Below are 57,671 nucleotides of genomic sequence, written 5' to 3' on the forward strand. Positions count from 1 at the left end.
GGAACCACACTGAACCCTTCCCGAACTCAGAGGTGAAACGCTGCTGCGGCCACGATAGTTTAGGGGTAGCCCTACGCAAAAATAGCTCGATGCCAGGGATTTTAATACAAACAAAACCCGCTAGCTCACATCACTGCTAGCGGGTTTTCGTTTATGCTGAATTTAGTATTGCATAAATCGCTATAACTTATGACCCAAGAACTTTGGGATTTAAGAAAGTCCATTCTTGATGGACGTTATGACGACGCTTTAGTAATTGTTGATGAGCTAGAGTTGATGAGTCGAAAGAGTTATATCCGAAATATTAGGAGTTTCCTCATCAGGCTCATTATTCATTTGATTAAAAATCAAGTTGAACAGAGATTAACTAATTCCTGGGTAGCTTCTATTAAAGGCTCGATTTTAGAAATTCAAGATTTAAATTTACAGGATAATAAGACTTCTCATTATGTGAAGCAATGTGAATGGGAGGATTTGCTCGATGCTGCTTATGATGCGGCAATCGATCCTGCATCTGCTGAAATTTTTGATGGTTTGTATACACCTAAGCGACTGCAAGGAATGCTAGAAAAACTACTGATTATGTCCGTAGCAAAAGATTTTTTAAATTTGACTTATACGAATTCTCAAAAGTCTTTGCCTGGTGCTATTGATGAGATATTGATTGATTTATCTGGTGGAAAAGAGTGGGAAGAAGGTAAGTAAAATTGATTACATGAGGGATTTATAGTAAATTTCTGACATTACCCACTATCACCCAAGACATAGAAAACTATCAACTCACAGGATCAAAACTCTTACCCATCAAAAAAGTCCGAAATATACTCTGGGCAAAGGTTATGGTGAATGCGATCGCAGAACTTGTGAGAAATCCGGGTAACACCTTAAGAACAGAATATGGATATTTTTAAAAATTACCTACTCTTCCAATAGTTCAATAAAATCTTCAATTGATACACCAAAAGCACGGGCTATTTTTTGAACAGCAGTCAGGTCAACCATATTCATCCCAGGATGCCGGGCATAACTTTTCACTGTGTTGTAATTTACCTTCGCACGTTCAGCCACCTTTTTGATTGTCCAACTTCTTTCTGCTGCAAGTTCTCTAATCTTTAATCTAACTAGCCCCATTTTTATTTTGACAAAGGCGAGATTCCACCTTTTAATTATCAGTAAATCGAAAACTTTTCTAAGTTGACGAAATAATTAGGGTTTCAGCCGACGTTGTTGGGTTGATGACCGCGTAGGCGCAGCCCGCCGTAGGCATCGCTTGCACTGCACTCTTAACGTACCAACAACACATGTCCCTTGAAAAGCAGACTCTAAAAGGATTGCGACAAATTGTGTTCCTCAACTCAAATAAACGGCTGATAAGGGTTTTGAAAAACTTTTCGATCTACTGATTATTTATGAGGTGGAATTCCACCCATACTATGAACAACATCAAAAGCGAGCGCTCGTCCAGCCTGGAAAACTAACAGAGCGATCGCTATTCCTAACACATCCCACAAAGCGGGAGTGATTAACCTATAATAACAATCTCAAAGCCAAAATAAAATAGTCATCCTTGGTGTATTATTCGACAACTACCCAACATACAGCGCCTGGTAGTAGCTCGGTTTCGTCGTTGGAATAATGCAGACTCAATTTAGCCAAGTTCAGTAGAAAGCGATTCAAAAATGACTCTTCATATACATCTGTGATCGCTACCTTCGGTTTTGAAGCCAACTATGGGAGATGACTCCCATGCTTAGGTTATAGGGTTATCACCCTCTCCCTGTCGTCCCGTGCCCCCCTCCCCTCGTGGTGCAGACATGATTTGCTTTTGCTGTTCTTGTAGCCAGGTTTCAAAGAGTTCATTTAACAGGCGCACTTTCATGAATTCATCTAGTTGTGCGGGGATAAATTTTTCCAGCCGTAAAATCACGAACCAGTCAGCGATGCGGGTAGGGGGCAATATCTGACCTGGTTGACTGCTAGAGAGCATTTGCACCATTACCGGATGTAGCGCATTCAGTTCAATCGGACCCACTAAGCCACCAGTTTGGGCTTCTGGTCCGAGTGAGTATTCCCGCGCCAAATCAGCAAAAGAGTTTTCTTTTGCCTGAATCCGAAAGTAAAGTTCTTGGGCAATTCCCACATCTTGGGTTCGGAGTAGAGAATAAATTACTTTGTCCAGTTTTGCCTTGGACTGAAAAAAGTAGGATTCCAGTTTATTACCCCAAGTGGCTTGCTTGAATTTTTCAATTTTAAGCTTACGAGTGATAATAACTTCTAGTTGTTCGGGAGTCACACCTTGATGTGCCATCCAAGCCTGGATGTCTTCTTCATTTTTGAATTGTTTTTCGGCGTAAAACTGCTGTTTAGCTTGGGATACTTCCTCAGGTGTAGATATTGCTACGTTCGCGGAGCGTGAGCTTTGATCTATCGCTTCATCAAGGATCAATTCCCGCTGCAACTGTGGCAGCATTTGGTAACTTGCCAGTAATGAAATCAGTTCACTAGCTGTGATTGTACGATTACCGATTTGGATCGCTTCAGTCATTAGCTTTCGGGCATCTCAAGAATATCTGGTTTGTCAAAGAAGCTGTAACATAGCCCATTCACTGGGAGCTTTTGTCTTAGTCCCACCGAGTCAGGTATGTTAACCTTACTTTCGCAATAATTAAATAGTGATTTGCTAACATACTTTAAAATATACAGTTTATATAAGTTTTTATCAAAGATTCTACGTACATACGACCAGATGTGAAAACGTTCAACTTGTATGACAACGCCTGAATGACGGTTTTGTAGATACTCCAAAGAATGCTCAAAGACGATGTCTGGTGACAAGCCACGCTTGCCTTGCACATCTAAAAATTCTCGTTGTCTGTTAACAAGTTATCAGAGATAGAAAAAGGCAGCACACCCAATGCTGCCTTTTTCCATGAGAGATTTATGTATCCTTTAACCAAAAATTCTAACCTCTACAACAACTCTAAATAGTTCAAAAGATCCGCCATTTCTTGGGCACTAGGCTGGAATTTGGGCATTGGCGGTGTTTCACCACTGATTACTTGGTGAATCAGTCCATATTGAGACTTATGCTTTGAAACAGCTTGCAAACTGGGGCCTACTCGCCCGTCTGCTTCCAAGCCATGACAACCAGCACAGTTAATTTGAAAGATAGCGTGTCCTTGAACTGGGTTTCCTGTTAGGGACAGAACACTCTTGACGTATGGATCGGAGGCTTGAACCAACTGAACACCAAAAAAGCCCAAAGTGACTGCTAGCAGTATGGCCAGCGTCAATAAAACGATGCGCTGAATCAAAATTTCAGGTTTGGTAATCTGGTTATCCAAAAGGTTTGCGGTGAAAGTTTAGGTGTGCTAAAAAGTTTTTATTTCCTACACATAGCTTAAAAGTTCTTGATTGTGTCTGCAACCACAGAAGACAATTTTCTTGTGGGCAGTCATCCTCCAAAAAGGCTGTAGAGCGCAGGATTCATACCAAATTTGGTAAAATCAAAAATAGGAAACGAATATTTAATAATTACGAAGAGGAGATTTACGGTGGTTGAACCCCTGCTATCAGGTATTGTCCTTGGTCTAGTTTTCGTCACTCTCGCCGGACTGTTTTACGCTGCCTATAAGCAATACAAGCGACCCAATCGGTTGGGGGGGTGAGAAGTGTTGAGTTATGAGTGCTGAGTTATGAGTGGGGGAGATAAGGGGGACAAGGAGGACAACATACAATTTATCTCCCCCTGCTTCCCCACTCACCCTCTTCTCTCATTCCAAAATTCTGTAGAAAGTAAGTGATGTGTTGCCATAAACTTTGTTGCGGCAAATTTCCCAAGCGGAAATCTCTGGCGGTGTCCAACCTTGTGAGCCGTGTTCAACTGCGATTTCGCCGCTAGAATCTAAAAGCTGATAGTGAGCGATCGCTTCTAAAACTGGCTGGTACAATCCACTGGCATAAGGTGGATCAAAGTAGATTCTGTCAAATTGCTTGCCTGATAAGGTCTTTAACTGCTGGATAATATCTCCCCACAATACCCGAAATTCTTGCTCGGTATTAGCTACTTGCTGCCAATTTTGTTGAATAGTGGCACAGGCTCGGCTCGATTGTTCAATTCCCACTACTAAGCTGGCTCCTCTACACAAAGCCTCTGCACCCATTGAACCAGTACCGGCGCACAAATCCAGCCAGTGACAACCTACTATTTCTCCCTGCCAAATATTAAAAACTGCTTGTCTGACTCGCGCACTGGTGGGTCTAGTTTCTTTTCCTGGTAAAGTTTTTAGCTGGCGATTGCCGTAAATTCTCAGACTCATAATCGATTAGTCGTTAGTCATTGGTCATTAGCCATTTTCATTTATTAACAAATGAAAAACGACAAATAACAAAAGACAAATGACGAAAATAGTATTAGGCAGGAATTTTTTCGCGGACTTGAGCAACAAAATTAGACAGGATTTGCAATCCGATATTGGAGGATTTTTCGGGGTGAAATTGGACTGCAATCAGGTTTTCGTGGGCGATCGCAGCTGTGACGGTTTGAGTCCCGTGGGTGACGGTTGCTGCACGGATTTGCTCTTCTATGGGGTCAACATAGTAGGAATGGACAAAATACACCCAAGGATCGGACGGTAAATGCTCCCACAAAATACTTTTTGGCTGAGTCACTTCCAGTTGATTCCAACCCATGTGAGGAATAGTGATGTCAGGTTCTGGACGAAACCGCCGCACTTTTCCTTTAATAATTCCTAGCCCTGGTTGGGTACCTTCTGCACTTGATTCAAAGAGAATTTGCAATCCTAAACAAATTCCCAAAAAAGGTTTACCAGATGCGATCGCTTCTTTAATAGGTTGTTCCAAACCACGCGACCGCAAGTGTTGCACTGCTGGATCAAATGCTCCCACTCCCGGTAGGACTATTGCATCTGCCTGCTCTAATTCCTTTGGAGAATAAGTAACATTAGGAGTTGCCCCAGCTTTTTCCAAGCCTTTGCAGACTGAGTGCAAATTTCCCATCTCATAGTCTACGACCGCAATAACTGGCATTTACCTGCTCCTTGTAAATTTATTATGGAGGGTTTTTCTATTCTAAATAATATTTCTATTCTAAATAATATTTGTTATGAATAAAATAATTCTATTAACTTCCTTTGACACTTGCTAAAAGATCAACTGTCAAATTCTTCTGATGAATTTATTACTAGAAGTTACAAAACTTGAGTTGATACCCCATGACTTAACTTTTTTGCGCCAGTTACCGGTAGATGTCCAACTTGCCAGTCATCAGGTAATTGAAAAAATCAATGCAATTCAACCTGATTAGATCATCTATTATGGCTGGCTGCAAGCCGTACACAATTAAGTGTGCAAGCAGGTGCTAGCTGTAAAGAAACTATTTTGCAGACAGAAGTTGATTTAGAGAAATTAGTGGTGGGAGCAGTGGCAATTCAGATTAGCCATGATTGCGGTAAATTTGTTTGCGAACGCGAGTGCGGATGCACCAGAAGGTGTTTACTATTCAGTATTGGACTACTTAAGTCAATCAATTTTGGATAATGGAATTGACGATAGCGTAGCGTAAAGCCTGCGGCATGGCAACTCTTAGAGAGGCTGCGCCAACGCTCGTTAGCGAGTCCGCGAGCGGATGGTTAGATTTGTTTTGACCACGCTTGGACGGGGCATGAACCAAAAAAATCTAAAATCTAAAATCTAAAATTCGTAGTCAAAGCCAACTCACGGCGCGTTGTATCTTTGTTCACGTTCCGGTTCTCAATCAAGAAAATTTGATGGAAATTCTTGCAGATTTTTTATTAATTATTAACAAATAGGCACTTTTATAAACTTATTAATGTCTGTGATATTGGAAAAAATATCTAAGTGTATGTTGCCATTGCTACTGATTTTGCCAATTGCTCAATCAATTCCTGCCACACCACCACTTGAAGAAGTCCTGCAACCACAAGAAGTGCGTCCTTTACCAGGCAAGTTGGATACAGTGCCAACGTTTAACAGCAATAGTCCAGAATTGGTGTTGAAAGAAGGAATTTTACTCTCCACTTTTCCACCAGATGGCAAAAAAGTGCCAACAGCGCATCTGAATTTTCCCTTTCGGGGACGATTTGATATTTTTGCCCATCATGTTGCTAAGGCTGAACCACCAGAGAATTTGCGTTCGCTGTATCTGGGAATAATTTTGCATAACCCTGGTTCTGAACTAGTGAAGATAAATATTTGGCAGGCGGCGAGTTATTTGAGTCAACCGGATGCACCATTTATTCAGTTACCATCCTTTACCCAAAATCTTTTAGGTACAATTTTTGCGGGGCCAGGCGATCGCGTCATGTCTGATGTTTTAAGGGGACGGCGACAAGAGATTTTTCCTGCCCAAATTGAGATTCCACCAGGGCAAAGTCGAATGTTACTCAATCTGCCAATTCCTGTGCAGGGACTGACACCACCCGTGAATGGTCGGTCTACATTGATCCGATTGCAAAGTAATGGCACTGTCTATGCAGCTAGCCTAGCCATGTTTGCACGGGTGAATCTCGATGGCAGTGAGCGATCGCCGACTTTAGAAGAGTGGCAGAATTTACTAGATAATGGTGATTTGGCTGGACCACGGGATAAAACTGCTACTCCCTTAGAGGAAACTGACAAACCAAGAATCTATGGGCGTGTTGCTGGAGTGGCTGGTGGTTCACGATGGAGAGCCTTATTAGTAGATAATCCTAAAGCTAGGTATCTGACTATTCCCCAGCCTGGTCAAGTGTTTTCCTACGCTCTGAGTACCCTGCATGGCGGTACGTTAGGAACTGGTCAAATTCAAAGTGCACCTATGCTGGTGCGTTATCCTGACACCGCATATCGCGCTCATGGCAACTATGGAATTCAATATAATCTAAAGTTGCCGTTATATAATAATACTCAAAGTTTTCAAACTGTTAGTGTGTCGATGCAAACGCCCCTAAAAGAGGAACAGTTGGGAAAACCAGGGTTACGCTTTTTGAGTACACCAGCCCGTGAAGTATTCTTCCGAGGCACAGTTCGGGTACGTTACAAAAATAACCTTGGTCAGCCACAAACGGAGTATGTACATTTGGTGCAAAAGAGAGGTCAACCAGGAGAACCGTTAGTTTTATTAAATATGAAAGCTGGCGATCGCTCCTTAGTAGAAGTAGACTTTCTCTATCCGCCGGATGCCACACCACCGCAAGTCTTAACAGTGTCAACTCAAGCTGCACCTCGGTAATGATTGATAAGTAATGGATAAGAGCTTTTCTCCAATTACCTATTATCAAAAAATATTAGTCAGATCATTCACAAAGTCCCACTGTTTAACAACTTGGCGCGGCTCAAAGGCACAACAAGGCGGTCAATGTTGCTCCATGAATTAACTTCTTCATATTAATAAAGCTTTTCACCCCAAGTTTGTGTATTTAGGGTGAATACTTATTTCGCTCCATGCGTTGCAATAGAAATAGCAGACTATAACAGGCAATAAAAGGACGGCATGGGAACCGATCAAAAAATCAATCAAGAAACTGAGTTAAATTCGCTCCAGCTCCTTATTGGAACCCTGATTTTACTGGTAGAGGATGAGCCAGATATTGCAGATTTGCTCATCTTCATTTTGGAAGCAGCTGGTGCAGAGGTGATGGCTTTAACCGATGCAGAAGCAGCCCTTGCCTTGGTAGAATCGCTTCATCCCGATATTCTGCTGTGCAATGTGAAGTTGCCTGATCATGATGGAAATTGGTTAATTGAGCAAATTAGAGTGCATTCTTGCCTATCTCTAAGACAGTTGCCTGCGATCGCCATCACTTCTTATACACGGGAAGTCTCAAGTCATAAGGCTTTGAATGCTGGTTTTAATCGATTTCTAGTCAAGCTTGAGAGTCCAGAGTCAATCGTAGGTGAGATTGTTCACCTGCTATCTACCGATCTTTAAATATAAATACTCGGTCTTCATCCATTCATGAGAGGTTAAGACAAGATTACTTTTGTCAATTAGTAACTCTACTTAAAATGTGTTGATCAATGGGATATTAGATTAACGTGAGCTTGACGGGTTGAAGAAGGTACAAAAAATATCTCAAAGTAAAAACCTGCAAAAACACTGGTGAGTAAAGCTAACTTTTCTCTATCTAAGGAAACCCTATGATTTTTCGCAGTACAGAACCGAATATCTCTATCCCTGAACAGCCCTTAACGGAAATTGTCTTGCAACGAGTGATAGAATTCGCTGACAAACCAGCGATGATTGACGGGCTAACTGGTCGAACGATAACTTATAGAGAACTAGCAGACTCAATTAGCAAAGTAGCTGCTGGTTTTGCTGCGAGGGGTTTTTCTAAGGGGGATGTAGTTGCTATTTATAGTCCTAACTGTCTAGAATATCCCATCGCTTTTCAGGCGATCGCTAGTTTAGGTGGAGTTAGCACCACGGCAAATCCATCTTATACAGCTAGCGAACTTGCATATCAATTAAATGATGCTGGTGCTAAATATTTGCTGACAGTACCAGAACTGCTAGAACGTGGATTAGAGGCCGCTAGTCAGTCAAAAGTTGAATCAGTATTTGTGTTTGGTAACGCTGCAGGTGCAATCCCATTTTCTGTACTCTTAGAAGATTTTGACTCAGTACCAAAAGTACAAATTAATCCAAAAGAAGACGCGGTTGCTTTGCCCTATTCTAGTGGCACAACTGGTTTGCCTAAAGGTGTCAAACTGACACACTATAATCTAGCAGCCAACGTGTACCAACTTTCAAACCGCGAGTTGATAAATTCAGCAGAGACAATTATTGGCATTCTCCCATTTTTTCATATCTACGGGCTGCAAATTTTCTTCAACTATAGCCTTTATTGCGGTGCTACCCTAGTTGTGATGCCGCAATTTGATTTAGAGACTTTTTTGAGGCTAGTGCAGAAGTATAAAATTACTCGCGCTCATTTAGTACCCCCGATAGTGTTAGCCTTAGCAAAACAACCAATAGTAGATAAATACGACCTTTCTAGCTTAAAGATAATTACCAGTGCAGCTGCTCCACTGGGTAATGAACTGACCTTGGAATGCGAACAGCGTTTAAATTGTGTCGTCAAGCAAGCCTATGGTTTGACAGAAACCAGCCCAATAACGCATATCAACCCTGACGAACGTGAAAAAATCAAATCCGGTTCTGTTGGCCCCTGCATAAGAAATACTGAATGTCAAATTGTAGATATTGAAACAGAGAAACCCTTGGGTTTCCACGAGCAAGGGGAGCTATGGATTCGCGGTCCACAAGTGATGAAAGGGTATTTAAATAACCCTGATGCGACGGCAAAAGTAATTGATGCTGATGGTTGGTTTCACACTGGTGATATAGCTTATGTAGATGAAGATGGTTATTTTTATATAGTTGACCGGATTAAAGAGTTAATTAAATACAACGGATATCCAATTGCGCCAGCAGAACTAGAGGCAGTATTGTTATCCCATCCAGCAATAGCTGATGCTGCTGTAATCCCCAGTCCCCATCCAAGCACGGGTGAAGTTCCCAAAGGTTTTGTTGTCCTCAAAGGCGAAGCTACTACTGAGGAAATTATGGAATTTGCAGCAGGACTTGTCGCACCACATAAAAGAATTCGTCGGTTGGAAATTGTCGATAAAATCCCCAAATCAGCTTCCGGTAAAATTTTGCGTCGGCTTTTAGTGCAACGAGAAATAGCAAATATAGGAGAAAAACCACCAGAACCTCAATTGACCCCAAATTTGCAATTGCTTCAACAATTAGCATCTTCCTCTGACGAAACAAAACGCCAAGAACTTCTGGTTAATTACATTAGAGAAAAAGTTGTCAAAGTTTTAGGGTTAGATGAATCCCAACATCTAAATTTACAAAAGCCACTAAATGAAATGGGTCTAAATTCTCTGAGCAATATCGACCTAAAAAACCGAATTGATACCGAACTTGGTGTAAACTTACCTATAGAAATTTTGCTGGCAGGGTCAAATATTCATCAATTGGTAAATATATTGCTTGAACAATTAACATCAAAAAGCATTGCGACTAATGATGTCATAGATTTAGAAGCTGAGGTGATTTTAGACCATGCAATCTACCCAAAACATAATTATGACTCATTTATTACCGAACCAACAGCCATTTTCCTCACAGGATCGACGGGATTTTTAGGAGCTTTTTTACTGCAAGAACTTCTGCAACAAACTCAAGCTGATATTTATTGCCTAGTTCGTGCTAATGATAATGATTCTGCTCAAATCAAAGTGCAAAATAATTTAGAATCTTATGGTATTTGGCAAGACGCTTTTCGGAGCAGAATTATTCCGATTTTAGGCGATTTATCAAAGTTTCAGTTGGGTTTGTCAACCGAAGATTTTCAAAAGATTGCTAGTCAAATTGATGTAATTTATCATAGTGCAGCTTGGCTAAATTATGTTTATCCCTACGAGGCTTTAAAGCCTAGCAATGTTTTGGGAACGCAAGAAATTTTCCGATTGGCAAGTTTTGGTAAAGTTAAACCAGTACATCATATTTCTACCGTTGCTGTTTTTGAGTCGTCTTTTTATTTGGGAAAAACAGTTAGCGAATCAGACCCACTTGCTCATAGCTCTGGAATGAAACTTTCTTATTCTCAAAGTAAATGGGTTGCAGAAAAATTAGCTACTATTGCACGCGAGCGTGCTATTCCCGTTTCTATTTACAGACCACCCTTTATTTCCGGTCATAGTGAAACAGGTGCTTGGTATACAGATGATGTTATTTGTCGAATGATTAAAGGTTGCATCCAAATGGGAAGCATGGCTGGTATAACTGATATATTGGATTTATCTCCTGTTGATTATGTCAGCAAAAGCATTGTCTATTTATCAAGACAACGCGAAGCTATTGGTAAATCTTTCCATTTAAACAATCCTCAACCTATTTCTTGGAATCAGCTAACTGATTTTATTCGTTCTTTAGGCTATCCCATTAAGCATATTTCTTATCAAAATTGGCAGTCACAGCTTAGTAACCAAGCTCGCTCGCAATCAAATCCTTTATATCCTCTTTTGCCTTTCTTTCTCAAAAATTCTCCAGAGCATCAACAAGCTAGAGAACCGGAAATTAGCTGTCAAGCAACGCAGATCGCACTGGCAGAAAGTTCGATTATCTGTCCTCCAGTAGATACTAAATTGCTGAATACTTATTTTGACTACTTTATTAGTAGCGGTTTTTTGGATGCGAAATGATGAATATTACTAAAACACATCTTTGTGCCTTTGGAATTTATCCTGTTGTGTTTAATGACAACGGTGATGATTCTTTTGAGTCTTGGCGTTGGACAAGGTGCAGAGTGGTAGAAGGAATTAAGCATTTTGGCGATCTTCCACTCTTCTAATCTCATCCAAAAACTTTAGCTGCTGGTATATACAGCTAATCTGCGGTAAATCCACACCCCTAGAATGCGCTTTCCGTAATGGGTTCCCAAAAATTGCTTCTACTTCCAAAGGCCGTCTTTCGTCGTAGTCAATTTTCATGCTGGTACGATAAGGCTTCATCTTCACGGTGTAATCTAGCATTGTTTGAATGAAGCTATCAGGAATGATGCGTCCGCAACTAAAGGAACCTGCTGCAACTTCATACATCAACTGTTCAACTAATTTGCGGGTATGGACATAGGACATTAATTCATCTGTTCTAGCGTTGAGAATTACAGACAGTCCATTATAGGGAATATTCCACACCAATTTTTTCCATCGCCCTAGTAATAAGTCATCAGCTAATTCCATTGAGATACCAGCACTCTTCAAGTCATCGGCAATTTGCCGCATCTTATCTGTAATCCCAGTAGGATCATAGCCAGAAGCATATCCTCCTAGTGTAATTTGTCCATAGTCGAGGTGGCGGATATGTCCTGCTTCGACTTTATTGGAACAAAGAAAACACAACCCACCAATAATGCTGACATTGCCAACTATTTTGGCAACTTCTTCTTCCACCGCCAGTCCATTTTGCAATATCAACACTACCCCATCATCCCTGACGAGTGGCGGTAAAATCTGCGCCAATAAATGGTTTTGTGTCGTCTTTAGTGCTACCACCACCACATCGCATTGTGGCATTTTTTCTACATTATTGTAGGCATTGACTTGAGTCAGGGTGAAATCACCATCTTTTGACTCAATAACCAAACCAGATTTACTGACATATTCATAATCACTCTTCAGCAGAAAGTGGACATCTAAACCAGCTTTTTGCAGTTTGGCACCATAAAAGCCACCTAATGCACCAGTTCCTAGAATGGCGTAACTACGCTCGGACATTTTGCTAACAATGAGATTTTTCTATGATGATCATAAGGCAAATACGCCGCACACACATAGCCAAAAACTGCTGGTGTGGCATTAGGTAGTGAACCACGCGGGAGCATCCCATTTTTGCAAAAATATCAAATAGCGGTGCGGTAATTGACCATCTCAAAACCTGTGCCAAATAGAACATTCTCGTCAACGCAACGTGTATTTAACTTCTTGGTCAATTATGATGGCAGGTTTGGCCGCTTATACATAGACACGTTCGCGGAGCGTCTCCTAGAGTTGTGGCTGACCACAGGGTAGGACACAAAGAAAGTAAGAAGCCAAGAAAACTTGGCCCAGCCTCACAAAGAAATGGTACAAGTATGAACGATGCTTATAAACATTACGTGTAGGCGTAGCCAGGCGTAGGCATCATTGGCTTAAAAACTGTGTTTACAGCCTCGGTTTGACAAAATTTTAAACTATTACTTATTGACTAATAGTTGATGTTCTTAATCTGTCAAGAATGGTCGTCATCTGGTTTATGATACTGATTTTACCCAATAGGCGCTGGGAGCACATAGCTAGCTGTACCCTCCTACAAACGACTCTGCCTTGGAAACCATATAACCCTAAGTGACTAGGGTGAGATGTTGGATATATTTGTTAACTTTATTGAAAACCCTTTGCTGGCTTTTTTTGCCCCTTACCCTTGGGCTTAGATTTATTAACTTCTCCTAAAGCTTCTTGAAATAAGTTGTGTAGATGTATAGGAACGCTAGCAATTTCTGGTAACTCTGGCTCAATAGGTTTGTTGAATTCTTGCAAAAGTGCGTCTAAGTCACTTTCAAGGCTAAATGGACGTTGCAGATATTTCTGCAACACCCTTTCTAACTGAGTTGGATACTGTTGCGCTAACCGATGCCAGATAAAGGCGTTAATACTTTTATCTTCGAGGTAATACCGAATTAATTTTTCAGCCCCTTCAAGACTTTGCCAGTCCTCTGTTGATAAAATTGCTTGTATCTTACTATATGTTGGTAAAAATATTTGTCCCCAACGAGGATCAGAAAGAGCCGTTACCTGTTCTGCTTTTTTGAGTTCCGCAGGTAAATCAACTTTGGGCATAACCATTTTGCTATTGCCACTTTTGCTGTTAAACATCTGAGAAACTGCGTTTGAGTCAGCACCAAATTCTTGTGCTGCTGCTTTGATTTCCTCATCTGTGATGCCAGCTGCTTCTGCCACTTCAGCCAAGGACTTGGAAGTATCAATTCCTGCTGCTGCAAAGCTTTTTTCAGTGATTAATTCTTGGAATTGGGCTATTTTTTTATTAAGCTGGTATCCCGGCAGTGTGATTTCATCAGTGCCAAAAAAGTTCACAAACTGCTGATGATATTGTGCTACTGACTCCCAAGCCTCTTCTAGCAAGTCTGGAGCATCGCTGTAAAGATTACTTTTATAGTTTTCTTTGAAATTACCAATTGCTACAGCAAGTTTTGGTTTACCCAATTTACCCATCATTGTGTAGGGGCCAGAAAACATCCAGTAGCTGTCGGTAACGGGAGAAATGCGAGTTAGTAAGATTTCTCCTAGTTTCAACCGAGATATTGCCTGTAGTGTTTGGGTATTGTTTGGCTTGACGATGTAGCGTTTATCTGTCAACCAGTTCGTCAACTCAAAGCCATCAGGTAGGATGTTAGTAATAGCAAATAAGCCAATAAAACTATGATGCCAGCTTTTGATCAGGTTGCGATCGCTCCCTTCTAAATCTGGATGGCTTTCGATAAACAACTCTAATGGTGACTTCTCACCAACTTTGCCTACTGTCAGAAAGCTATCGATGATTAAGTCCTGCTGCGTACTATCCCCACTTCCACGGCGCAACTGTGCTGCTGCATAGGTTTCGAGTGCTTGTGCAAGTTCGCCTTCTGCATCAAGAACAAAATCAACTAAGGCTTGTTTTAATTCGTGCGATCGTTCTAATATGACATCCACAAGTTCATCTCTCGGTGCAACAGATGTAAATTATAGCTTTTGAGAGAATTGCTTGTTTGATAATTTAGCAACTTCCCTATGGAAACTGCCATATCTCCTCTAAAAATTTTCAATAGGCACATTTATATCCAAATTAGATGATCTGACGCTGCTAGCTCCTACCCTGCAAAGTTTCTTTGGGAGATGTCTACTGTGTCAAGTTTAAATTGATCAGTAGACAAGACTTTAGTCCTGAGAAAATAAAGACTAATACCATTTCACTTTAATAATTATACAAATACGTTGGTAAGGGCATGGCATTGCAATGCCCCTACAAGAAATCTATCTGTATCAGGGTTTTCGTGAATTGGTATAAAGTCCTGACTACAAAGCATCAATCAAAACTAGTTTGAAAAATCACTACTAGGTAGGAAGCCAAAAATCAGAATCTTGAGGATTTAAAAATGTGTTTTTAGAAAGCAAAATAAAAAGGCAAAAGAAAATCTTCTTTTGCCTTTTTACTTTTTACCTTTTAATAGAGACGCAAAATTTCAAGTCTCTATTCCTCGTCGAAATCATCTTCCTCGTCCTCCTCTTCTTCCTCGAAATCGTCTTCGTCTGCTACTTCATCGGCGATTAATTCATCGTCATCATCTAAAACTGACCTTTCTGCACGTCTGCTACCAAAACCAGATTCTCCAAGAGTAGGAGAATCTAAATTATAGGTGCGAGCAGTACGGTCATCTAAGACCATATCCAGGGGATCATCAACTTCATCCAAGACACCACTGCTAATCTCAGCAGCATAATCATCGATCGCACCGGGTTCATCATAGGTATTGTACCCAGTACCAGCCGGAATCAATCGCCCGATAATCACGTTTTCCTTTAATCCACGTAGCCAGTCAGATTTACCTTCGATGGCTGCTTCGGTGAGTACCCGTGTTGTCTCTTGGAAGGATGCAGCAGAAATAAAGCTGTCAGTATTCAACGATGCTTTGGTGATACCCAACAATACTGGGGTATACTGTGCCCTAGCACCGCCTGTAATTGCCATAGCTTCGTTCACCTGCTCGACTTGGCGCAGTTCCACCAATTCGCCAGGAAGCATTGTGGTGTCACCACCATCATCAATCCGGACTTTGTTAGTCATCTGGCGAACAATCACTTCAATGTGCTTATCAGAAATATCAATTCCCTGAGATTGATACACCATTTGCACTTCATTCACCAAGAATGTCTGTACCTTCTGCAAAGCATAGCTAGCACAAGCATAAACTCCGTCTTCGGAACCCAGGCTAAAGAAAATTTCCAAAATTTCGTGGGGGTTGGATGGACCATCTGTCAACGGTTGTCCCGCTAACACAGTCGCTCCATCTGGCACAATCAAATTTTGTCCTGGTCCTAGAGGATAATCTGTAACCACGCCATTTGATTCTACGACCTTGATGGCGATCGCTTCATCACCATCGCCGTAAACTACCTTAACTTCACCCGCCCGCCGACATAAAATGCACGCTTCTTTCGGTTTACGAGCTTCAAGCAGTTCCTCAATTCGGGGCAAACCTTGAATAATATCTCCGGTTTTGGCGCGTTCAAACACCAACAACACCAAGTTATCACCTCGTTGTACCAAATCGCCGTCTTCTATCTGCAACACAGCACCAGGGCTGACCCGATAAGGGCGACCGATGCGGGTAGTAATAACGTAGTTTTTAGTACTCAGAGCTGATTCCCCACCAGGTGCAGCAGCGGCACTTTTAATATCCACTACTTGCCCTGATTCTGGGGCAAAAGATCCCGGAGCAACTTCTGTACCTTCTACTAGCAAGTCACCTACTTTTACTTTGGGCTGAGTACTAGTATTGGTTGTGAGCATATCGGTGTGACGTAACACCAAACAGCGACGCACGTTTTCGGTTCCTTTTTGCACGCCCCGCACTATCCCCCCTTCTTTACACAAGATTTGGGTCCGTGCTACTACAGATCCAGGAGCGATGGTAAGCCCATCTTGGACTTCAAGTGTTGTCTCAGTGCTACCTTGGGTGGCATCAGCGGTAATGTCTCGACGAATTACCAAGGACTCCAAAATCACCAGTTGCAAGCGCTGAACTTCTGGGTCTTCAGTATCCTGTACCAATTCAATATCTGCTGCTAGGGGCGAAGCATTGTGGTCTTGTTCCCCTTCTTGCTCAATTTCCAGCACTAGCTGGGTTCGCAGCAGTTCCACACCTTCAACAGATTTGACGCGTTCCGAATCTTTGTAAGGTAGTCGCTGCACAGCCCGCAACTGAATCGAACGCCCAGTTTTTTGACTTACTGATGTAGTTGATGGCACGTCCGGATTATCCGGTACGGCAAACTCAACTACTGGACGACTTAACAGGGCGGGCCCTTCTGGTGTCTCCACATACTGGATATAGCGTAATTCCGTGGCGACGCTGCCTTGAAATTCCTCGCCAGGTTGGATGAAGGTATTATCTCGCCCGATGACTGCTTCTGGATCATCGACCATTAGCAGTTCCCCTGGCTTAACCACCACTTCCCGCAGGATGTCGTTTTTCTGGGTGACTTCTACCACACCGCTGTTTTGGCAGAAAATATCTTTTACTACCTCGGTGCCAGCTTCCACAAATTGACCGTCTTCTACCAACAGCAAGGAGATATCTTTATTAACTTCGTGGCTTTCTTCGGGAATCCACAAAAGGGTACCGCCCTGCACGACTTCATAACCCAGCTTGGCTTTGCCTTTTTTCTGGACTTCTACACCTGCGAATTTCAGGAATCCACCAGTGGTTGTGCGATAGCGGTCATCAATTAACTCAGCTACCACTTGACCATTTTGCACTTTTGTGCCTGGTGTAGCCCGGAGGTTAAATACCTGGTTATTGCCAGTGGAAACTAAGTAATTATTGCGACCTTGGGAACTTTGGACTGTTACCGTTGCCTGGTCTAAGACTACAGAAGCGGTAATAATCTCTATTTCCCTGGTACTTTTTCCTGGAGTAGCTTCGGGCAAGCGCACCACACCGCCGTGCAAAGTGGTTAACTTGGTTTCTGCTAAAACTCCATTCGAGGCGATCGCATCACCATTTTTGACAATTAATTCTGCGCCAGGCGGCAAGTTATAAACTTCCCCAGACAAAATCCAAATCAAGCCACCGCGTGCGGCTGTGGTTGTAGTATTGCCCTGACGGTCGGTTTTTTGTTCTGGAACTACTTCGGCAAACTGCACTTCCCCTGCCAAGTCAGAGGCGACATCTTTTACTGCTTTTTCTGTATTAGTCCGAGTTGTGCGTCCACCGAGGGCAACCTCTGCCAACAACTGACCTTGTTTTACCTTATTTCCATCAAATACATATAGTGTTGAACCTTGAGTAAGATGAACCTCTTGGTTGTCTGGGGTAACATCACCTACTTTTGTTGGCTCCAAAAGCAGGATGCCATTAGCCTCAACATACAGAGCATCTTCTCCGTGGCGGGTACGATATGTTCTGGTTTTCAGTTTGCGGGGAAGCTTGACAGTCCCATCGATTTTAGAACGAACTTGTTGCGCGACTTCCCCAGTAAACACACCACCTGTGTGGAATGTCCGCATGGTTAACTGGGTACCAGGTTCGCCGATACTTTGGGCGGCAATAATTCCTACTGCTTCGCCCAAATCCACCATTTTGGCGTGGGCTAAACTCCAGCCGTAGCAGTGTTGACACACTGAACGTGCAGCTTCACAAGTTAGGGGCGATCGCACCACAACTTCTCCCACCCCAGATTTTTCAATTTTCTTCGCCAAGTCCTCAGAAATTGGGGAATTGCGCGGTGCAATCACTTCTTTTGTGACTGGATGCACTACATCTTCGCCAATTACCCGTCCCATCAAACGAGTTGCTAGAGGAATCAAGGTTTTGGCACCTTCTGTCATTGGTCGAATGTTAAGGCCTCTGGTGGTGCCGCAGTCAAATTCCCGAATAATTACATCCTGCGATACATCCACCAATCGGCGGGTAAGATAACCAGAGTCAGCCGTTCGCAAGGCAGTATCTACCAATCCTTTTCTGGCACCGTAAGACGAAATAATGTATTCCGTCACAGTTAGTCCTTCACGGAAGTTGGTTTTGATGGGCAAATCGATAATTTCCCCTTGAGGATCTGCCATCAGTCCCCGCATACCCACCAATTGCCGGACTTGAGAAATGTTACCCCGTGCTCCGGAAAATGCCATCATGTATACGGAGTTTAGGGGATCAGTTTTCTTGAAGTGAACGACAACTTCATCTTTCAAGGCTTCACTGGTGCCGTTCCAAGTATCGATTACCTTTTGGAAGCGTTCTACTTCAGTGATTTCTCCCCGTTGGTAACGGGTTTCTGTGGCGCGAATTTCTTCTTCGGCTGCTTCTAGCAGCAATCGCTTAGTTGGTGGCACCATCAAGTCATCTACACTGATGGAAACCCCTGCTTTGGTAGCGTAGCGAAATCCCAAATCTTTTAGTTTGTCCGCCATTACTGCGGTTCGCGCCGTCCCATAATTCGTAAAGGCCCAAGAAATTAAATTTCTCAGTTGACCTTTGTCAACCACCCGATTGCGAAAAATCATTTTTTCGTTAGTCATTTAGTCATTAGTCCTCAAATTAATAGTTAGGAGTTAGGAGTTAGGAGTTATTAATTACAAACTCCTAACTCCTAACTTTTCACTCCTTACTTTTAGCTTGCAAGTGCTTCCTGAATGGCATTATTGTAAATAACGCGACCAGGAGTTGTGTATATATACTGTGAAAGTACATTACCCTTAGCGTCTTGTCTAACTCGGCGGAACTTATAAAGTAATGTCCGGCTACCATCATCGTTTTCCGTCACTTTCACGGGTTCTGTATCCGGTTGGTCTGATTCTATTTCACCGTCAAACCGCACGTAGATATAGGCGTGCAAGTCAATTTGCTCTTGCTGGAAAGCCATAATTACGTCATTTAGTGAAGAAAAGTACTTTCCTGCACCTTTTGTCGCACCGGGATTTTCTGCTGTTAAATAATACGCCCCCAACACCATATCTTGGCTGGGCGTAATAATAGGTTTACCCGTGGCTGGTGACAAAATATTGTTAGAAGCCAACATCAGCAACCGCGCTTCAGCCTGACTTTCTAACGACAGCGGGACGTGTACTGCCATTTGGTCGCCGTCAAAGTCGGCGTTAAAGGCTGGACATACCAGAGGATGCAGTTGAATCGCTCTACCTTCTACTAAAATTGGTTCAAAAGACTGAATACCCAAGCGGTGCAACGTTGGTGCCCGATTTAGCATCACAGGGTGTCCTTCAATCACCTCTTCCAGCACATCCCAAACACTGGGGTCATTGCGGGATATCAGCTTTTTCGCAGCTTTGATATTATTTACCATGCCGCTACGAATGAGGCGGTTAATCACAAATGGTTGAAATAGCTCAATCGCCATTTCTCTAGGCAAACCGCATTGGTGAATTTTCAGCTTTGGGCCGACAACAATAACAGAACGTCCAGAGTAGTCAACCCGTTTACCTAACAAGTTTTGTCGGAAACGTCCTTGCTTACCCTCAATAATGTCGGACAAAGATTTCAGGGGTCGGTTATTTGCCCCTACCACAGTGCGTCCCCGCCGACCATTGTCAATCAAAGCATCCACTGCTTCTTGCAGCATCCGCTTTTCGTTCCGTACAATAATCTCTGGTGCCAAAATTTCTTGCAAGCGTGCCAAACGATTGTTGCGGTTAATCACCCGCCGATACAAATCATTTAAATCGCTAGTGGCAAACCGTCCGCCATCTAGCTGCACCATTGGGCGCAAGTCGGGGGGAATCACGGGAATAACTGCCATTACCATCCACTCTGGTTTGGAACCAGTGGCGATGAAGTTGTCAATCACCCGCAGTCGCTTAATTAGCTTGGCTCTCTTTTGTCCCTTGGCGTTACCAATTTCTTCGCGTAAGCTTTCGGCTTCTTGCTCTAAATTAATATCGGCAAGCAAGCGTAGCAGTGCTTCAGCACCAATACCTACCTCTACACCCTGTAGCTGAGAATCTTCGCTATAAATTTGGTCTTCAATTTCCAGCCACTGGTCTTCACTCAGTAGTTGTTTGTAAGTTAAAGTTTCGGCATTACCTGGACTCAGGACAACATAAGAGTTGAAATAGACAATCTGCTCGACATCCCGCAAAGGCATATCTAATAGGATGGAAATATAGCTAGGAATGCCTTTGAGATACCAGACGTGAGCTACTGGTGCGGCGAGCTTAATATAGCCCATGCGGTGGCGACGCACCCGTGACTCGGTGACTTCTACCCCACAGCGCTCACAGACAATACCTCTGTGACGAACTCTTTTATACTTACCACAATGGCATTCCCAATCTTTCGCCGGCCCAAAGATGCGCTCACAAAATAAGCCATCCATCTCTGGCTTGAGAGTTCGGTAATTAATTGTTTCTGGTTTGGTGACTTCACCGACTACCTGACCATTGGGCAATGTTCTCTCGCCCCACTGGCGAATGCGTTCAGGGGAAGCCAAGCCGATTTTTACGTAGTCAAACTGATTAGTTTGGGCAGGTCTCATAATTAATTCGTAATTCGTAATTCGTAATTCGTAATTAACAATTTCTAATTCGTAATAGTGGCGATCGCACGCAGGCTACACCAACGGAATTCGCAATTCGTAGTTAAGAAGTAGTAATTTGTAGTTTTGAATTCACTATTTTTCTTCAATTACGAACTACAGATTATTAAATTTATCTTCAATTACGAATTACGTTAGCGAGTTTGCGTACTCCTACGGGCATCTTGCTAGCAAGAGCGTCTCGTAGAGAGCGTCATCATCAATTACGAATTATTCGTCATCTTCCAACGATTCGCGAGAAAGAGATTCATAGGTGGGTCGAGGAGGTGTGCGACGGGCTGATTGGTCTGCCATTAAATCGACTTCCACATCTAAGGAACTGCCATCTGCTTGGGTTTCTACCTTGTGTACGGCAATGTCTAACCCCAATGATTGCAACTCGCGCATTAGCACCTTAAAGGACTCTGGGGTTCCAGGTCGAGGAATTGCCTTACCTTTTACGATCGCATTTAACGCTTCATTCCGTCCTTGCATATCGTCAGATTTAACTGTGAGCAATTCCTGTAAGGTGTAAGCCGCACCAAAGGCTTCCAATGCCCACACTTCCATTTCTCCAAACCGCTGACCACCTTGTTGTGCTTTACCACCCAAGGGTTGCTGAGTCACCAGTGAGTATGGGCCTGTGGAACGGGCGTGGATCTTATCATCCACTAAATGCACCAGCTTCAGCATGTAAGCCACACCGATAGTGATTGCTCGGTCAAAGGGTTCGCCTGTACGACCGTCATACACCATGATTTTGCCTGGATTATCTGGGTTATATACCCAGTCTTTGCCTGTTTCGTCTCGTGCTTCTTGCAATTTGCCATGCACGATTCGGCGGGATGACTCTTCACCGTACATTTCGTCAAAGGGAGTAATCTTAAATCGCACTCCCAAGGTCTGACCAGCCCAACCCAAGAGGCACTCAAATACTTGTCCGACGTTCATCCGACTGGGTACACCCAAGGGGTTGAGTACAATGTCCACTGGTGAACCATCGGGCAAATAAGGCATATCTTCCGCTGGTAATATCCGAGAAATAATCCCTTTATTACCGTGGCGTCCTGCCATTTTGTCACCAACTTGGATTTTGCGTTTTTGGGCAACATATACTCGGACTACCATATTGGCTCCTGGTGGCAGTTCATCACCTTGTTCACGAGTAAACAAGCGCACATCAACTACGCGACCTTTTTCACCGTTTGGTACTCGCAGAGAATTGTCCCGCACATCACGGGCTTTTTCACCGAAAATAGCCCGCAACAGTTTTTCTTCTGGCGGTTGGTCAGATTCACCTTTGGGTGTGACTTTTCCTACTAAGATATCACCAGCTTCTACCCATGCTCCAATGCGAATGATTCCCTGTTCATCCAACTGACGCAAGGCGTCTTCGCCGACGTTGGGAATTTCTCTGGTGATTTCTTCTGGCCCCAGTTTTGTCTGTCTAGCTTCAATTTCATATTTTTCAATGTGAATTGAGGTGTAGACATCATCCTGTACCAGTCTTTCAGAAATTAATATTGCGTCTTCGTAGTTGTAGCCTTCCCAAGGCATATAAGCAACTACAATATTTTGTCCTAGCGCCAATTCACCGCCTTCGGTGGAGGAGCCATCAGCTAGCACCTGACCAGCAACAACACGTTCACCAATACGGACGAGAGGTTTCTGATTTAAACAGGTATCTTGGTTTGAGCGTTGGTACTTGGAAAGGGTGTACTTAATTTCTGAGGTGCTAGGTTTAGGACGGACGCGAATTTCTGTGGCATCCACATAGGTGACATCGCCATCGGTGCGCGATACAACCACCATCCCAGAGTCTCTTGCTCCTTGCGCTTCCAAACCTGTACCCACCAGAGGACGCTCTGGCTTCAGCAGGGGTACTGCTTGCCGTTGCATGTTCGACCCCATCAGCGCTCGGTTAGCATCATCATGCTCCAAGAAGGGAATCATGCTGGTCGCTACCGACACAATTTGTACTGGAGATACTGCTACGTAGTCCACCTGTTCTGGTGTTGTGGTGGAAAATTCTTGGCGATAGCGGACTGGCACTTGCGGTCCAATAATGTGCCCGGTTTCATCTACAGGAATATCTCCAGGAGCAACCCGCAGGTCGTCTTCTTCATCGGCTGTCATGTAGGCTGGAGGCAGGTCAAATCTGACTCGCCCATTTTCCACAGGTCTAAATGGCGTTTCTAAGAAGCCGTACAGGTTAACCCGTGCATGGGTTGCTAAGGAGCCAATCAACCCGGCGTTCGGGCCTTCTGGGGTTTCAATGGGGCAAATGCGTCCATAGTGACTAGGATGAATATCCCGTACGGCAAACCCAGCCCGTTCCCGGGTTAAACCACCAGGGCCAAGGGCACTCAGACGGCGTTTGTGGGTCAGTTCTGCTAGGGGATTGGTTTGATCCATGAACTGACTTAACTGGCTGGAACCAAAGAATTCTTTAATTGCTGCTACCAGTGGTTTCGGGTTCACCAAGGAAGCGGGGGTTAGTACTTCTGCATCGGATACGGTCATCCGTTCCCTAATAATTCTCTCTAGTCGGTTTAAGCCTACCCGCACTTGGTTTTGCAGCAATTCACCGACGCTTCTCACCCGCCGATTACCTAAGTGATCAATGTCATCTATGTTACCAATATCATATTCCAGGTTGATCAGGTAATCCACAGCTGCCAAGATATCGCCAGCAGTCAACACCCGCATTGTGTCTGGGACAGAAAGGCGCAATTTCTTGTTGAGTTTGTACCGTCCGACGCGACCAAGGTCATAACGTTTCGGGTCAAAGAAACGAGAGTCTAAGAGCTGTTGTCCACCTAAGACTGTGGGTGGTTCACCAGGACGCAGTTTGCGATATAACTCCATCAGGGCTTCTTCTTCAGAGAATTGCCCTTCTTTTTCAATGGTTTTTTGAAAATATTCTGGATGGCGTAAGGCGTCAAAGATTTCGTTGTCTGATAACCCTAAAGCTTTTAGTAGTACCTGCGCTGAGAGTTTGCGGGTTTTGTCAATGCGTACCCACACCAAATCGTTACGGTCTGTTTCAAATTTCAGCCATGCTCCCCGGTTGGGAATTAAGCTAGCTGAATAAGTCCGTCGCCCGTTTTTGTCTATTTCTGATTTGTAATAAACCCCTGGCGATCGCACTATTTGGTTGACAATTACCCGCTCGGCTCCGTTAATAATAAACGTGCCGCGATCAGTCATCAAAGGCAAATCCCCAATAAATACCTCTTGCTCTTTGATTTCCCCTGTTTCTTTGTTAATCAGGCGTGTAGGGACATACATTTGAACGGCATAGGTACTGTCCCGCCGTTTGGCTTCTTCGACGCTATACTTTGGCTCCTTGAGTTTGTAGTTATGACCCAAAAAGTGCAGTTCTAATTTGCCCGTATAATCTGTAATAGGACTAAAGGAGTTAAGTTCTTCTATCAGCCCTTCTTCCAAAAACCAGCGAAAGCTTGACCGCTGGATTTCAATCAAGTCGGGCAACAGAAAGGCGGGTTCCATATATGTTTCTTTAGTCATGCCTCTTCCTTTGTCAACCTGGTAACATTTTCCCTTGGACACTGCTGTTTGACGCTTCCCATTGCTAGCCAGTGTCCTTAGCTAGTTTGGGAACTTCTTCTGCTATTTACAGGTGTGGGCAAACGCAGCGATTAAAGCTGGAATGAGCAATTTGCACAAGGGGTACCCTAATCGGGTACTCAGACGCCAAAAACTCACTATAGTCTTGATTTAAGAAGAATATACAGTTGAGATATTCCTGAGTTTTATCTACTTTCTTCATTTCCCCTCCAAAAAGCGCGTTAATTTGCTGACGCAGCTCTAGACGGTGTGTCTTAAATCACCCCGCTATTTATACTCTCAGTAATATCCTAGATATCCTAAGACTGAGGGAATGATCCGTACCTTGTCGGCTTTGAATCAGAATCACTTCATTTTGCTGAATTGTACTCACAAGGCAATTTTGTTTAACGATTTTGAATATGTTCAATACACACCAAGCTGATGTTGTGCAAAAGTTTAGCTCAACCTGGGTTGGCACGGTTAGTCATGTGTGGAGAGCATCCGCTTGTAGAGATTTGGAGCATGGCCAAGCCGATAACAGCACGGAAAATTAGGATCAGAAATTTTAGCTTCCTTCCTTTCTCATTATGGCGCAAGCAAAATGTTTTTGAGGCAATAATAGTATCATATTTTTGTCCCCCTAGAGTTTTATTTTTTTTAGCACAACTGAATAAAAAAGATTAAAGCCCACTTTATATTGACAGACCGAATAATTCACAGGCATTCTGGGTGGTTTGATGGGCGATCGCCTCTACTGTTTCCTGACGCAGTTTAGCTACTTGCTCGGCTACATAAAGCACGTAGGCAGGCTCGTTGCGCCTCTCGCCCCGTTTGGGAACTGGGGCCAGAAATGGGCAGTCTGTTTCAATCAGTAGGCGATCGCTACTCACCATCGCAGCTGAGGATTGGATCACTTTGGCGTTTTTGAACGTTACTGTTCCGCTAAAGCTGATGTAGAAGCCTAAATCGAGAAACCATTGAGTTTCTTCTGGCGTTCCTCCCCAGCAATGCATGACGCCCCGCACTCTTTCTCCCTTAAGTTTCTGCCACTTTTGTAACACTTCTCTGGTTTGGGCAGCAGCGTCACGGCAGTGGATAATCACTGGTAAGTTGAGTTCAGATGCGATCGCTAACTGCGACTCAAACACCATGCGCTGATGCTCATAGTTATCAGCTTTGTAAAAATCCAGCCCCATTTCCCCAATTGCTACCACATTCGAGTCAGAACTCGCTAAAGTTTTGATTTTCTCGGCTGTCTCGCTATTCCATTTATCAGCATCTAAAGGATGTAATCCCACGGCAAAGCTGATTTCGGGAAACTCTTGGGCTATGGATTGAATACTGGTAAACTCCTCCGGATGAACACAGGAATGTACTAAACGCACTACACCTGCTTCTTGCCACCGCGATCGCACTGTTGCTAAATCGGGCTGGAAACTATCAAAGTTTAGATGAACGTGCGTGTCTATCAGTTGCATTCTTTGTCCTTTGTTGTTTGTCCTTCGTCATTTGTAAGAGAAGTTCTGTACCCTTGGGGATGCCAAAGCCATCCGATCGCGGACTCCTTGGCGCCGCCTTTCGTAGAGAACAGGCGGCGCTATCGTCGTCAGCCGACGCTCAGACTTGTCTCTTTGCTTTATGACCAATGACTAAGGACAAATGACCAATGACTACCCAACTATTTGTGTGAGAGGTTTTAGTCTGTGAGCCAATCTTGACTTTTTCCTTGCTCCATTGTTAGGGTGAAGGACACCCCGTTTGATCGCTTTATCGATTTTACCGTAAGCCTCCGATAACCGATCCTGTGCTTCTTGTTTTAATTCTGGGGTAGGATTAGCTGTATAGGCAGCTACAGCATTAAAGTATTTCTTCATCAGTGTCTTTACTGCTGATTTGTAAGCTTTATTACGCAGTCGGTTACGTTCTGCGATTTCGGCACGCTTGAGAGCAGACTTTGTATTCGCCACAGTCAATTCCAAAAATACTATTATTTATGTACACATACTACTAGATTTACTAATATAGCATCCAAATTGCCAATACCATAATTTCCTAAAAAAATTATGGTATTGGGCATGGAGCATGGATGAATAATCAATAGTTCTTCTTTCCCTGCTTCCTCATCTCCCCGTCCCCAATTCAGTGTGTCGTCAATTTAGGAAATGCGTTAAAATAAGGTACATAAAATTAAATAGTCACCCTAACTCACCACAACCTGGTTAAGCAATGTGATTGCCAATAAATATAATAATCTGTCCATAAAGCGGATGTATTGTTAGAGGCAAAGAATTGTAAAGAGCTAAATTCCAGGGATTTCCAAGTAGAGAACCGACATATGGTGTCTGTACACACGTTAACTACTAAAAAGTTAGGAAAATAAGTAAAAATTATACTCAGACCCTACCCCCTGTAAATCCGGGGGCTTGGATGTGCAAACACACCACCTGCACCCGCAAGGAGTGAGGGGAAGGGCATAAAGGTAACGGGAAATGGCACGCCTGCTTCCTGCCTCAAGCCTAGCAAGGTTTGTCGGACTGAGCAATTAAATCGCCTTCTCAAGCAAACCAAGTGCTGGCAGCCTTGAGAGTATCAAAAAAATCCAGGTTAAGCTAGAGAAGAGAATTAGAGTCAGCTTGCACACCCCAGTGGGTCAAGAGCAATACTAAATCTCAGGTGGCAATATTATAATTTTGGCATTGTCCTTACTCCATGCTGCGAATCATTACTCAGCAGGCAGACGTCAGAGCAGAACTACAACGGATCTGCGATCGCACCCATGACGAACAGGTGGTTCACAAAGAAGCAACGGTGCGGGAAGTTTTGCAAGCAGTGAAGCGCCAAGGCGACAAAGCTGTATTGCATTACACAGCCGAATTCGACAAACAAACCCTGAAAGCAGAAGAACTCCGAGTTACAGGCTCAGAACTAGATGCAGCCTATCAGCAGGTGTCAAAGGAGTTGCTTGATGCAATTCGGCTAGCTTACCGCCAAATTGAAGCGTTTCATCGTCAGCGAGTACCCAAAAGCTGGGTACACTTCGGCGACGATGAAATAGTGCTGGGCAAACGTTACACCCCCGTAGACCGAGCCGGGTTGTATGTGCCTGGTGGTCGCGCCGCCTATCCCAGTACAGTGCTGATGAATGCAATTCCGGCTCATGTTGCTGCTGTACCCCACGTGGTGATGGTAACACCACCAGGTTCAGGGGGTGCTATTAACCCAGCAGTCTTGGTAGCTGCCCAAGAAGCAGGAGTACAAGAAATTTATCGTATTGGAGGCGCACAAGCGATCGCTGCTTTAGCCTATGGCACAGAAACGATTCCGAAAGTGAATGTAATTACTGGGCCTGGTAACATTTATGTCACCTTAGCGAAAAAACTTGTCTACGGCATCGTCGGCATTGATTCTTTGGCAGGTCCTAGCGAAGTGCTGGTAATTGCCGATGAAACGGCAAATCCGGTGCATGTAGCTGCTGACTTGCTGGCCCAAGCCGAACACGATCCAATGGCAGCAGCAATTTTGCTGACCACAGATGCTGCTTTGGCAAAAAACGTGCAATTAGCCTTAGAAAGACAGCTAGTGGATCACCCACGGCGAATAGACACAGAAAAGGCGATCGCTCATTATGGGTTGATTGTTCTTGTAGAATCGCTCCAAGCAGCAGCAGAACTCTCAAATGAATTTGCCCCCGAACATCTAGAATTAGAAGTAAAAGACCCTTGGGCACTACTACCACAGATTCGCCACGCTGGGGCAATCTTTTTAGGTTACTCCACACCAGAAGCTGTAGGAGACTATTTGGCAGGCCCTAACCACACCTTGCCAACTTCTGGCGCTGCCCGCTATGCCTCAGCATTAGGGGTTGAAACTTTCCTGAAACACTCCAGTATTATTCAATACTCCCAAGCCGCGCTGCAAAACGTGGCTAGTGCCATTGATGTGCTAGCAACGGCAGAGGGCTTACCTTCCCATGCTGATTCAGTCCGACGCCGTATTCAGCAAGAATAGTGATTTGGAATGGTTAATTTTTTTCTAATACTGTTGGCAAAAATCACTCGATAGGTTCCAAATAAAAGTTTGGACAGCAATGTCTGACGACAAGCCCTCCGGGTGCGCCAGTTGCTTATGGAGAGCCACTGCGGTGGATGGGTTCCCCGGCATAAAGGAGCCAGCGCTGTGGGCGGGTTTCCCGACTTGAGGCGACTGGCGTCAAGTGGCGTGGAGATCCCCTTGGCTTACCGCTTTGCGTCTACGCACGCCACTTGCTACCTTGCTTTAAGCCTTTTGGCGGGCGTCTACAAGTTGGGCATTGCCCACCTAATCCAGTGGTTTATTAAGGAAGGAGTTACCTGCATAGTAAGCCAGTGAGCAGTTCAGAGGAGAGTTACCCTCCCCAAATAACTGGCGAAAATATTCTCTACGCTAGTTGCTACAATGCACTAACGTTAAAGTGAGTGAAACCGACCTATAACGCAGCCTCGAATATATAAACTAAGTAGGCAGATGGGAAATTAATTTAGTGTAGCTGGCAACAAGTTTTGCTAGATACTTATGTAAGGGGTCTACTTTTTAGGAGACGAGAGCGGTGCTAAAGAATATTGTGGTAGCTCTGGACGGTTCGGAAATAGCAGAACGAGTAATTCAGACTTTAGATAATTTGGCGTTGTCAAAAGATGCCAAGGTTATTCTGTGTCATGTGTTTCCCACGCCAGAGTCAGAGATGGAACTACCCGCTGATCGTCCTCAGCCAGAGTCCCCAACATTTTCTTATTTTCATATTGAAAAACAACTGCAATCCTATCAGGAAAAGTTATCAGTCACTTGTGAGTTAGAACTGGTAACTGGTGATCCTGCCGAAGAGATTATTCGCCTTGCCAATATTCACAAAACTGACTTGATTATAATTGGCAGTCGTGGGTTGATTGGGATGAAGCGAATTGTCCAAGGTTCTGTTAGCAGTCAAGTTGTGGAAGAGGCTAATTGTTCGGTGTTGGTGGTAAAGCCAAGGTAAAAATTCACAAAGGGAAGCAATGACTATAACCACCCCAAAACTAACCTTTGAAGAATACCTGAAATATGATGATGGCACTGATACCCGCTGCGAATTGGTGAGTGGAAAACTAATTCCCATGAGTCTAGGAAGTGGACAACATGGGGCGGTAACAGAATTTATTAATGTTTGCTTTCGAGCAGAAATTCTCTGGCTAAAGTTGGATTGGACTTCTAAACAAATGGTTATCGGTGTTCGTTCCCCCCGTGCTTGCAGATGGGATACATCGAGAATTCCAGATGTCGTTGTGATTCCATGCCTCAGTGGCGGGAGTTGAGAAACCGAGAAGCAGTTATTGAACTCAACAAATCACCTCCTTTGTTGGTGGTAGAAGTCGTCAGCGAATCAACAAAGACCGTAGACTATCGAGCCAAGCGAGTTGAGTATAACGTTCTAAATATTCCAGAATATTGGATTGTCGATCCATTAACGAACAAAGTGACTGTCTTCACATTGATTGAAGAACTATACGAACCAGTAGAGTTTTTTGGTACTGATCGCATTCAGTCTCAAATTTTTCCAAAGTTAGAATTAACAGTTGAGCAAGTGCTATCTGCCGAAGATTAAAAATAATTTAAGGGTTGAGAAAATATAAATGGTCGCCGGGTTGCGATCGCAAATCTTCCACAGTCCCCTGAATTTGTAACTTGCCTTGATTTAGTAGCACGATCCAATCAGCACGGTTGATTACTCTAGGACGGTGGCTAATCAGGATCGTGGTTTTACCTTGGCGCTGCAACAACAGTTGATCTAAAACTTGAGCTTCACTAACTGGATCGAGTCCAGCAGTTGATTCATCTAAAATCAGGATTGGTGGATCGTTAACGATGGCTCTTGCTAGAGCCAGTCTTTGCCGTTGTCCCCCAGAAATATTTGACCCAAATTCACCTAATACAGTTTGATATTTTTCAGGTAGTTTACTAATAAAATCGTCTGCCTCAGCAATTTGGCAAGCGGCGACAATTTGCTCAAAGGTGAGGTGAGGAGAACCTAAGCGGAAGTTTTCAATAATTGAGCGACTCCAAAAATGAGCATCTTGAGGAACGAGAGCAACTTGTTGCCGCAAACAATCAAGGGCTAGGTCTTGCAGATTATAAATCCCAATGCGGATGTTACCAGAATTAGGTGTATATAATCCAGCAATCAGTTTAGCGAGAGAACTTTTTCCACAGCCGGATGTACCAATGAGGGCAACAACTTTACCGCCAGGAATCAAAAGGGAAAAATCTTCCAGTAGCTCTAGCCTGCCAGCGTAGTGAAAGTTTAGATTTGTGCAAATAATATTTGCATTACTAGGAATTTTAGCAAAGGGTTTGTCAGTATCGCCTTGAGTTTCAGATGTGGAATCGATAACTTCTGTTAAGCGTTCGGTGGCAGTTTTGGCACGCATGAATTCATCTATAAATCCAAGCACACTACCGATGAATGCCAAAAAATTCCCATTCATCCCGTTAAATGCCAGCAGTTGACCAATGCTGAGTTCCTTACTAATAACTAGGATGCTGCCGAAACCAATTAAACTAACGCTGCCAATAGCATAAACTAACCCAGAAAAGATGTTGTTAATAATTCCAATCTGAATTGTGCTAAATGTTTTGTTTGCTAGCCGACCAAATCTGTTCTGAAATTCTTCCCAAAATTGAGGACCAGCAGTAGTAGTTTTGAGTGTCAGCGCGCCTTTAAAGCTTTCAACGAGAATGCCCTGGTTTTCTGCGTCTAAGACCAATATACTTCTGATTTTTTGTTGAAGTGTGGGTAGAAACACAACCGTAGATAAACTCATGACAATCGCAATAACGAAGGCAAGCAAGGTGAGTTTCCAGCTATAGAACACCATGAAACCCAAAGAAATCGTTCCGATAAACAATTGGGTAGGCAGACTGATAACTGTTTGAGAAATTAGCTGATTAATTTGTTCAATATCTTGCAATCTGCTAACAATCTCGCCACTGCGACGTGATTCATAGTAAGCCAGAGGTAAGCGCAGAATTTTCCTAGCAAATTCCAGAACTAGCCCTAACTCAATCCGTTGGGCAAAATGGGCAATCAGGTTAGATTGAACTAGTTGCAGACTACTTGACACCAAATTCATTACTATAACCGCAATAATCACACCACCAAGAAGCTTGGTATCACCTCGAACTAGTACATCATCCGTTAGAATTTGAAGCAGGAAAGGAGACGTTAATGAAAGCAGACCGATAACTATAGAGCAGAGAATAGCCTCGAATATTATGCCTCCATAAGGCAATGCACGCTGCATAAAGCGCCAAAGACCCTTGACTTTCTCATCCGGTTGAGCATAAAAGCGAACCGAATCTGGCTCTAGTAAAAGCATCACTTGATCTGACCAAGCCTCCGTTAATTCTTCTCTAGAGACATAACGGATGTTAAAGGCTGGGTCGGCAATTATATATTTCTTGCCTTTCTGACCATACAAAACAACCCAGTGGTAGCCTTTCCAGTGAATGATTGCTGGCAGTGGTGCTTGGTTCATTCGGTCTAATATTTCTTTTGATGCCCTGACCGAACGCGCATTAAAACCAAGTGCCTCGGCTCCCCGCCTCAATCCCAACAATGTTGTTCCAAGTTGCCCGGTGCCTACTGCTTCCCGGATGCGATTTAGTGTTAAGTTACGCCGATAATGTTTTGCAATGGAAGCAAGACAAGCAGCTCCACAATCTTCTTCACTATGTTGTGTAACAACTTGGTATTTCATTTTATACTCCAGTACCCAATAACATCGTGAAAAAACTCAAAAAAAAATAGCAGGGTTTCGTCCCTGCGTGGTTAAAAATTTGACCAACAGTTTGGTTTTACTATCACTACTAATCAAAACCAATCAAAATTTAGTAGGAAGGATAGAGAGTCAAATAGTTTTACCTGTGGAATTTTTTCTTTTTTGGTAGTTTTCACAACTTTTGTAGTTAATGTTGATTGAACTGTTTGTTTCTTTACTCCTGATTTCCCAGTTGATCTCTTAACTTCAATAACATTATGATTATGAGAAACCTGCTTAAAAACTATCGAGCTTTTACCACCACACAGGCTTGCTTCTTCAGTTTTAGTCAGGGATATAAACATTGGGGAGATTTGAGTAGTTTTCATAATTCTAGTTAACCTAACCTGCTAATATTGATAGAAACCCTGAAAAGATGCCAAATAGGCAAAACCCTGAATATAAAAGTGTTTTAGATTTTACTCTGCGGAGAGTGATTAAACATGGATATGGTCAATTTATCAAGTAGTAACGTTTATTTCCCTACTTGATTACTCAAGGTGAGTAGTATCTTTAGGAAAAGCACTAAATAAGTCTATCAACAGTTGCCTATTAGCAACCGTTGATAGCCTTTGTTAACTTTGTTGAAGAAAAGTACTGGGTAATAATAAATCTATACTAGGATATCTTGCGATAATCAATACAGTTGATTGCTTGCCAAAAAGCAAATTAACCGATTCTAATCGGATAGTTTGTTTAAGACACTTCATCCTACTAAAGACGCGGTTAATCGTGTCTTTACGTTTATTCTTTCCCTTCTACTAAACCTCAGTTAACCTACTTTACTGTTTGGGTATTATTGTTCTGAGCTGCTTGGGTGAGGTCGCCGACAACCTTACCAGTGTTAATATTAACGGCGATTTGAGTGACCGGAGCAGTGATCACAGTAATAGGATAGAAGTATTGGGGGTATTTAACTAGTTTGTAATCATGCTTCTTCTTCGGGGGAGTCGGCTTAGGGGGATTACCACCAGACAAACTCGCTTCTTCGTAGGCGGTTAATGTAGTGAACAACATGCTTTCCATAATCTTAACTTCTCGCTTGATTGTTGGGATTAACGTCACTTCAAAGTAATAAATATAAACGTAAAAAGTATATATAGTTACTGTTTCGTGTCGTTAAAAGTATCTTATACGACTCTTGCTCAAAAGGTCAAGCGACTAATTTTGTAATAAATATCTATTACACCTCTTCAAAAAAATATTACATAGATATTTTGATACATATATAGATAATTAAAAAAAGCTTTTAATTATCTATCAAAAAATCGCAGACGTAGATAACGTAATTATCATATATGTGTTCATAATATAGCGCTCTAAAAACTTAATCTTTTCATAAATAATATAAGTTAAGTTTATTACGTATTAGTACTTAGAAAAGCACGAAAATGCCCAGATTTAAGATGTAATAAAGCAGGTAAGCAATAATTTTATACGGGACATACTTAAATAACAGTAGAAAATTAAAAAACTGGGATTCTGTACCTTTGAATAAGTATTTTTACATAAAAATACTTATTTTAAAATTATTGTATACACAGTTAATCTGAATAAATATAATTTCTTTTAATATAAATACGCTTCAGTTTGCTTAATTCTTGATTAATGCGAAAAAAGCTTTAAAAAAGCTTTATCTAGTATACCTTGTTCATAAAGAAATAAAGAAATGATAAATTTTTATAGAAAATTTATAAAGATTTGGTGTTCTAACTAAAATGCGCTAATTATTATTTAGACTTAACTGTATAGAAACCTTGTATTTACATACTAACTATATCCAAGCAAGGCACTTATCAGTAATAAAAGTAAAAGCCGTTGCTTTCGCCCTCCAGCGCAAAAACGCCAAAATTATGGGAATTTTGCCAAAAATCTGATTGAAACGAAAGAGAGCTTTTATTTTTTGGATATCCCTAAATCTTGGTCGTCACCCTAAGACTAGGTAGATTTTTTTGCTAGATTATTAACACAACCAAAATGTTTTTTAGCATCCATGTTCATTGACCCCCAACCAGACTTTATCCGCCTAGTCGAAAACGACGAATATCTTCCGCCAATCAGCATATGGACAAGGTTGGGAGGGATATTTTTAATTGGAAGTATTGGCGCTGCCTTCAGCCTTGCTAGTGTCTTTAAATACAACATAATAGTGAAAGCTGATGCTACCGTCCGCCCAACCGGCGAAATACGGTTAGTGCAAGCATCATCTGAGGGAACAATCAGAAGCATCAAGGTGAAGGAAAATCAGGTTGTAAAAAAGGGAGATGCGATCGCAGTGATCGATAACTCCGAATTAGAAAGTAGAAAAGACGAAATACTCGGAAATATCCAGCAAAATCAGTTACAGCGATCGCAGATCAATGGACAACTAAAAGCCTTAGAAACTCAAGTCACTGCTGAGTCCAATGCAATGCAACAGGCGATCACATCTGCAAAAGCAGACTTGAGTCGCAACCAACGAGATTATCGAGACAGGGGAATTACAAGTCAGACAGAAGTGGACGAAGCACAAGCCTCTGTGGCGTTAGCTAGGGATAAACTGAACCGATATAAGGGGCTAGCTAACACTGGAGTGATCCCTGAAGGCGAAATTAAGGAAAAAGAACAAGATTTTAAAGCTGCACTTGCTAGATTGGAACGTAGCAAAATTGGACTCAATCCCAGTGATGCGACTGTGGCGATCGCCCAAGAACGCATTGCCCAAGAATTGACAAAGGGTAAATCTACCCTGGCGGCATTGAACAAAGACAGACAAGAAATCATCAGGCGTCAAATAGAAATCCAAAACCAAACTAGCAACGCTCAACAAGAACTCAAACGAGTCTTCACGGAACTGCAAAAAACTGTAATTCGAACCTCAGAGGCAGGTACTATTCTGAGACTGGAATTAAGAAATACTGGGCAAGTTGTGAAGGCTGGGGATGTAATCGCTCAAATTGCCCCTAGTAATGCTCCTCTGGTAATCAAAGCCCGTGTTGCCGCTTCTGATATTACCAAGGTAAAAGTATGTAAAGTTGTACAAGTCACAAAATGTACTCAAGGGAAAGTCCAAATGCGGCTTTCTGCCTATCCGTACCCCGATTATGGCATACTCAATGGTGCTGTTAGAGGTATTACTGCCGATGCGATTATACCTCAATCTAACAGTAATATTCCTGCTGCACCTTACTACGAGATCACAATCCAGCCCGATAGATTTGATCTGATTAAGGGCAATCAATCTTATGCGATTCAACCTGGTATGGAAGTTACAGCCGACATTATTTCTAAAGAAGAGACTGTTCTCACATTTATTTTGAGAAAAGCAAGGCTGCTGACAGATTTGTAGGCTGATTGAGAATAGGCATAGAGACACATACAAGGAAAATCCTCTTTGTCTCCACGTTGAATCGATTCAACGTCTTTGAGTTGCCAAAAACTGACACAAGCTTAACAAACTCAGGGTTTGACCCAAATTCAAGGGTTAAATTGAAATTATTTTTAAGCGGGACTGAACCCCAGCGATGCTAATGTGGCGATCGCCCAAGAACGCATTGCCCAAGAATTTTTCTCTAGTCCGCGCAGGCGGACCTGGAGTAAGGTTTTGCCTATGCTTATTTAACATGAGTTAAACGACTCATGTAATAACCGCCTAATTAACTTAATAAAGAAACCTTTTAATTAGTCCAATTTTGTTTGAAGTATGCGGTTTAACTAATCAGAAACTCAATATAGAATATTCTATTGCTGTCAACGACTATCTGAAAAGGACTCTCGACTACTATATTGCAGCACCTCAAAATTTATTAGTCATCGAAGCCAAACAATCAGATTTAGTTAGAGGATTTACTCAACTCGCTGTTGAATTAATAGCACTTGACCGATAGACTAAATCCACATCTGAACTTCTATATGGAGCCGTTACGACTGGTGAAGACTGGCGTTTTGGACTTTATCATCGTGCGAATCGTCAGGTGACTCAAGACCAAAAACGCTATCAAGTTCCAGAAGATTTATCGGTGCTTGTAAAAATTATTGCAGGTATTATTTCTAGTTCTTGAGAAAACTGGGGATTGGGGACTGGGGAGTAAGAATTTTAGATTTTAGACTTCGGCTCCTTTCGGCTGCGCTCAAGGCAAGTTGCTCAGTCGAACGATTTTGGATTAAAGAATTGAAATTTAATCTAAAAGACGCTCTCTTATGAGACGCGCAAGGGACGCGGACTCGCTCTAAGCGTACCCCTGCGGGGAAGCAAGCTACGCGTAGCGTCTCTAAGAGTTGCCATGCCGCAGGCTTTACGCTGCGCTATCATCAATTCCATTATCCAAAATTGAATTGCCCCATGCCCAATCCCTTCACGTCCAGTCAATTCAACGCCCTTGAGTTGCCAAAAACTGACGCAAGCTTAACAAACTCAGGGTTTGACCCAAATTCAAGGGCAAAATTGAAATTCCTTCCAAGCGGGATTGTACCCAACCTTCTCCCCAGTACCATTCGTGAAACCCGTCAATGCCTCCACTCAGTAGCAAACGGAGACAGTTGGATTTTACAACGTCTACTTGATGATGAATCGAGACTGGCCCAGTCCAGGTAGTAAACTGGAATCCGGGAAGCAGTTCCTCTGGCATTCCTGGCGCAAAGCGTTGCCCTAAGAGCCATTTTTCTAGTTGCACCGGATGCAGCAGACTGTCACGAATTGCATCTGTTGGTGCTTCTATTTCGATCCGCAGTTGGCTTTGTTGAAAATTACCCAGCATTTTTATCGGATTACCTAAAGGTGAGACATCGCTATTTCTAATATTGCAAATACAATCACTAGTTATTATGGTGTCACTTTTCTACCAGCAGAGAACTTAGAATAGAAAAAGTGAACTGTTAAGAAATGTAAGGTTTTTCATGGCGGATCAGTTAATTCGTGCAACAGCAGCCGAAGGTGGGATTCGTGCCGTAGGTGTGATTACCACACGTTTAACAGAAGAAGCACGGGGACGCCACAAGCTTTCTTATGTGGCAACGGCAGCACTGGGTCGGACTATGGCGGCGGGCTTGTTGATGGCTTCTAGCATGAAGCGAACTGGGTCGAGGGTCAATGTTCGGGTGAAGGGCGATGGGCCTTTAGGTGGCATATTGGTAGATGCACGTTTAGATGGAACAGTCCGCGGGTATGTGGGAAATCCATCTGTGGAATTACCTCCTAATGCCAAAGGTAAGCTAGACGTTGGTGGTGCGGTGGGTGGCGGCTACCTCTACGTTGTGCGGGATATCGGTTATGGTTACCCTTACTCTAGTACTGTAGAACTAGTTTCTGGCGAAATTGGCGATGATGTGGCTCATTATCTGGTGAATTCTGAACAAACACCTTCAGCTTTAGTTTTAGGTGTCTTCGTGGGAGCAAGTGGAGTAACGGCTGCTGGAGGATTACTGCTACAAGTGTTACCCAAAGCCGCCAGAGACGAAGCCTTAGTAAAAACCTTGGAATCACGGGTAGCTAGCCTAGCAGGATTTACCCCATTGTTGCAAGCTGGGAAGACTTTGACTGAAATCCTCAGCGACCTGCTAGGAGACATGGGGCTGGCAATCTTTCCTGAAAGACAAATGCTGCGCTTCCACTGTGGTTGTTCTTTTGATCGTGTTTTGGGGGCACTAAAGATTTTGGGAGAAGCTGAACTACAAGATATGATTATTAAAGATAATGGTGCTGAAGCAACTTGCGACTTTTGCGGCAACGTTTACCAGGCAAGTAGCGAGCAGTTAGCTCAACTAATTGCCGATTTGCAAGCTGAATCTACTGTTTCAGGATAAAGTATAAAACAGCACTAATTTTTCAGATAGTTAATGGTATTCTGTGGAGAGAGATAATCAAAAAGTAGCTTTTTAATCACGAGAAAGTTACTATGGCAACAATGGAATTATCGACCTAAAACAGAGCGCTATTCAATTATTTTGGTGTGAGAGATGACAGAGCGGGATATTCCAGACAGTTGGTCAACAGGCAAAGCAAGAGAGCCAGATCAAAACACAAGATTATCCCGAACAGAACAATTCGGTGAAACTCAACCAGTTGATGTCCCAGCTACTGATTCTAGCTCCAAGTCAGTGAAGCGGCGAAAAACTGCCCAACTCAGTAGAAGTCCTGGGAAATGGCCACGCTGGATGAAAAGCTGGGTGTGGTGGCCAGTACTGCTGATGTTAATTACCGGCGGTGTCGGATTCTTGGCAATGGCAATGCTGCTGAAGTTGCCAGCTGCCCCTAATTGCCCATCGATTTTCTGGCCCCTAGCTAGTGCTTCTGTGCGGATACACTGCGCTCAATTGGCGGCTTCTAAACAGACAGTGAATGACCTACTGCAAGCGATCGCTCTGGTGAAGCAACTACCACAAAATCACCCGTTGCATGGAGAAATTGATCGTTTCATCCAAGAATGGTCGCGGGATATTTTGAAGCTAGCTGATCAAAGTTTCCAAACAGGGAATTTAGAGGAAGCGATCGCTACAGCTGAGAAAATACCCGAAGACGTAGCAGCTCATAAATTAGTCGATGAGCAAATTGGCAAATGGCAGTCAATTTGGTCAAAAGCAGAAGCCACATACAACGGTGCGATCGCCGAAGTCCGGGAACAACGCTGGCAATCGGCATTCATGCTGTCCGCCAAAATGCTGCGCGTAGACAATCAATACTGGGCAACTACTAAATACGACCAATTGAATCGCCTGATTGCTACAGCGCGGGAAGATGGCGATAAGTTAGGAAAAGCTGAAAACTTAGCTTCTAGTAAAGTAGTTGATAATTTACTAGAAGCGATCAAGCTAGCTGAGTCGATTGGGCAGGAAAGTTACCTTTACCAAAAAGCTCAGGAAGCGATTCCGGCATTTGGACGCAAAATGCTGGAGTTGGCACAGGCAAAACTAGACAAGCGGGATGCCGATGAAGCACTGAATATTGCTAGACAAATTCCAGAGAGTGCGAAACTACAGGGCGAAACAGATGACTTTATTGCCTTGGCTGACGCGAAAAGGAGTGCTTGGATCGGTAATGTTTCTGGTTTAGAGGCTGCGATCGCCCAAGCACAACAAATTGATCCTTCAAGACCAGTGTATAACGAAGCACAGCAATTGATTGCTCGTTGGCAGTTGGAAATTGAAGATGTAGCCCATCTAGATAAAGCGAGAATATTAGCTAGCCAGGGAACAGTCCCTAATTTAACAGCAGCGATCGCCCAAGTGCAGCTGATCCCTGGTAGTAACCCCCGCGGCACAGAAGCTAGGCAAGAAATAGGTCGCTGGAGTGCCGAAGTTGAGACAATTGAAGACCAACCTTACTTAGAACGGGCCGACCAGATAGCAATATTCGACGATATCAACTCCTTGCAAGCAGCGATCGCCCAAGCCAGCGAAATTCGTAGAGGTCGTGCATTATATCTAGAAGCACAGAAAAAAATTCGTACTTGGGTAGGAAAGATTCAGCGAATTCAAGACCAACCCTACTTGGATCAAGCACAAGAACTAGCTCAGAGTGGAAATCTCACTGCCGCGATTAGCGCCGCTCAACAAATTGCCTCGTCGGGAAGGGCGCTTTCTAGGGAAGCACAAGCTGCGATAAATGACTGGGAAGGGCAAATCCGCACCAGAGAAAATTGGAAAAAAGCCCAGGAAGTGGGGGCGGCTGGCACGCCAGAAGCCTTGGTTGAAGCAATACGGTTGGCAGATCGGGTTTCAAACAATAGCATCTTACGGATGGATGCAAATCTGGCTATTGACCAGTGGAGTCAGCAGTTGTTTGAAATAGCACGTTCTCAAGGTCAGTCTGATATTGCCAAAGGCATTGAGATTGCCAAATCGATTCCCCGTGGTAGTGCTGCTTACAGTGCAGCGCAAGAGCAAATTAAGACTTGGCAGGCATTTCTCAATCCTCAACCGTCACCTCAGCCTCAGCCTCAGCCTGAATCTCTACCATTTCCTTCATCAACTACTACTAATGGGCAGTAATATGCTTATTAACGATTCAGTTAAAACCTTTTAATTCAGCATTTTCAAAGTCAGTAGACCGAAAACTTTTGAAAGTTAACGAAAGAATCAAGGTTTCAGGTAATGCTTTTGGGCTTTGCGTCACAACCACAGGCGATCACTTTATTTCTCTATCTGGAACAGAGGTGCTTGAAAGGTAGATTAGAAGCTGATTTCGGCAGATGGCATTCCCAACGTGAAATGAAGGACTGATAAGGCTTCTGGAAAACTTTTCGGTCTACTGAAAGTAGAACTCTTGCAAAAGTAGCTTACTTTAAAGGTAAAGTATAAATAGCTTGAATGTGCTTGAGTACTGCGCTCTAGTTGTGTTTTAGGGACTTCTAGAAAATAAAATATCCACTCACTAATAATGATAATCATTTACGATTATCAAAACAGAATTCAGGAGCCAGAATTCAGAATTGAATTCTGTGCGAGTGGCGAATGAATAAACGGGTTTAAGACAAGAGCTAAATTGAAAATTTAGCGGTCTACAATTAGTGGCAGGTTTGAATCCCCCACTAATTGATTCTGACTCCTGACTTCTGAATTCTTCTTCAATGATTCCACTTTTTTGGAAAAACGTTTGAATAAATAATGAAACAATTACTTTAAATGATATCTATGCTGGTTTAATTATTGTGGTTACTGTGTGTTTAGTGTAAACTTATGCGCGACAGAAATCCTTGGACTATGTGGATAGTGGTTGTAGTGGCTGTTAGTGCAACGGCGATAGGCATTCACAATTTGGAATGGTTCTTAAATGTTACTTGTCTGGTAGATACTATGCCCACTGCTAGTAGACATTGCAAGCATCTGCGCTAGCTTTAGTAAGATTATGCGCGTAACTTAGACAAAGAGGTGTCAATTATTCGCGGATTAATCCTCAACGGCTTTGCCACGAACCGAAACGGGAGCGATACGATTTTGTTAGATCGAACTTTAATTCTCAGTTACAGAGCTAAATTATCAATAAGAACAGTTATCTAGCTGCGATCGCACCCCTGTATATCAGGGAACTGGAGTGTAGGGAGAAACTTCTCTCAATGTGTCTCAACTTACAACTTTTTCAAGTATATAAACCAATACGGTTGGGTTAAGGAGAATCGTAGGTTGGGTTGAGGAACGAAACCCAACATTTTCAGTGGTTTGTTGGGTTTCACTTTGTTCAACCCAACCTACGCAGTTTATGGTTTTTGACGCTAACCCAAGCGTATTGGTATATAAATCACGGGTTAAGGTAGCATAGCTAGCTGTGCTACCCTACAAAAATTTATTCCCCGATCGCTTCTCCCCATTCTTTAATTACAGAAAATAGTGATGAGTAATCATCATCAGCAAATGACATTTTTACGGCTGTTTGCAATATTTGTCGCACACCTTTAATACTGCTGAGATCCAAACTCTGAAATTTCGCTTCAGAGATAAACAATTCTGTATCTTTGAGCAAGTGTTTTATAGGGAAATTCGGATCAGCATAATTGCCATCCAACATCCGTTGTAGCTTCTTGTCAAAAGTAGGTGCGTAGAGTGAACTGTCGCGCAATATTTGCATAAACACATCCACATCGACACCCTGACGCTGGACAAAAGCTAGACTCAGAGCAAAGCTAGTTGTTAGGGAAGCTATTAGTTGATTTAGTGCCAATTTGAGCGCCGCCGCAGATCCCACAGGGCCTATAAGTAAAGGTTCTGTCCCAAAATTTTGGAGTAACTTCAAGTGGTGTTCATATTGTTCTGGTTCAGCCCCTACCATAACACTCAACTTGCCAGCTTTTGCTTCCGGGATACTCCCTAATACGGGTGCTTCTAAATATTCACCACCACCCGCAACAACTGCATCTCTAATTTCCTGGCTTTCTGTGGGAGTAATTGTTCCCATTTGGATGATAGTGCGCCCTTGCAGAGTTTGCCAAGCAGTATCTGAAAGCAGCACATTATAAATCGCTGGGGCATTAGTAAGCATGAGGATTATGCACTCAGCAGCACGAATAGCGTGGCGGGGATGTGTGACAATTTCAGCCCCAGCTGCTTGTAGTGGTGCTAATTTTTCTGGGGTGCGATTGTAGGCAACTAGCTGTATATCTGCGGCTAATAACCTTTGAGCCATTGGTAGTCCCATCAGTCCAGTTCCCAGAAATGCCACCTTCATTTTTCACGTTCCTTTAATACAGCGTCACAGCCCATCGTGGACATCGCCTTTGCATTGTTTGATTCAAATTAGTTGGGAAGTAGTTACTTAAGACTTAAGATACAATCCCAAATACCAGTTTCCTACTCCTAACTTTCTATTCCCTAACTCTGGCAATCAACCACCAGCAGCAAAAGTCACCATAATTATCACTGAAAGTAAAATACCAGGGGTAAGTAGTGTTGCTAGCATTAGCAGGTCATGAGTAGACATAATTATTACTTTGGTAGTGTGTTTAACTTTACAGTAATCACTGTTATGCTAGTCTAAATCAGACTAATAGTGCATTCTTAAATAGAGTTTTAACTTTTCTTTCTTTACGTTTACTCAGGCAGCGTCAATCCTTTTAGTGGCTGAGAAATTTCTGTCTTGTCTAGACCTTTGCTCTGAACTAAGACTCCAAAGCCGCCCAGTCCGGTGGGATCTATAAGTTGGTGTAGTGCGTCCCGGCGCTGTAGTAACTGTAAGAGGGGTTGCTGTTGATCAGAAAGGGCAGCAATGCGATCGCCTAACCCCAACGCCATCAAAAATAATCCTTGCTGGATAAAACCAACATTCTTTAAATTGTACTTTTCGCCCCAGCGCTCCAAAGCCGTAAAGTCAACATGGGCAGTGATATCTTGTCGCCCAATATTAATATAGGGGTTGTCATGGAAACGATGATGATAATAACACTGTAGCGTTCCTTGCGATCGCCTGGGATTATAGTAACGGTTGGCGGGGTAGCCATAATCAATTGTTAACACATAGCCGCGCTGCAAGCGGTCTGCTACTATACTCAACCAGTCTAGAGCAGCTAAATTAATTTCACTGCGGTAATCATCTGGGTATCCACTTTGGGCAAAGTCGATTTCCACTAAGTCTAAATATTCAGCCAGTTGGGGCGTTGAAAGTTCTCCTGTGACTTCTACAAATGATGGGTATGGGGCATTGGTTTGTTTCTCATTCTTGTCTGTTGTCACATAAATTTCTCGCAGTTCTCCCGTTTCTAGGATGAATTGATGCACGGGGAACGCATCTACTAACTCGTTAGAAAAAAAGCAGCCAGCGATCGCCTCAGATGGTATATCCTCTAAATTGCACCAACGCACGGGTAAATCTTGCAAGCGTTGCTGCTGTTCTTGTCTTAAAGTTGGGGACTTTTCAACAATGACGTACTCCAGTGCAGTAAAAAAATCTGGATAGCGTAGCTGATGATATTTGAGGATATGCAATGCTAGCAATCCTTGACCTGCTCCCATTTCTACCAGAGAAAAGGGTACAGGTTTTCCTAAAATCTCCCACATTTGCAAAAATTGTTCTGCTAGTAACTCGCCAAAGTCAGCACAGAGATTTGGAGAGGTGAAAAAATCACCACCTTGAAAGCCAATTTTGACTGCATCGCTGGAATAGTAGCCATGTTCAGGGTGGTATAATACCATCTCCATGAATTGGGCAAAAGTAATTCGTTGCTGGGGACTGGTGGTAATGTGATTGGCGATCGCTGCACACAGCAAAGGATTTGAATCCATAAAATTTGAGGTTTGAGATTAGGGTGTTGAGAAAATAAATAAATTATGAATGATGCAAAACAAAATTCATAATTCATAATTACCCTAAGGGTCTACAAACCCCATAATATCGACCACTGTGCTATAAGCGCTGGCATTTATTGACAGACAAAACTTGAGAAGTTTGCAGTTCCATGCGATCGCCCACCAATACAACGCCACAAAATGGTTTAGTATTTACTACATACATCAAATCCTTACTTTGTCAATACATCCTTCAAAGCAGAAATCGACGGTGCAAAGAAGTAGCCGCCACCAGTAGGAATCACCCAGTCTTCAGGTGCAGTCAACTTCTTAGTTCGAGGTTTACCTTGGTCATCCTCAAGGTGGATAAAGAACTCGCGTGTGCGATCGCCATTTGGTTTGTTATTTTTACTTTGACCAATAATTGGATCGTGACCAAGAGTTAATTTACCTTCAGACTCGTGGCCGATAGCAGCCTCTTTACTGAAGTCTGGATTGTTAACCCATAACTTGGTTACAAACTCAAACTGGTCTTCAATTGAGGTCTGATAAGCCAAAAAGTGCAGACCACGATCAACAAAGTTCGGGTCTGGTAGCGGATTGTTCGGCGTTGAAGGAGACACCGGCCCATAAGGAATGCCGCGACGGAGCAAGCGGTGTGTTTGAGTGGTCACTTCACTGCGCTCAATCTCTTCGGGGCCAGGACCTCCACCTCCTGGTGTTTTGTCGTTGCGTGGATAAGTCTTGCGGGTATGGGCAATAAACGGGCAACGCAGACCCGTTGCATCGGCAAAAGGTGGAACTACATCGTTTTTAAAGAAATGATTTTCGGGTGGATCATCACCGTTAAATTCAAAATCATTATTGGCATCGTCATTATCACCCAAACACGGGGCATCTGCTTCGGGCGTGCGGACAGTGGGAGCGCCACTAGTCCAGCGGCCAATCAGCTTTGCGCTCACCTTTCGAGGGTCGGTGTTCAGGTAGGCAGCTTTTTCGTTCAAAAAGTGGTGGAACTTGCACACATCTTGACGCAATCGGCGGAATACAAGGTAAGAGCCATCATTCGCCCAGTCTAGTCTTAGTCCTGCCGACACAACCTCACCTTTGCTATCTTCCAACGTTTTAGCCTCATTGTTTTGACCCTCATAGCCAAAAACAAACTCTCCTGGCCACAGAACATCCTGTCCTGGTTTGCCCTGGTTTGGGTTCTCTGAATTCTGCCGAGGAGTGAGAAGTTCTTTGGGATTGTCAGAAAGCCTGCCACGAATACCAGGTTGTGATATTCCATCCTTGTTGCCGAAATGTTCATGTCCAGACAGGGGTGCGGGTAAGTTGGCTCCCTCTTCAAAGAAGGTAATTCTGGCTCCGCTACTTTTTGCGTTGCCTGATGTTGTTAAGGGATTTATGCAGCAATTCTACCCATATTTCATGGTTAGGAAGATTGCGTTGTGTAAATAAATTATACATATTTGAAATATGGTCACAAATAATAGATGCGAGATCCAGCAGGGGTTTTGTATGTCTGCCCCAACCCTGTGACAAGCAAAATTAAAGAAAAATAATTTGAATTTTTTTTAATCGGACTTACGCAAATATCGCCAAAAAGCTTAGTCTATAAATAGAAGAAGCACTTTGAACCCTTTCTCGATTTGCTGAAACATCAATATATTTCGTCCTATTTTTATAAGGACTTCATTGACTAACTCACGATACTCACTTTTGATTATCAAGGAGAAACTAACGAGTAACAACTAAGTAATTGTTATGAATCTGCGGTATAAGATACTTCTATTAACTCCAAGCTAGTGGAGAAAAAGTTTATATGTCAAGTTGTATAGATTAAATTTTCATAAAAAGCTTTTTTCTGTAAGAAAATCAGAGGTTATTTATCAAGTAAAAATAAAATTCCTGTAGGTTATGTTAGGCGCATATTTAAATATTCTTTGTCACGAAAAACATAATTAAAGCGCCTAACACACCGCTACAAAACACGGTGCGTTAGGCTAAAGCCGTAACACACCCTAACTTTTGATTTACTTTATAAATGGTTTATTAGGTATTGATTTTCACCCAAGCGATCGCAATGTCTACGACGGGCTACACCAACGTCAAGTCGCTTCTCTACGAGACGCTGCGCGAACGCTCCAATTAAAAATTAAAAATTATTAATTAAAAATTGCAATTCTTTGGGGCTTGAACCCACCACTGATTGTAGACTACTGAAATTAAAGATTTCAGTAGGGGCTTGTACCCAAAATTAATTAATTAAAAACTATTATTCTTCTTAATTTTTAATTTTTAATTAAAAAAAGGTCAGCCCAATTAATCGCGTCCAAGGAAATTTGATTACCTAGTACAGCATGGCGTAAATAAGCAGACCATTGAAAAGCCCTAAAGAGCTTATTCCATAATACTTTTGACTTTTGACTTTTGACTTTTGACTTCCGCCTTGCGGTACTAGCCACTCACCAACGATACCAGCACACCATTAGGATCGCGGACACGAGCAATAGTTTGTCCCCCAGGCTGAGTTTTAGGAGCATCTAGTGTTTTTGCGCCTGCCCCGATTGCTCTCATATAAGCGCTGCCAACATCAGGAGTGATAAATGATATTTGGATTAATGGCGGTGGTTGTGTCGCGTCGTTGGGATGGAAGCCACCAGGAAATAATTTATGTGCCTCGCTACTGGAGGAGAAAGCTAGTGTGGTGTTTCCGGTTTCGATTTCAGCCCAGATAGATTGCCCCTTATCCTGGAGAGTGCGACGAACCAGACCAAAGGCTTTTTCGTAAAACTCAACCGTCTTAACTACATCGTCTACCCAGATGAGCGTGTAACCAAATTTCACAGTTATTTCTCCTTCTTAGAAAAATCAGTGCTAGCGAGGATCTTTGCTACTTCACTGTATGCGATTTGAATACACAGTAGCTTAATCCAAAATGTTACGATCTGTTGCTATTTGTGCCCCTATTTGCATCATTTCCATATCTGATGGCAACTAATAATCAGGCCCTTGACAGTGATGTGCTGCTAGCAATCCCCATAGTTCTCTAAGGATCAAAATTGGTACAACCAAGTTGGCGCGAACCTGCAAATTGCAGAGAAAATCTTGATGACAAGGCTCGATTGACTTTAATTCAATATCAGCGATCGCCTTTACCCGTCCTGCCAATCAGCTAATATGGTTAAAAACCTTCATGCTTGCGCCATTAATATTCAAAAAGGCAGCAATGGTTTTTACCATTTCATGTTCCATTGCTTTATCTTGTTTGTTTTACAACAAATTTAAAGGTGCAGTAGATATAAATTTGAGTTGATCACTCTCACCTTAATGAATTAATGCTACTCTTTCTGAGTCTGCAAACATTGGGGCAAAGATACGGTAAGCTGACAATGCTGCTTCTTTAACAGCTGCATTAACAATTGGAAATGTCGTGAGGATGTAGCTAAATTCATCTTCGGTTAAGCCGTAAAGGTGTGCTACCATTCCATCGAGTTCTGCGCGGAGTTTAGCGCGTTCTGTTTCGTCGGTAACGCCTTGTTGATGGGAACCTAGACCAACTTCTTCTGCAAGGTCGTCAAACTCTGGTGTGGTGCAGATGAGTTTGGCGGCGCGTTGTACAATATCGTTGAAGTAGCGATCGTTTTTTGTTAAGCGTGGGACGGGTAGTTGGTAGATGTAAAACATATTAATGTTTGCAGATACCTGTTGACGTAATGCAAAATCTACACAAAAGCTATTTAGCATAGCACCAATAAATACTGTAGATTTATTGTCTTGAGTTGGTGATGCAATATTAAGAGAATTACCAGAAAAAACATTTTGGGGTAGGACTGTTCCAATCAAAGTTCTAGCATCCGTACTCCTTCCTATTGCACGGTATGAAAACCGATAGGATTGATAGTCTAATAATTGACCATTGTCGTTTTTCTTCTTTCCTAATAAAGCTTTTCTCGCTTCCTGTTCATCCACCCAATATCTCGGTTCAGCATATAAGTGGGTAAACTGATGAATCATTTTACCTTCATAGAGCGCTAATGTACCTTTCTCTGGCTTTTTCTTGAAAAGAAAAGCATCATCAGTCATATTAAATTCACGATGTAGTTCTAAGTTCCATTCATCTTCAACTTTTTCACCCAGCAATGGGAACTTGATCATTTTATCAGCAATGTGAAAATCAAGCTCATTTTTGAACTCCATTACGGAAAGAGAATCAGGTGATAGCTTTCGCACCAAGTCAATACTAATTGTTAAACCATCATTTTTTGGGAACTCTTGCAATTCTTGGACATTATGGCGCATAAAAGCAGCAGGAAAATTTTTTGTTTTGCCTTCTTTTTCAAAAGTAAGAACAACAAATTTAAAACGGCTATCAACACCTTCAAAAATTGTTTTGCGATTTTCAAAGCAGAATAAACCACTAACTTTAGTATCATTAAATAGCATTTCTCGAAGCTTTTTCGCTCCTAAATCAGTATAAATACCACTTGGTATAACAATGCCACATCCACCACCATGACGTAAAAGATTAAAACATTGTTCTAAAAACAGTTTGTAAAGATTAACATCTTTACCGTGACGTTTACCGTTAATTATAGGAACCTGATTTTTATATTGTTCAGCAAATCTAAAATACTCTCTTTGATGATTGTAATCGCTTTGATACTTTAACCATAATTTTTGTATTTTTGTGTCTATCAATAAACGTTTTAGTTCAACCTCAAAATCTTTGATATCCATCTTTTTCTTAGACACGACATCACTGTATTCAGAGCAAAATTCCTTAGCATCAGGCTGAAAAGTTTCCCACGGTGGATTAGTTATAATCGCATCAAAACCGCCGCGTTCTAAAACCTTGTCAAAGTGATAACCCCAGTGAAACGGCTTCAAAGCTGCAATATCCTCAACCTTCAAAACACGCTTCTGTGATTTTCCAGTTAACTGAACCTCTTCATACTTGATACCCAAACGCTTACTAAACTCATCCAACAGCAAAAGATTTAACTTTTCTTGCGATTTTTTGTTGAGTTGTTCAATATTTTTGCGAAGGTGTATCAATCGAGTATCTTGAGGTGTATCTGTATCAGGTAATGCTTTAGGTAAAAAAGCGTGTTTTTTGTACAAATCAACAGATTTATTCTTTTCTTCGAGAATTTTCTTATAACTATCTGCGGCTAAAGACTGTAATAGATTTCCTTGTAGAGAATTTCCGACTGCATCAAATGCTGTTTCATCTACCCGAATTAAACCAATTAACGAATTACCAGCCATAATATTAAAATCAATATTAGGCAATGGTTCTAACTCTTCAACATCGTGAGCAGAAGAAACCAAAGCTAAGAAAAGGCGCAGTTTAGCAATTTCCGTTGCTTCCTCCATGATGTCTATACCATAGAGGTTATCAGAAACAATCCGCTTTTTGATAAAATAAGGTAGTGATGGATGGGAATTTTCTATATCTTCAAGTTTCTTTTTGAGAGGAGAATCTCCCATCAATTTAATTGTCCCAATTACCGCACTATAAACTTGGATTAGTGTCTTCATCGCCGCCACAAGAAAAGCACCAGAACCGCAAGCTGGGTCAAGAATTGATAAATTAGGAAGAATATCTTCTATTAGTAGACGACAAACGTTTGTATCCAGCTTGATCAGAAGTTCGTTAATATCTTCAAATCGCTTATCCTTATGAGATAGCGTATCATTTACGCGGTCTACAATTAACTTGTAGATAGTTCTATCACAGAGATATTCTGTAATCTGCGGTCTAGTATAATACGCTCCAAAAGCTTTTTGATTAATATATTTCTCAAAAATAAATCCTAAGACATCAGGATTTATCTCATCATCTTTCCCTTCCGGCGTATCATCTAGATTCCAAGAATAACGCCCAAATAAATCTAGAACTTGCTCAAATGCCTGATCAACTATAGATATATCATATTTATCTTCAATATGATGCTTGAGAAATAGTCCACCATTCAAGTATTTAACTTTTCCTACCAATTCTTGTACAGATAAATCGCGTTCAAACTCAGGTTTTGCAAAACTTTCAAAAAACAAAGCTTTGAGAAATTTAGCATAAAAACAATTTTCACCTTTTTGCTTGCTTTGTTCTAGCTTATTTTGAAGATAATTTAAATCTTCGTTATCAATAAAACCCTTACGCTGGAGAAAATAAACAAACATTAGGCGATTGAGAATTACCGATGTGTACCAACGTCTATCTGTCTCGTTATCAATTCCTTTAACAAACAGCAAAAACTTCTGGTGTTGCTCTTGAAATTCCTTGTAAAACTTCTTAGTTACTGGCTCAACATCAAAGCTGCGTTGTAGTTTATAGGCAATTTCGACAACAGTCGGTTCACCATGTTCTAATTCAGTAATATCAATAACTAAAGAACCAAGTTTGCTTAAAAATAAGTCTCCTGGTTGACCTTTCACATATAAATGGTCACGAACGTAGCTTTTACTTCCTTCTCGTTTCACCCAATACCAAAGACTACGTGTGCGTTCTTGAGCAATAAAAATTAGGAGATTTTCAGCTATTAGTTTAGTAATTTCTTGATGAATAGCAACTCTAACTTTAGCTTCTGGTATTTTCCCATCTGCTGCGGTGATTTCAAAGATTGCAACTCCTGAAAGTTCAGCAATTCTCTGATATTGATACGTTTTATTCTCAATCTCTAAGGTAACAGCTTTTTGTCTTGAAGGTTTAGCCCAACCTAATTGTTCTATAAACAAATCACTAAATTGAAAGTTATAGAGTAAATCACGTGTTCGTTGAAAATTCAGTGACATAATTTACCATGCTTGAAGAATAAAAAAAGAGCATGGTAAATTTGCCACTCAGAAAATAAATCTGTGGCTCTAAAAATTAAGTCCGCCAGCGCAGACTTTAAGAAACCCTATTTATACGAGTTAAATTTTTAACCATGCTTTTGATCCTTTATAAATCCTTTATCTTTCTTTGCGCTTGGGAAATTCTACTGAAAAAATTATTGATTTATTTTAGCGTTGGCTTCCTTTTTGAAGCCACGATTTTTAATTGTCAGGTATATTTGCTGATTACTTTATCAAAATGCCTAATTGCTTTATCAAAATGCCAGTTTACTTTCTCAAAATACTTAAATGCTTTATAAAAAAGGCATTTGACTTACTCAAAAGTTCATTTGACTTTCTGATTTTGGTGTTTTCCGCAAGCAAAATGACATTTGACTTATTCAAACCCCAGTTTGCTTTCTGATTTTGGTGTTTTCCGCAAGTAAAATAACGTTTGACTTATTCAAACTCCAGTTTGCTTATTCATTTTGATGTTTTCCGCAAGTAAAATGACATTTGACTTACTCATTTTGGTGTTTTCCGCAAGCAAAATGACATTTGACTTACTCAAACCCCAGTTTACTTTCTCATTTAGGTGTTTTCCGCAAGTAAAAGCCTGGGCTAAGGTCATTCGCACGCCACACGCCAGTTGCTCATGAGGGAAACCCCTCGTTTCTAGCCAGAGGCTAGAAATGCTCCTCATTGCGGCTCTGCCGCAAGTCAAGTCAGAGAGGCAGAGCCTCAAAATAGGCATTCCCAGTCGGAGACTGGGAACGAGGTGACGCGGTGAAACTTACGAACCTTGAAATAATCCTAAAGAACAAATAATCTGAGGTTCTCGCTTTTCTAGTTCTTCTGTCACAATACACAAACGGTCGTCCATCCGTAGCGCCACTACTAACTCAGCCAACTGCTGATTATTAATGCCGCTTCTCAGTTGGCGGTTGAGAGTATCAATGGCTGACTGTCGCAAAGGATAACGGTAAATCTCATCAATTGCTTTTAAAAGTTCTTCACTGACAAATAGTGTTCCTTTCATCTGTTGAACATAACTCTTCAGTCGTTCATAAGTGCGGAATCTTGCACCTGATGGTCGCCCTAATTGACCGCCGGCATTTTTCTCTTCTTCAGCAATCAATTCAGCACCCTTTTTAACTAACTCGTGATGCTGTTTGTTTCTGGGTATCGCTGGGGTAGATTCTTCACACGCCGCCACCCGAAGAACGGCTAATTGTGATTGAGTAACGCTATTTCCATCGCAGTCAACATAAATTAAAGAATCATTCCCCTCAGTGGTTTTCATATAAAGCAATACCCCCTCTGGTTGCACAGGTTGAGGAGTATGGGCGCGGGTAGAATAAACCACATTTTGCATTTCCTCAATCGTTTTTTTCAAGCCCGGATTATCATCAGTGGCTTTTTTCCAGATTTGAAATGCTTCTGAAGTCAAATCAACTTCTGTATCTTCTTCGCCATCTAAAACTCCAGATTTCTCGTTGTAGAGGTCGAGAATTACTCGTGCATCATCATCTTCAAAAAAAGCTTCATCAGTTCCCACCACTTCAGCATTTTCTTGCAGTCGTTTGCGGAGTCGTCCTCGCAAATTAATAATGCGTTCTACTCCCTCGGCTGGTAAAAAAGAATAACAGAGAATTTGGTCAGCATTTTGTCCAATGCGGTCTACTCGTCCGGCACGTTGAATTAAGCGAATAATAGCCCAAGGTAAATCCCAATTGACGATAATTGCACAGTCTTGCAGATTATGACCTTCACTCAAAACATCGGTGGCTATTAAAACCCGCAACTCATTTGATGATGAAATTTGCTCCCGTTTTCCATTACTCACAGGGCTAAATCTTCCTGTCATTACTGTAGGGTTTTTAGATTGACCTGTCACCCCTGCCACATTAGTAATATGACTCGACTGCAAATTGTCTGCAAGGTAGCGGACTGTATCGGCAAACTGGGTGAAAATTAGTACTTTATCCTTAGGGTGAGTTTTTGTTAGCAGTTTGATTAAGGCAGCAAGTTTTTCATCTTTTTGAGAATTCCACTCACCACACTGTTGCAGCACATTAATCAGTGCTTTGGCATCCTCTAGTAAATCCAGTTTCAGTTTTTTAATGTCAAAAAGTGTAGAACGCAGCCACTTAAATCTTCGTTGATATCGAGTTATATATTCTTGATAAATTGACTCTGCTCTTTGACGAAAAAACTTTTCTGTTTTAGATGCCTTATTATCCTCATTAAAAAAAGGAGTTACTTCTTCTTGTCTCTCTACTTGCAGCGAAGCAGTGGAATCTTCTTCTTCAATTTCTGTATCAAACAAAGCTGCTAGCACAGAATCGGCATCTTCATCATTATTACTTGTATCTAATAACTCAGCATCCTGAGTTCCAATCGGAATATCAAGCCCCTGCTCTAGGGCATATAAATAAATGAAATTCCGTAAAATGTGACGTTCAATTGATTGAATAAAAACAACGCCACTACTTTCTAAACGTTTAAACAAATTAGTGCGAGAAAAACCCATTAACCTCCTACCACCACGAAAAAAACTATTAAGAAAGCGTTGTTCAGTATCTGTAGGCGGTTGTTTGTGTTTAGCAATAACGTAATTTCCTAGCCCATAACGAGGTAAATTCAGTTGATTAATTACTTCTACTACTGACTCGGAGTAAAGACGAGAATAAAAGTCAGTGTTAGAACCTTCTAGAGGAAACTTGAGACTACGAGGTAGACGCTGGGGAAAATAAGAATGTCTGCCATCAGAAAATTCTAAATATTTACGCCCTGTTTCATCTGTGTGGGCATAATTATCTTTAATAAAAGAGCGAGTGCGTCGCACCATGTAGCGCTTCATCAATTCTCGCCAGTCATCAGGGTGTTCGCTTTTCTCAAAGGCAGCTAAAGAACGTACAGAACATTGATGCTTTCTAATAAACTCTAATTCTCCTACAGAACTGCCACCAAGTTCATTAATTAAAGCTTCTGGTCTTAATCCCAAATCTTCGTCTTCTGGCACAAATAGCCGCAATTGGGCAGAAAGGTCAAGATAACTTTTATTGTAAGGAGTAGCTGATAATAAAATACATTTACTTTCGTTAGCAGCAATATATTCTGTAATTGCTCGATAACGTTTGCCTTCGCGGTTACGTAAGTTGTGACTTTCATCAATTAACACAACTCGGTAGCGGCGGAGTTTTGGTAATTTATTTTGTACTTGACTAATTGGCATAACTTCGGCAAGTAGCCGATAGTTATTTACATATTCTTGCCACATTTGCACCAAGTTTTTTGGGCAAATAATCAGTGTTTCTAAAAAACAATCTTCTTGTAATATCTTGGCAAGGGCGGTTCCAACTAGGGTTTTGCCCAAACCAACCACATCGCCCACTAACACGCCACCACGCCTAGTTACATGACGTGCTGCTAGCTGCACGGCGGCTTTTTGGAAGTCAAATAAGTTATTAAATTCGCGGGGGATGCGGAACTCTGAAAGTCCGGCGATCGCTTCATGGGATAAGTGGTAAGCTATCTTGAGGTAGATGTAGTAAGGTGAGATTAACTCAACTCTTGCCCAACTCTGATCAATAATTTCTGCCAGTTCTTGGGAAATATCTACACAACCGTAATCTTGCCAGCGATCGCTAAACCACTTTTGCAGTTTATTGCAAGCATCGTGATCTAAAATATCAACATTCAACTCCCCTTGTTTCGCCAGTCCTGGAAGGGTTAAATTACTACTACCCAAGAATCCCACTGTGGGAGTGTTAGGGTCATGGCGATGCACAAGATATAACTTGGCGTGGAGAGGATGACGGAGAAACAGTTTAATAATTAGTTTCTGAGTTTTTAGCTGATGACTTAACCGCCGCAACCCCGCTTCATCCTGATTAGTCGGCGCGCCGATAGTCAACTGCTTGCGAAATTCTGCCGCCATGCATTTTTTAAACCGCACGATGGCACTATTATCAATCCGTCCATCACTATTACTAAGGGTAAATGCCGCATGAACTTCATCACTTGGCAAGCTTTGCATCCCTATTAGCAAACGGCAACAAGCTTTTTCACTACCAACATACTGTTCAATTAAATCATCAATTCTTCGCCAACCTCTGAGGTTGAAGTAGCCAACGCAAAAATCTGCCCGATAAGAGACTTTAAGAGTTTCCCTCAAAATCGGTAGCAGTTGTAAGTCGATGTTATCAAATATGCGGGGCATTACTCAAAACTCTATAAATATTTCGTACCTATGTTATATGAGTAAAAAATTTTTCCAGCCAGATTAGTGAAAGGTGCAAGACAAGAGACGCGATAAATCGCCGTCTGTACAATAATCAGTCCTTCGTAGAGACGGCGATTTATCGCGTCTTCAAAAATTACGATTTATCGCGTCTTCAAAGATTACGATTTATCGCGTCTTCAAAAATTATAAAAAAATAGAGCAGTTGCACTGTAATACAACTGCTCTAAAAAAGTACTTGGATAGATATTTTCTACCTATCCACAGAACCCATGATTACGTCAACACTGCCGAGAATCACCACGATATCTGCAACCTTCATTCCGCGCAGTAAATGTGGGACAATCTGGAGGTTGTTGAAATCTGCTGCGCGAATCTTCCATCGTGCAGGGAAGACATTATCCTCCCCAACTAAATAAATTCCCAATTCACCTTTGCCACTTTCTACACGAGAGTAGATTTCACCCTTAGGAATCTTGAAAGTGGGGGAAACTTTTTTGCCGATGAATTGGTAATCAAATGCGTCCCACTCTGATTTTTTACCTGCGGCTAAACGCTTGGCTTCCAAATTTTCGTAAGGGCCGCCAGGAAGTCCTTTAATTGCTTGGCGAAGAATCTTCACAGATTCGCGCATTTCCCGCATCCGCACCACGTAACGCGCAAAGCAATCACCCGCAGTTTCCCACTGCACATCCCAGTCAAAATCGTCGTAGCATTCGTAATGGTCAACTTTCCGCAGATCCCATTGCACGCCAGATGCGCGTAACATTGGGCCAGAAAGTCCCCAGTTAATTGCTTCTTCACGGGTGATAGTGCCAAGACCCTCAACACGTCGCCGGAAGATGGGGTTATCGGTTACTAAGCGTTCGTACTCATCAACTTTGGGTATTAAGTAGTCGCAGAATTCCAGACACTTATCTACCCAACCATAGGGCAAATCGGCTGCTACTCCACCAACGCGGAAGTAGTTGTTATTCACCATCCGATAGCCTGTGGCGGCTTCCCACAAATCATAAATCATCTCCCGTTCCCGAAACTGGTAGAAGAAGGGAGTTTGAGCGCCCACGTCAGCTAGGAAGGGGCCAAACCACAGCAAGTGGTTAGCGATGCGGTTCAACTCCAGCATGATGACGCGGATGTAGCTAGCGCGTTTGGGGACAGCGACACCTGCAAGTTTTTCTGGGGCGTTGACGGTGACGGCTTCGTTGAACATTCCCGCAGCGTAGTCCCACCGACTAACGTAAGGGACGTACATTACATTAGTGCGGTTCTCAGCAATTTTTTCCATTCCCCGGTGCAGGTAGCCGATGACCGGTTCACAGTCAACGACATCCTCGCCATCCAGAGTCATGATTAGCCGCAGAACCCCGTGCATGGAGGGGTGGTGTGGCCCCATGTTTAGCACCATAGGTTCAGTGCGGGTTTCTAGTCTGGTCATAGATTTCCTGTTCTCCCGTTGTGTTCGTGTAGCGTGCCGAAGCCAAAATTTTGAATTGAACCGCCAAAATGCCAACCAGACCCGATTTATCTAGTCTGCCAAGCCAAAATCAAGCTTGCAGGAGCAATACTCTCAGGAAAACTGCCTTTGGGGCGTCTAGATGTATTGCCCATACAGGGGTATGTTGGAGAAGGGGTGACAGAGGAGGGATTTTACTTGATGTTTAATTTTGTTGCACTTCTTCAATTATTATATGGAAGCTCGATTTCAGGGAGTTGAGGCGCAGGAATTTTTTCATGTGCCAGTTTTGGGTGGGCAGGTAATTGAGGGTTTGGCGGTGCGTCCGGGTGGGCATTATTTAGATGTGACGGTAGGCGGTGGTGGTCACAGTCGCCTGATCTTAGAGTCGGCTGCGGATGTGCGGGTAACGGCAGTTGACCAAGATGAAGATGCTTTAGTAGCGGCGCAGAAGAATTTAGCTGAATATGGCGATCGCGTACAATTTATTTATAGCAATTTTGCAAACTACGAGTTTACCCCTAACACTTTCGATGGTATTTTAGCCGATTTGGGGGTGAGTTCTTACCATTTAGATCAGCCAGAACGGGGTTTTAGCTTTCGCCACGCCGCAAATTTGGATATGCGAATGGATCGAGGGCGATCGCTAACCGCTGCTGATGTGATCAATAATTGGGATGAAGCGGATTTAGCAGACATTTTCTTTAAGTACGGTGAGGAAAGATTATCACGGCGCATTGCTCGTCGCATTGTCGAACGCCGGCCATTGCACACGACTGTTGAGTTAGCTGAAGCGATCGCTTCTTCAGTTCCCCCTAAATACCGTTATGGGAGAATTCACCCCGCTACCCGTGTTTTTCAAGCTCTGCGAATTGTCGTCAACGATGAGTTAAAATCCCTAGAAACCTTTTTGGATCAAGCACCAAATGCGCTTGTCCCTGGCGGTAGAATTGCGATTATCAGTTTCCACAGTTTGGAAGACCGCCCGGTGAAGCATGGTTTAAGAAATTCACCTTTATTAAAGGTATTGACAAAAAAACCGATTATTGCATTACAAGAGGAAATTGAGAGAAATATGCGATCGCGATCGGCCAAACTGAGAATAGCAGAGAAGAAGCAGCAGTGAGGTGAGATACAAATGGGAAAAATCTAGTTAATCATCATCTCATTAGCGCAAGTC

At 42.4% G+C, this 57,671-nt stretch carries 41 protein-coding genes and 1 rRNA gene; 18 read left to right on the top strand and 24 right to left on the bottom strand.

Annotation, left to right across the window (positions count from 1 at the left end; all coding sequences use genetic code 11):
- A 5S ribosomal RNA gene (gene rrf / locus V7K49_RS34815) occupies positions 1-98 on the top strand; the annotation flags it as partial.
- Between the two features lie 91 nt (positions 99-189).
- Positions 190-705: a DUF29 family protein gene (locus V7K49_RS29415; protein ID WP_334874663.1), complete on the top strand. Its 516-nt coding sequence runs from the start codon at positions 190-192 to the stop codon at positions 703-705.
- A 213-nt stretch (positions 706-918) separates the two neighbouring features.
- On the opposite strand, the gene V7K49_RS29420 is transcribed toward V7K49_RS29415, so the two are convergent.
- The 3 genes from V7K49_RS29420 to V7K49_RS29430 all read right to left on the bottom strand — a co-directional run bounded on the left by V7K49_RS29420 (position 919) and on the right by V7K49_RS29430 (position 3,344).
- Positions 919-1,131, bottom strand: coding sequence for a helix-turn-helix domain-containing protein (locus V7K49_RS29420; protein WP_334874661.1), 213 nt, complete (start codon positions 1,129-1,131; stop codon positions 919-921).
- A gap of 619 nt (positions 1,132-1,750) precedes the next feature.
- Positions 1,751-2,545 (bottom strand): peptidylprolyl isomerase, encoded by a 795-nt coding sequence (locus V7K49_RS29425; protein ID WP_334874659.1) that lies wholly within the window; start codon positions 2,543-2,545, stop codon positions 1,751-1,753.
- A gap of 424 nt (positions 2,546-2,969) precedes the next feature.
- Positions 2,970-3,344 carry a cytochrome c gene (locus V7K49_RS29430; protein ID WP_335208786.1) on the bottom strand — a complete coding sequence of 125 codons (375 nt, stop codon included), beginning with the start codon at positions 3,342-3,344 and terminating at the stop codon, positions 2,970-2,972.
- A gap of 210 nt (positions 3,345-3,554) precedes the next feature.
- On the opposite strand from V7K49_RS29430, the gene petG reads away from it, so the two are divergent.
- On the top strand, positions 3,555-3,668 hold the full coding sequence (petG, locus tag V7K49_RS29435; protein WP_273762277.1) for a cytochrome b6-f complex subunit V: 114 nt from the start codon (positions 3,555-3,557) through the stop codon (positions 3,666-3,668).
- 105 nt (positions 3,669-3,773) lie between these two features.
- Here petG and rsmD read toward each other — a convergent pair whose 3' ends face one another.
- On the bottom strand, positions 3,774-4,319 hold the full coding sequence (gene rsmD, locus V7K49_RS29440) for a 16S rRNA (guanine(966)-N(2))-methyltransferase RsmD (RefSeq protein ID WP_335208787.1): 546 nt from the start codon (positions 4,317-4,319) through the stop codon (positions 3,774-3,776).
- Between the two features lie 94 nt (positions 4,320-4,413).
- Entirely contained in the window at positions 4,414-5,049 is a 636-nt protein-coding gene (hisH, locus tag V7K49_RS29445; RefSeq protein ID WP_298913920.1) for an imidazole glycerol phosphate synthase subunit HisH, read from the bottom strand.
- A 142-nt stretch (positions 5,050-5,191) separates the two neighbouring features.
- On the opposite strand from hisH, the gene V7K49_RS29450 reads away from it, so the two are divergent.
- From V7K49_RS29450 to V7K49_RS29470, 4 genes are all read left to right on the top strand, one after another.
- Positions 5,192-5,326 carry a hypothetical protein gene (locus V7K49_RS29450; protein ID WP_334874655.1) on the top strand — a complete coding sequence of 45 codons (135 nt, stop codon included), beginning with the start codon at positions 5,192-5,194 and terminating at the stop codon, positions 5,324-5,326.
- 558 nt (positions 5,327-5,884) lie between these two features.
- Positions 5,885-7,252: a DUF3370 domain-containing protein gene (locus V7K49_RS29460; RefSeq protein ID WP_335208820.1), complete on the top strand. Its 1,368-nt coding sequence runs from the start codon at positions 5,885-5,887 to the stop codon at positions 7,250-7,252.
- A 261-nt stretch (positions 7,253-7,513) separates the two neighbouring features.
- Positions 7,514-7,951, top strand: a complete 438-nt coding sequence (locus tag V7K49_RS29465; protein WP_334874651.1) for a response regulator — start codon at positions 7,514-7,516, stop codon at positions 7,949-7,951.
- A gap of 209 nt (positions 7,952-8,160) precedes the next feature.
- Positions 8,161-11,238, top strand: a complete 3,078-nt coding sequence (locus tag V7K49_RS29470; RefSeq protein ID WP_335208788.1) for a thioester reductase domain-containing protein — start codon at positions 8,161-8,163, stop codon at positions 11,236-11,238.
- Positions 11,239-11,355: 117 nt separating this feature from the next.
- Here V7K49_RS29470 and V7K49_RS29475 read toward each other — a convergent pair whose 3' ends face one another.
- From V7K49_RS29475 to rpoB, 5 genes are all read right to left on the bottom strand, one after another.
- Positions 11,356-12,312: a putative 2-dehydropantoate 2-reductase gene (locus V7K49_RS29475; RefSeq protein WP_335208789.1), complete on the bottom strand. Its 957-nt coding sequence runs from the start codon at positions 12,310-12,312 to the stop codon at positions 11,356-11,358.
- 645 nt (positions 12,313-12,957) lie between these two features.
- Positions 12,958-14,283: a hypothetical protein gene (locus V7K49_RS29480; protein ID WP_335208790.1), complete on the bottom strand. Its 1,326-nt coding sequence runs from the start codon at positions 14,281-14,283 to the stop codon at positions 12,958-12,960.
- A 538-nt stretch (positions 14,284-14,821) separates the two neighbouring features.
- Positions 14,822-18,868, bottom strand: a complete 4,047-nt coding sequence (locus V7K49_RS29485; RefSeq protein ID WP_334874645.1) for a DNA-directed RNA polymerase subunit beta'' — start codon at positions 18,866-18,868, stop codon at positions 14,822-14,824.
- Between the two features lie 92 nt (positions 18,869-18,960).
- Entirely contained in the window at positions 18,961-20,838 is a 1,878-nt protein-coding gene (locus V7K49_RS29490) for a DNA-directed RNA polymerase subunit gamma (RefSeq protein WP_334874643.1), read from the bottom strand.
- 270 nt (positions 20,839-21,108) lie between these two features.
- On the bottom strand, positions 21,109-24,408 hold the full coding sequence (rpoB, locus tag V7K49_RS29495; protein ID WP_335208792.1) for a DNA-directed RNA polymerase subunit beta: 3,300 nt from the start codon (positions 24,406-24,408) through the stop codon (positions 21,109-21,111).
- Positions 24,409-24,869: 461 nt separating this feature from the next.
- Here rpoB and V7K49_RS29500 point away from each other — a divergent pair, with 461 nt between their 5' ends.
- Positions 24,870-25,004, top strand: coding sequence for a hypothetical protein (locus tag V7K49_RS29500; RefSeq protein WP_334874639.1), 135 nt, complete (start codon positions 24,870-24,872; stop codon positions 25,002-25,004).
- A 138-nt stretch (positions 25,005-25,142) separates the two neighbouring features.
- Here V7K49_RS29500 and V7K49_RS29505 read toward each other — a convergent pair whose 3' ends face one another.
- Both V7K49_RS29505 and rpsT read right to left on the bottom strand, forming a co-directional pair.
- Positions 25,143-25,928 carry a TatD family hydrolase gene (locus tag V7K49_RS29505; protein ID WP_335208794.1) on the bottom strand — a complete coding sequence of 262 codons (786 nt, stop codon included), beginning with the start codon at positions 25,926-25,928 and terminating at the stop codon, positions 25,143-25,145.
- Positions 25,929-26,120: 192 nt separating this feature from the next.
- The gene (rpsT, locus tag V7K49_RS29510) at positions 26,121-26,417 is read right to left on the bottom strand and encodes a 30S ribosomal protein S20 (RefSeq protein ID WP_334874635.1); all 297 of its coding nucleotides are present in this window, start codon (positions 26,415-26,417) and stop codon (positions 26,121-26,123) included.
- Between the two features lie 742 nt (positions 26,418-27,159).
- Here rpsT and hisD point away from each other — a divergent pair.
- The 4 genes from hisD (at position 27,160) to V7K49_RS29530 (ending at position 30,067) form a co-directional block, all read left to right on the top strand.
- Positions 27,160-28,458 (top strand): histidinol dehydrogenase, encoded by a 1,299-nt coding sequence (gene hisD / locus V7K49_RS29515; RefSeq protein WP_334874633.1) that lies wholly within the window; start codon positions 27,160-27,162, stop codon positions 28,456-28,458.
- Positions 28,459-29,035: 577 nt separating this feature from the next.
- A complete protein-coding gene (locus V7K49_RS29520; RefSeq protein WP_335208795.1) occupies positions 29,036-29,461 on the top strand; it encodes a universal stress protein in 426 nt (141 codons plus the stop codon).
- A 19-nt stretch (positions 29,462-29,480) separates the two neighbouring features.
- The gene (locus tag V7K49_RS29525) at positions 29,481-29,777 is read left to right on the top strand and encodes a Uma2 family endonuclease (RefSeq protein WP_334871023.1); all 297 of its coding nucleotides are present in this window, start codon (positions 29,481-29,483) and stop codon (positions 29,775-29,777) included.
- Positions 29,756-30,067, top strand: coding sequence for a Uma2 family endonuclease (locus V7K49_RS29530; RefSeq protein ID WP_334871021.1), 312 nt, complete (start codon positions 29,756-29,758; stop codon positions 30,065-30,067). The genes V7K49_RS29525 and V7K49_RS29530 overlap by 22 nt, the downstream gene beginning before the upstream one ends.
- A 7-nt stretch (positions 30,068-30,074) precedes the next feature.
- Here the strand turns inward: V7K49_RS29530 and V7K49_RS29535 are convergent, their stop codons facing one another.
- From V7K49_RS29535 to V7K49_RS29545, 3 genes are all read right to left on the bottom strand, one after another.
- Positions 30,075-32,219: a peptidase domain-containing ABC transporter gene (locus V7K49_RS29535; RefSeq protein WP_334871019.1), complete on the bottom strand. Its 2,145-nt coding sequence runs from the start codon at positions 32,217-32,219 to the stop codon at positions 30,075-30,077.
- Between the two features lie 113 nt (positions 32,220-32,332).
- The gene (locus V7K49_RS29540) at positions 32,333-32,608 is read right to left on the bottom strand and encodes a hypothetical protein (protein WP_335208796.1); all 276 of its coding nucleotides are present in this window, start codon (positions 32,606-32,608) and stop codon (positions 32,333-32,335) included.
- A gap of 448 nt (positions 32,609-33,056) precedes the next feature.
- Entirely contained in the window at positions 33,057-33,305 is a 249-nt protein-coding gene (locus V7K49_RS29545) for a hypothetical protein (protein WP_335208797.1), read from the bottom strand.
- Positions 33,306-34,272: 967 nt separating this feature from the next.
- On the opposite strand from V7K49_RS29545, the gene V7K49_RS29550 reads away from it, so the two are divergent.
- Together V7K49_RS29550 and V7K49_RS29555 are read left to right on the top strand one after the other, a co-directional pair.
- Positions 34,273-35,607 carry an HlyD family efflux transporter periplasmic adaptor subunit gene (locus V7K49_RS29550; protein WP_335208798.1) on the top strand — a complete coding sequence of 445 codons (1,335 nt, stop codon included), beginning with the start codon at positions 34,273-34,275 and terminating at the stop codon, positions 35,605-35,607.
- A 343-nt stretch (positions 35,608-35,950) separates the two neighbouring features.
- Entirely contained in the window at positions 35,951-36,145 is a 195-nt protein-coding gene (locus V7K49_RS29555) for a hypothetical protein (protein ID WP_335208799.1), read from the top strand.
- A 483-nt stretch (positions 36,146-36,628) separates the two neighbouring features.
- Here V7K49_RS29555 and V7K49_RS29560 read toward each other — a convergent pair whose 3' ends face one another.
- Complete coding sequence (locus V7K49_RS29560) at positions 36,629-37,015, bottom strand: hypothetical protein (RefSeq protein ID WP_334976313.1); 387 nt, start codon at positions 37,013-37,015, stop codon at positions 36,629-36,631.
- Positions 37,016-37,154: 139 nt separating this feature from the next.
- Between V7K49_RS29560 and hslO the strand changes: the two genes are divergently transcribed.
- Both hslO and V7K49_RS29570 read left to right on the top strand, forming a co-directional pair.
- Positions 37,155-38,060: an Hsp33 family molecular chaperone HslO gene (hslO, locus tag V7K49_RS29565; protein WP_335070539.1), complete on the top strand. Its 906-nt coding sequence runs from the start codon at positions 37,155-37,157 to the stop codon at positions 38,058-38,060.
- A gap of 153 nt (positions 38,061-38,213) precedes the next feature.
- Complete coding sequence (locus V7K49_RS29570) at positions 38,214-40,244, top strand: chromosome segregation ATPase (RefSeq protein WP_335208801.1); 2,031 nt, start codon at positions 38,214-38,216, stop codon at positions 40,242-40,244.
- 1,291 nt (positions 40,245-41,535) lie between these two features.
- On the opposite strand, the gene V7K49_RS29575 is transcribed toward V7K49_RS29570, so the two are convergent.
- The 3 genes from V7K49_RS29575 to V7K49_RS29585 all read right to left on the bottom strand — a co-directional run bounded on the left by V7K49_RS29575 (position 41,536) and on the right by V7K49_RS29585 (position 45,376).
- Positions 41,536-42,414, bottom strand: a complete 879-nt coding sequence (locus V7K49_RS29575; RefSeq protein ID WP_335208802.1) for an NAD(P)-dependent oxidoreductase — start codon at positions 42,412-42,414, stop codon at positions 41,536-41,538.
- Between the two features lie 362 nt (positions 42,415-42,776).
- Entirely contained in the window at positions 42,777-43,964 is a 1,188-nt protein-coding gene (locus V7K49_RS29580; protein WP_335208803.1) for a class I SAM-dependent methyltransferase, read from the bottom strand.
- Between the two features lie 236 nt (positions 43,965-44,200).
- Positions 44,201-45,376 carry a Dyp-type peroxidase gene (locus V7K49_RS29585; RefSeq protein ID WP_335208821.1) on the bottom strand — a complete coding sequence of 392 codons (1,176 nt, stop codon included), beginning with the start codon at positions 45,374-45,376 and terminating at the stop codon, positions 44,201-44,203.
- Positions 45,377-45,998: 622 nt separating this feature from the next.
- Between V7K49_RS29585 and V7K49_RS29590 the strand changes: the two genes are divergently transcribed.
- The gene (locus V7K49_RS29590) at positions 45,999-46,139 is read left to right on the top strand and encodes a hypothetical protein (RefSeq protein ID WP_335208804.1); all 141 of its coding nucleotides are present in this window, start codon (positions 45,999-46,001) and stop codon (positions 46,137-46,139) included.
- Positions 46,140-46,427: 288 nt separating this feature from the next.
- On the opposite strand, the gene V7K49_RS29595 is transcribed toward V7K49_RS29590, so the two are convergent.
- From V7K49_RS29595 to V7K49_RS29615, 5 genes are all read right to left on the bottom strand, one after another.
- Positions 46,428-46,817 (bottom strand): VOC family protein, encoded by a 390-nt coding sequence (locus V7K49_RS29595; protein ID WP_335208805.1) that lies wholly within the window; start codon positions 46,815-46,817, stop codon positions 46,428-46,430.
- A 150-nt stretch (positions 46,818-46,967) separates the two neighbouring features.
- The gene (locus tag V7K49_RS29600) at positions 46,968-47,141 is read right to left on the bottom strand and encodes a GAF domain-containing protein (RefSeq protein ID WP_442948706.1); all 174 of its coding nucleotides are present in this window, start codon (positions 47,139-47,141) and stop codon (positions 46,968-46,970) included.
- Positions 47,142-47,297: 156 nt separating this feature from the next.
- Positions 47,298-50,768: an Eco57I restriction-modification methylase domain-containing protein gene (locus tag V7K49_RS29605; protein WP_335208806.1), complete on the bottom strand. Its 3,471-nt coding sequence runs from the start codon at positions 50,766-50,768 to the stop codon at positions 47,298-47,300.
- Positions 50,769-51,582: 814 nt separating this feature from the next.
- Positions 51,583-55,014 (bottom strand): helicase-related protein, encoded by a 3,432-nt coding sequence (locus V7K49_RS29610; RefSeq protein WP_335208807.1) that lies wholly within the window; start codon positions 55,012-55,014, stop codon positions 51,583-51,585.
- Positions 55,015-55,288: 274 nt separating this feature from the next.
- Positions 55,289-56,473: an NAD(P)H-quinone oxidoreductase subunit H gene (locus V7K49_RS29615; RefSeq protein WP_334870991.1), complete on the bottom strand. Its 1,185-nt coding sequence runs from the start codon at positions 56,471-56,473 to the stop codon at positions 55,289-55,291.
- Positions 56,474-56,726: 253 nt separating this feature from the next.
- Here V7K49_RS29615 and rsmH point away from each other — a divergent pair, with 253 nt between their 5' ends.
- On the top strand, positions 56,727-57,617 hold the full coding sequence (gene rsmH / locus V7K49_RS29620; RefSeq protein WP_335208809.1) for a 16S rRNA (cytosine(1402)-N(4))-methyltransferase RsmH: 891 nt from the start codon (positions 56,727-56,729) through the stop codon (positions 57,615-57,617).
- Positions 57,618-57,671: the final 54 nt, after the last annotated feature.

Origin of the sequence: Nostoc sp., assembly GCF_036919675.1 — a bacterium.
GTDB lineage: Bacteria > Cyanobacteriota > Cyanobacteriia > Cyanobacteriales > Nostocaceae > Nostoc.

What these genes read in the sequence shown, in the direction of transcription:
- V7K49_RS29605 (WP_335208806.1), bottom strand. Translation starts at nt 50,768, where the DNA reads ATGTCACTGAATTTTCAACGAACACGTGATTTACTCTATAACTTTCAA.
- V7K49_RS29425 (WP_334874659.1), bottom strand. Translation starts at nt 2,545, where the DNA reads ATGACTGAAGCGATCCAAATCGGTAATCGTACAATCACAGCTAGTGAA.
- V7K49_RS29610 (WP_335208807.1), bottom strand. Translation starts at nt 55,014, where the DNA reads ATGCCCCGCATATTTGATAACATCGACTTACAACTGCTACCGATTTTG.
- V7K49_RS29450 (WP_334874655.1), top strand. Translation starts at nt 5,192, where the DNA reads ATGAATTTATTACTAGAAGTTACAAAACTTGAGTTGATACCCCATGAC.
- V7K49_RS29485 (WP_334874645.1), bottom strand. Translation starts at nt 18,868, where the DNA reads ATGACTAACGAAAAAATGATTTTTCGCAATCGGGTGGTTGACAAAGGT.
- V7K49_RS29490 (WP_334874643.1), bottom strand. Translation starts at nt 20,838, where the DNA reads ATGAGACCTGCCCAAACTAATCAGTTTGACTACGTAAAAATCGGCTTG.
- V7K49_RS29545 (WP_335208797.1), bottom strand. Translation starts at nt 33,305, where the DNA reads ATGGAAAGCATGTTGTTCACTACATTAACCGCCTACGAAGAAGCGAGT.
- V7K49_RS29525 (WP_334871023.1), top strand. Translation starts at nt 29,481, where the DNA reads ATGACTATAACCACCCCAAAACTAACCTTTGAAGAATACCTGAAATAT.
- hisH (WP_298913920.1), bottom strand. Translation starts at nt 5,049, where the DNA reads ATGCCAGTTATTGCGGTCGTAGACTATGAGATGGGAAATTTGCACTCA.
- rsmD (WP_335208787.1), bottom strand. Translation starts at nt 4,319, where the DNA reads ATGAGTCTGAGAATTTACGGCAATCGCCAGCTAAAAACTTTACCAGGA.
- hslO (WP_335070539.1), top strand. Translation starts at nt 37,155, where the DNA reads ATGGCGGATCAGTTAATTCGTGCAACAGCAGCCGAAGGTGGGATTCGT.
- V7K49_RS29570 (WP_335208801.1), top strand. Translation starts at nt 38,214, where the DNA reads ATGACAGAGCGGGATATTCCAGACAGTTGGTCAACAGGCAAAGCAAGA.
- V7K49_RS29560 (WP_334976313.1), bottom strand. Translation starts at nt 37,015, where the DNA reads ATGCTGGGTAATTTTCAACAAAGCCAACTGCGGATCGAAATAGAAGCA.
- V7K49_RS29470 (WP_335208788.1), top strand. Translation starts at nt 8,161, where the DNA reads ATGATTTTTCGCAGTACAGAACCGAATATCTCTATCCCTGAACAGCCC.
- V7K49_RS29415 (WP_334874663.1), top strand. Translation starts at nt 190, where the DNA reads ATGACCCAAGAACTTTGGGATTTAAGAAAGTCCATTCTTGATGGACGT.
- V7K49_RS29540 (WP_335208796.1), bottom strand. Translation starts at nt 32,608, where the DNA reads ATGAAAACTACTCAAATCTCCCCAATGTTTATATCCCTGACTAAAACT.
- V7K49_RS29530 (WP_334871021.1), top strand. Translation starts at nt 29,756, where the DNA reads ATGCCTCAGTGGCGGGAGTTGAGAAACCGAGAAGCAGTTATTGAACTC.
- V7K49_RS29460 (WP_335208820.1), top strand. Translation starts at nt 5,885, where the DNA reads ATGTTGCCATTGCTACTGATTTTGCCAATTGCTCAATCAATTCCTGCC.
- rpoB (WP_335208792.1), bottom strand. Translation starts at nt 24,408, where the DNA reads ATGACTAAAGAAACATATATGGAACCCGCCTTTCTGTTGCCCGACTTG.
- V7K49_RS29550 (WP_335208798.1), top strand. Translation starts at nt 34,273, where the DNA reads ATGTTCATTGACCCCCAACCAGACTTTATCCGCCTAGTCGAAAACGAC.
- V7K49_RS29575 (WP_335208802.1), bottom strand. Translation starts at nt 42,414, where the DNA reads ATGAAGGTGGCATTTCTGGGAACTGGACTGATGGGACTACCAATGGCT.
- V7K49_RS29420 (WP_334874661.1), bottom strand. Translation starts at nt 1,131, where the DNA reads ATGGGGCTAGTTAGATTAAAGATTAGAGAACTTGCAGCAGAAAGAAGT.
- V7K49_RS29500 (WP_334874639.1), top strand. Translation starts at nt 24,870, where the DNA reads ATGTTCAATACACACCAAGCTGATGTTGTGCAAAAGTTTAGCTCAACC.
- V7K49_RS29465 (WP_334874651.1), top strand. Translation starts at nt 7,514, where the DNA reads ATGGGAACCGATCAAAAAATCAATCAAGAAACTGAGTTAAATTCGCTC.
- V7K49_RS29615 (WP_334870991.1), bottom strand. Translation starts at nt 56,473, where the DNA reads ATGACCAGACTAGAAACCCGCACTGAACCTATGGTGCTAAACATGGGG.
- V7K49_RS29580 (WP_335208803.1), bottom strand. Translation starts at nt 43,964, where the DNA reads ATGGATTCAAATCCTTTGCTGTGTGCAGCGATCGCCAATCACATTACC.
- rsmH (WP_335208809.1), top strand. Translation starts at nt 56,727, where the DNA reads ATGGAAGCTCGATTTCAGGGAGTTGAGGCGCAGGAATTTTTTCATGTG.
- V7K49_RS29505 (WP_335208794.1), bottom strand. Translation starts at nt 25,928, where the DNA reads ATGCAACTGATAGACACGCACGTTCATCTAAACTTTGATAGTTTCCAG.
- hisD (WP_334874633.1), top strand. Translation starts at nt 27,160, where the DNA reads ATGCTGCGAATCATTACTCAGCAGGCAGACGTCAGAGCAGAACTACAA.
- V7K49_RS29475 (WP_335208789.1), bottom strand. Translation starts at nt 12,312, where the DNA reads ATGTCCGAGCGTAGTTACGCCATTCTAGGAACTGGTGCATTAGGTGGC.
- V7K49_RS29535 (WP_334871019.1), bottom strand. Translation starts at nt 32,219, where the DNA reads ATGAAATACCAAGTTGTTACACAACATAGTGAAGAAGATTGTGGAGCT.